The following is a 57,671-nucleotide window of genomic DNA, read 5'->3' as shown; positions in this document are numbered from 1 at the left end:
TATTATTTCTTAGTGTTTGTTCACTGCTAAAGGTTGCAAAAACAAAAGATACCTTTAAACTTTTATAAACCAGTCCGGCAGTTAACTGGCCAAAAAGAAATTTACTGTCCTTAATACCTAAGTTTGCCTTATATACATCTGTTCCTATTATGCAACTTGTATTGCTATCAAAAAAGATCTTAATTGCGTCCTTATCAGCAGAACTTAAAGGGATTGTTGCGGCATCTACATAAAAATTCATCCCTATAGATCCGCTACCCGCCCAATCTTCTGTTTTTGAGCCCATGGCAGGTAAATCTGCTGTTCCTTTTAAAAATAATCGCGATAAGATATTTAAATTATAGTCATCATTTTTATAAAAAAGCCATGGATATTCAATATTCAGTACTGTGTTACCTCCGTAAGATACTAACTTTTGATAAGCTTCAGCAATTTGTTCTTCTTCAGTAGTATCAGCATTTGTATTACTGACCATTACACCTAGGCTAAGACGAAATAATTTCAAGAAACTTCCACCTCCTACTTCGGTATAAACTGCTCCGCTATTGCTCCCAAGAGTAACTCCTGCCTGCCCAAGGAAATTATTTCCCTCGCCGTATAAGAATTTCAGCAGGTTAGATGAATCGTTATCATCAGGAAATAAAACAAAATTTGGAGACTGTCCAGCTCCTATAATTTTTTGCAAATCTGAATCTCCTTTATCAGTTCTAAATCCGGAAAAGCCCTGTCCGAAAATTTGAAAAGTAAATAGTAGTGTGATAATAATAAGTAATCTTGCTTTCATAGGTGGTTTTATTTGGTTTTTACAAATTAAAAGTAGCTAGAATAATTTGTTAAGAATACAGTACTTATACCTGTTTTTAATAGGTTAAGTATTAAATTAATTGTAAATAATTTTTTTTGTCCCCTAATAAAGTAAAACTGTTGTGGATTAAATGTATTTCGCTCAATGTTTTGAACAAAAGCTTATAAGCTTATAATATGTTTTTTTAGACTTTCAGAAGATTTTGCACAAAAAGTGTACTTTAAAATTTAAATAAATACAATACCTATTAGATATTGCTATGAAAAAGTTTTAATCTGTGAGTAACTTCTTTCCATTTAAGTGTCTGCTCAAAATGAAACTGCCCTAGTTATAACATTAGGGCAGTTTTTTCAAACTTTGCTCTTTTTTGCTTATTTATCCTTTTTTTGAGTAATGGAAGGTTTTCTTTCATCAGTTTTAAAACTTCAATGTGATATTTAGAGTTTTTATTTTTAAGTCCTCTACATTGGATAATTTGGAGTTTAGAAAGTGATACTTCTATCGTTTCTATTGGAATGTTCTCAATGCGTGCCGAGAAGATGAGAGAATCTTTTTTTGTATAGTATTCATTTGTAAATATACAGTGCTTCAGATTATCTCCCTCTTCCATAAAATCCTGCACGTTTTTAAGTACTGAAATAGTCAGGTCTTTATCTTTAAAACACAGACCAAAAAACTCCTTTTTCTCTGCCTCGTAAATTTCCTGTGCAGACAGGATTTCAGTACGCATTTTCAAAAGATACTTTTTTATCTGCAATTCTCTTTTTTTAGCAACGAGCTTATCGTGCACTTCATTTAGATTTTTAGGACAGACAAAAGATGAACAGCTGAGGTCTTTTTTAAACCATCGAAGCAAGGTTATGTAATCTTCCCATATTTTATAATCTTCAATTTTGTATTTGTATTTCAGGCAGGTTTTAACTGCCTGCCAATTCTGTCTAATATTTTGCTCATGGGACATCAGATAGTAGGAAAGCAGGGAAGTCTGCGAGGATTTCAAAAGAGTTTCTGCAATAGAATCCTTTAAAAGAGAAACAAAGAGAATCTGCGGAGCGATATTGTAAAACCCTGTTTTAAATCCGTTTCTTTTTAAGACAGGCAGTACTTTAAAACTTGGATAAATCCTGTAGGGATTGATGCGATATTTAGGCGAGTTTTGAAAATCCTTAGGTCGGATTTCAAGTGCGGAATAGTACTGCCATGCATCGTATGCACCTGAAAATACGTTTGTACTTAAAGACATGGTGCGCACTTCACCTTTTGGGTTTATCCAATGCTGCATCACTTCCTTATGAAAATAGGAAGGCGCAGTATTCTTTTTCATATGCTTGTGAGAGCAGATGATACGCACAACCTGATACCCTGCACAGACATCTAATACCGCAGAGTATTCAATTTCTTTGAAATGCACCTGATTGCACCCCTGCATTTTGAGCCTGCCCTCGCAGGCGGTACATTTTATATATTTCTCGCAAGATTTACTCTGCAATTCAGGTTTCCAAGAGTGCGAACATTCAAGGCAGTGAAATTTTCCACGAGATAAAACGCCCCATTTAAGGAAAATGTTTTTTTCTGCCCAAGTTTGCATCTGTGATGTAATGGGTTTCAGGGTAGTGCTTAAATTGGAGATCTCTTTTTCTATAATGGTTTTCGGTATCATAAGTCAAAAAGTGTTAAGGTTTGTTGTTGAGCAGGTTTAGGAGTTTGTACATTTTCAGTTTTCTGAATGATGTTTTCAGAAACAGCAGGAGCAGAGGTGAATAAATCAGCCTCTGCAGGCTGATTTACCACAACTTTACAGCTGACAGGATCGGGAATTCCGATGCTGTCATCAGCATAATATTTGAGCGCCATATCGAATATTTCCTGATTGTCAAAGGCGCAGAATCCTGTTTTCTTGACCTCGCTCAAAATGTAATTGATACAGCTTTCAAGGTTTTTGGATGCTTTGCTGAAATTCTGCGCAAAGACGGTGTCGCCCTGCGCAGTATCATTCAGGTAATTTTCTATAACGGTTTTAAATTGTTCAGAAGCTTTCATAAGGAATGATTTAAGATTAAAAAGGTGTTCACTCAAAACTGTTTCTGTAAATGTCAAAACAGTACTCTTCAAAACAGAGCCAACACATAAAAGTGTAATGGGGAAGGCGATGCGTGTTTTTTACAGGCTCGCCAAGTGAATCCTCGATTTCTTCGCGGATGTTTTCCAAATCATCAAGATTTTCGATATAGAATTTTTTACAGTCTACATGGTATATAAATTCGGATATCATACCGCTCATGCATCCGCCATTCTGCAAATCCTCTAAAAAGGATTTGAGCTGTTCTTTTTTAGTCCCGTCATACGATCCTAGATTGGAAAGGATTATTTTATTGAATGCTTGGCAAACTTCAAACTCTGCGTATATTGATTTTTCTAAGGCTTTCATAACTCATTTTTTAGGCTTGTACATTATTTATGGGAGTATTAAAAAGGCAAGTCGTCGGGTTCTTTTTCAGAATTAGTTTTAGTTCCTGTACTTACCTGTGGGGTATCCTGTTCACTTTTCGCAAATGCAAGGATTTTAATATGGCTTGTGTGAAAGGTCAGAGAGCCGTGCGCCTGCCCATCATTTCCTATATACACATTCATACCAATGCGACCAAAGAGTTCCACTAGTGCGCCTTTTTTGAGCCACTGTGCTGTTTTGGAAGACAGCCAATAGGAGCAGTCGATGTAAGTGACAATTTTTTTCAGCTCTGTGCTGTCTTTTGGTTTGTAGCTGTCATTGACTGCTATGGTAAAGTTTACGACCTCACGGTTTTCTTTTAGTTTAAAAACTGAGGCATCTTTTACAATTCGTCCTGTAATTTCCATGATACTTGATTTTTAGTGAATACTTGTTTTCAAGTTCTCTTCCACCGTTTGCGCCAAATGAATTTTTTCAAAAGAAAAAACGGGAAAAAAGAAAGCAAAAAGCCAGTGTCCGGATAAGGAAGCCGGAGTGCTATAAGTCCCGAAGGGCGGCGAGAGCCGTTATGCGCATGCAGGTGACGGCGGGCACTACTTTAGCTGCCCTTTTAACCCGTTTTGAATGAAAATCACACTATACTTTTTGAGCCTTTTTGAGATTCCGGCCTAATATTAGTACCTTAGCAAGCAGTAAGAAATCGCGGCCGATGGAACCCCACCCCTATATCAGACTCTCAGCGCTTAATGACATGATCCATGATACGCTCAATTCGCGTTTTGCTGGACAGCGTTTCTGGGTATTGGCTGATATCACCAATCATTCCTATAAGGCAGATAAAAAGATCCATTATTTTGAGCTGGTCGAGAAAGCACAGAACGGCAATTGGATAACAGCCAAGATGATGGGTAAATCATGGGGAGGGGGAGCACTGCGAATTGAAGAATTTGAAAAAAATACAGGACAGGTCTTTACCAATAACCTGCATGTACTGGTGCAGGTAAGTGTGGATTACCACCCTTTGTACGGTTTATCAGTGAGTGTGCTTGATATTGACAGTAATTTTATGCTGGGAATACTTGAGCAGCAGCGAAATGCAACACTTGAGCGCCTGGTGAAGGAAAATGATTTTATCCAAAAAGAGGGAGATGGTTATTCCACATTTAACAGCCGATTAAAGCTTCCCGCTGTTATTCAGAAAGTAGCTGTCATCTCTTCGAGCAGCTCTGCCGGGAATGAAGATTTCCGCCATACCATGCAGCACAATGATTTTGGCTACGTTTTTCAGATCGATGATTATTATACTGTTGTACAGGGAGATAATAATGCAAAACTTTTCATGAATAAAATCATCGAGATTTATAATACAGGAATACCATATGACGCCGTTGTCATTAACAGGGGCGGCGGTTCGCAGTCCGATTTTCTGATCTTTGATAATTATAATATCGGAAGGGCTGTGGCTAAATTTCCAATACCGATCATAACGGGTATTGGACACCAGAAAAATGTCAGTATAACGGATCTGATGGCCCATACCCACACCAAAACACCAACCAAGGCAGCTGAGTTTATAATTGCCCATAACCGAAGTTTTGAGCAGGAGATCTTATCACTTCAGCAAAATATTGTCATAAAATCCCAGCAGCTTTTTCATGTTCATTACAAAGAACTCAGCGAACTTAAAAATGGTATTTCTCATAACGCGAGGAAACTGGTTCAGATTTATTCAGAAGAACTGGCAAAAACCAACCAGCGGATTATTAGCAGTTCAAGATCGGTTTTGTATGGACATCAAAAGAAGCTAATCCTGACTGCCCATCAGGTAGTTCAGAGCCCAAAAATGCTGCTGCAGCAGAAAAAAAATGATTTGACACATATCAAAAATTCTATAAAGAACACTGCTAATGATTATCTTCGCAGAGAGAAAGTTACTTTGGAGCATCACCTTAAAAGTATTCAGATGATGTCCCCCCAGAATATCCTTCGTAAAGGCTATGCAATTGTAAAGTTCAATGAAAAGATAATAAGCAGTGCAGACAATATTCAGGCTGGACAGGAGATAGAAGTGATCCTGAAAGACGCTAAACTAAAAAGCACCGTTAAAGAAAAAATACAATATGATGGAAGAGAAACTGACCTATGAGGCTGCCCTTTCTGAGCTGACAGCTATTTCGAAAGAAATTGAAAACGAAACGATCTCGGTTGATACTCTGGCTTCCAAAGTGAAAAGAGCATCGGAGCTTATTGAGTTCTGCCAGACCAAGCTTAAAAACACAGAAGCGGAAGTCGGCAAGATCATCAGCAGGATGGAAAACCCGGAAAACTAAATAAAAAAGAGATATACTATCGTAATTATTTCTTCGTTATGTAGCTATATAACCCGAATACATGAGAATACTTAACATAAAAAGTTTAAATATTCAATTATATATGCCTCTTACTTTATAAGTCCCATTATATCTGTAATGGGACTTTTTTCTGTCATTATACTGCGGATAAAGTTTTCTCTTTATAATTTTCAAAATACTTAATCATTTATAAAATCATTTTGTTTCTAGGCAGATTAATCTCATGTTCCTGCGGATATGGTGCCCGATGGGTCATACTCACATCTTCACGAATCTGCTGGTGTGCTTTATACTGATTATCACTTGCATTGGAGTAACGCGGATCGGGGATGAATGGCATTTTTTCCATCTTTAGGATGGTTATCGTTGGAAAGTGATAATCTACTTCCACATTTCCCAACAGCAGATAACATCCTCCTCCCTGAAATGGGTATTTTGCCAGACTGTCGGTAAAATGCGCTGTATCAAAAAACTCCCCATGAGCATCTATCCAGGTCCCAAAATACATGGCACCCATTTTAGTCGGGACATGTTTTCGGGATATCAGGTAAGCGAGCATACGTACCGTCTTTTTGTGATGTTTTAATAAATCTTTAGCCAGGACATCACCTCTGAATTTAGTTTTCAGTAAATCAAAAGGAGAGCATGAGACAGGAAAACTCAATAATTCAATTTCATCAAATGCATCTTCAAATTCCGAGCGTTCCAATTTCGGAAGTTCATATTCTTTGACAGGTTCTTGGATGAGCATGAGATTTCTGTTTTCAGGCTTGAAGTTAATCAGAATCAGCCTTGCGATTACCAGCAGCTGATTCTTTGTCTTTCCGGTAAAACGGAAAGCCCCTATAAAGATCAGGATCTGAATGCCTTCAATACCAATTGGAATACGATTGATAAAATCTTCAAGGGATTTGTAATTTCCATTTTTTTCACGCTCGGTCTGTATCATAAAAGCTATTTTGGATTCCAGACTCTGAAGGTGCATAAAACCCAGATACACATCTGTTCCATATAACGTTGTTTCGAACTCGCTTTTATTCACGCATGGATTGTGCACTGAAGCGCCTGACATCTTTGCTTCATGAACGTATACTTCGGTTCTGTAAAAACCACCCTGATTGTTTATGACCGCTACCATAATTTCAACGGGATAATACACTTTCAAATAGAGACTCTGATAACTCTCCACGGCATAAGATGCGGAATGTGCCTTGCAGAAAGAATAACCCGCAAAAGATTCTATCTGGCGGTATATTTCTTCACTAAGCCTGAGCGGATGGCCTTTTTCAGCACAGCAGGCAAAGAAATTATCTTTTACTTTCTGCAGCGCCGATTTTGAACGTCCTTTTCCCGACATTGCACGGCGCAGTATATCTCCATCAGCTGCAGGAAGTCCTCCATAATGCAGTGCAATTTTAATTACGTCTTCCTGATAGACCATGATACCGTATGTTTCTCCCAGTTGCTGCTCAAAGACAGGGTGGAAGTATTCAAACTTATCCGGATGATTATGACGGAAAATATATTCCTTCATCATGCCGGACTGTGCTACGCCTGGCCGTATGATGGAAGAGGCTGCAACAAGGGTTTTGTAATTATCACAATTTAAACGGCGAAGCAGCCCCCGCATAGCCGGGCTTTCGATGTAGAAACAGCCGATGGTTGTACCCAGTGCTAAGAACTCATTGCACCTGGTCTCATTTTTTGAAATAGCAGTATCACGGATGTTAAGCCTGATGCCCCGGTTTTTTTCAATCAGTTTCACGCTGTCATCAATGTGCCCGATACCGCGCTGGCTGAGAATATCGAATTTTTCCAGCCCAATGTCTTCTGCAATATGCATATCAAAAAGCACAATTGGAAAACCTTTAGGAGGCATTTCCAGAGGCGTATAATTGGTAATGGGTTCCTCGGAGATGAGTATACCGCAGGAATGCATACTTCTCTGGTTGGGATACTTCTCTAGAAGCATGCCATATTGCTGCACCTGTTTTACGACCTTATTTGTGGCATGAAGTTCCATGGGGTTTTTAGCCAATGCATCGAGTTCTTCTTTTGGAAGCCCAAAAACTTTGCCTACTTCACGAAATATGGAGCGGTATTTAAATTCAACATTTGTGCCGCAGAAAGCGACGTGCTCATATCCATAACGTGAAAAAATATACTCTAAAATCGTATCGCGTTCTTTCCAGCTCCAGTCAATGTCAAAATCGGGCGGGCTTTTACGGTTGAGGTTTAAAAAACGTTCAAAATACAAGTCAAGTTCCAATGGGCAGATATCTGTAATACCCAAGCAATAGGCAATGATGCTGTTGGCACCACTGCCACGTCCAATATGAAGGAACCCTTGTGAATTACTGAAGCGTATAATATCCCAAGTAATTAAAAAGTAACCGCTGAACTCCAGCTGATCAATTACTTTGAGTTCTTTGAACATACGGGATTTTGCTTCTGCATTATTTTTTCCATAGCGCCACTCCAAACCCTTCTTTGCCAGAGTGGTGAGCAGGTTCATATCATCTTTTCGGTTATTGGTATAAAATTTCTTGTTTTTGGGAGTCTTAAAGTCAAATTCAAAATTGCACTGCTCGATAATTTTTTCCGTGTTTGCGATAATTTCGGGATACTGCCCATAGCAGGATGAGATTCTTTGTATATTGACCATCACTTCTGAATCTCTGCAGAAATCCAAAGGGGTAAGTTTAGATAAAATAACATTCAGGTCAATGGCCCGAAGAATCTTGTGCAGTTCGTATTCCTTTTTGTTTCTAAAGGTTACAGGCTGGAGGATAACCATTTTTTCCTGCCTGTTTTTCCACTCGGACAGAATGAGCTTTTGCAGCTGTTCGGGACGAATGCCGATATATTCATTTTCTTTTAAAGCGGAGGGCGCATTTTCCAAAGGATAGATGATAAAAACATGGTCAAAATCCGGAGCAGAGAGCGGCAGAGTGGTATTGTCAAAATTATGGCGGGTCAGAAAGCGGTTCATTTCAGCCAGCCCATCTGCATTTTTAGCCAGTCCGATGTAACGCAGCTGATTTTCACTGCGGAACTCCATTCCTATAACAGGCTTGATACCTGCAATATTACAGCCTTTTATAAAATCGTAAATTCCAGTTACCGTATTAATATCTGTAAGTGCCATAGCATTAACACCGCAGTTTATCGCATGCTGGATTAATTCCTCAAGGGGAATGGTGCCATATCGCAGGGAATGAAAGGAATGGCAGTTGAGGTACATAACTAGGGTTTACGTTTTAAAATTTCATTTTTAGTATTAGGCTTGAATGAAGCTCCGGCGCATCGCATTACCGCATCAAAGCCATAACGGCTTTTCATTTTGTCCATAGCCTGATAGAGTGCCAGCATTTCTTCGGTATCCTGAAAAAGATCGATCTGGTAAGTTCCGCGAACCAGTCCGCTGAACCGAACTCCGATAAGACGAAGGCGCATTCGGCGCTGGTATAATTTGTCAAAGAGTTCAGTCACGGTTTTAGTGAGAATATGATCGGCAGATGTATACTGAACGCGGCATTGTTTGGTTTCAGTGTCAAAATTAGCATAGCGTATTTTAATGGTAACCGTCGAAGCCAGCCACTGTTCTGACCGGAGTTGAAAAGCCAGTTTTTCCACCATTCCCAGGATTACTCTTTTTAGTTTATCAATATCAATAGTATCCTGAGTGAAAGTATGCTCTGTGGATATGGATTTTCTCTCAGTGTAGGGTTCAACAGGATTATTATCAATGCCGTTGGATTTTTTCCATAATTCAATTCCGTTCTTTCCGATCATCTGCTGGAGTACCTCACATGGCATTTTAGAAAGGGTTTCAATAGTTCTGATCCCTATCCTTGACAAGAGCTGAAAAGTTTTATCCCCAACCATTGGTATTTTTTGGACAGACAGCGGATTTAAAAACTGCTGCACCATTTCTGGGGGAATCTGCAGGTTCTGCTTTTGTTTGCCTTCCCCTGTACCGATTTTGGAAACGGTTTTATTAATTGAAAGGGCAAATGTAAGTGGGAGACCTGTTTCCTTTGTAATGGTCTGGGCAAGTTCATTTGTCCACTTATAGCTTCCATGGAATTTATCCATGCCGGTAATGTCCAGATAAAATTCATCTATGCTGGCTTTTTCCACCACGGGAGCTTTTTCCTGAATAATTTCCGTGATGCTATGAGAAAGCTGAGAGTATAATTCCATATCTCCTTTCATTACCTTAGCCTGAGGACAGAGACGAAGCGCCATCTGTATGGGCATTGCGGATCGGACGCCAAAGCGGCGTGCTTCGTAAGAGCAAGATGCTACAACCCCTCTGTCTCCGCCTCCAATAATAATCGGTATGCCGTTTAATTCTGAATTTGTGAGCCTTTCGCATGACACGAAAAACGTATTCATATCAATATGTACAACCGATCTTTCCATAATCTTCTCATTTTTATACAAGTCAAAATTAGTATAGATCGTAACATTAAATAGGTATTAATATGTTCTAATTTATAACAAAAAGTGTTAATCAATATTTTCTGACGCTATGAATACCCGTAAAAACTGAAATGCTGTAGAAATTAACCTAAAAGAAAAAATGTAAAGTATTTATTTTTTAATGTGTTTTTTCTTAATTAAGGAATTTAGGAATCTTTTTTTATGATTAAATGAGACAGCGCAGGATTATTAATTAAACGCTCCATTTCGGCATGCATAATATCCTGAACGTCCTGTTTAATCTGCATGTAATTTCGCTGTACCATGATACTGTCAATTTTACGGATTATGGGAATGTCCTGATAATTATCCTGTTCTTTTTTAAGCGCATCATGATTGTTTATAATTTCGGAATGAAAAGTTTTCAGCTCGATTTTACAATCAGGATTGTCGGCTACAATCCCAACAAATTCCCCGGAACTTAAAGAGGAAATTTTGGAAGGGGGTACGGCAGATTCCAACTGTTTGGAACGGCTGATTGAAGTGTCTGCACTATTGATTGAAAGGCTTTCACGATCCTGCATAATTTTTCCAAATCGTTCGGAAAGCTGTTTGGCTGTATCACCGGTGACCTGACCGCTTATGATGTTTCCGGTAATATTTAAGATCACATCCGCCTGTTCGCGTCCATAGTCTTTTCTAAGCTGGCTGAAGTCCTGAATTCCCAAACAGGTCGCTACTTTATTGCTTCTTGCCGTTGCAATTAAGCTGTCCATATTGTTAAGATAAATTGTTGGAAATTCATCAAATATCAGACTGCTTTTGAGTTTTCCTTTTTGGTTGACCTGCTTGATTAAGCGGCTTACGTAAAGTGATAAAACAGCGCCGTAAGTTTGTATTTTCTGAGGGTTATTTCCCATGGATACAATCTTAGGCTCAAGCGGGTTATTGATGTCCAAAGTAAAGTCATTGCCTGAAAGTACATAGTAAAGCTGCGGGGAAGAGAGCCTTGCCATGGAAATTTTGGCAGAGGCAATCTGACCCTCAAGCTGCTCACTGACATCCTTAAGGTAAGCGCTGAGAAATGGATTGATCAGCACTTCAATCTCTTTTTCTGTTCTCAGCAGTGTAAAGAGACTGTCGTAATCCAGCTGCATGAGTTCAATAACGTGCGGAAGGGTGCAGAATTCCCCGTCATTATATTTTCGTAAATACCATATTATAGCAGTCAGAAAATTGATAGGGGATTCCACAAAAAAGTCACCCTGTTTTTTAATCCATTCCCGGTTGAGTCCAAGCAGAATAGTTCTTGCTGATTCTGCTGCATCGGTTATGTCGGTCATCGATTCAGGATACAGAGGGTTGCACCTGTGGGTGCGGCTTAAATCATCGAAATTAATCATGTAAAATTTGGGTTCAACTGCATAAAGATGCCGGTATTTCAGCCAGGTATTATAGGCAATGATCGTCAGGTCAGCGAATTTAAAATCGTAAACGAACATGCTGAATCCCTTTTGAATATGCTGGGTAATAACATGGCGAATTACAAAATAAGATTTTCCGGAACCGGGTGTTCCCGGAACGAGAAGCGATCGAAAAGGATTGATAATATTAATCCAGCTGTTTCGTACTTTATCTTTTAAATGGTAACGAGCCGGAAGGTTAACGGAGTATTCGTTTTTTATAAGCCTTTCTTCCTGTGGGAAAGTTTCATTTTCTTTGTTGAAAATATCTTTATGATTTAATTTTCTACTGATAATTCTTGAGAGAAGCGTACCTCCGGAAAGTATCATCAGATATCCTATCGAAGTGGATATAATATAACCTAAAATTTTAAAAACAGGACTAAGAACTGTCAGCAGAAACAGGTAACTGATAAAATACAAAATCAGTCCTGCCAGGATGTAATATAATGCCGTTTTGAATTGCAGCTTTTCATCTTTTTTTCCTTTTGCACCGAGTAATGAAATGAGCAGTAAACCCAAGGCAAAAAACTTTGTTTTATGAAAATTACTGAAAATCCCTGTATTGTAAATGTTGTGTAAAATCTTATCGCTAAATGGGCTGACCAATTCCCAATATTTAAAAACCGAATAACCGAAATAATAGAAGTGAATACTCAAAAGCATTATGCTTATGAGCCTTGTCATATCTAAAATTTTTCTAAGTGCCTGATCATTTTCTCCTGTCTGCATAGCCATGGCTTTAGTGTTTAATTAATTGTCGGATTGTCCTTTTCTTTTTCTTTTTTTTCGTCTGCCTTTTAAACTGGCGGGAATATATTCAGATGCATATTCAGGCTGTAAAACGCTGTCAATTATATTTTGTAATTCAAGCTCAGAAATAAAAGCAGGATTTTTAGTTCCTTGTTCCTTCTGTATTTTGTTTTCATAATTATTTCCGTCAGGTTTTACCCTTACATTACCGCACCTTTCCAGCATTGCTTTTGCTGCATACTGAACCCCCAAAACGCTGCCATTAAAAACGCATTTAGTAGTATGGTCTACATATGTAATTCCATAAATCAAACGTTGAGAGCTTTGTCTGTAAATTACAGCGATACCTTCTTTGAGTAATTTTTTTTCCAGCTCGTCAAGGTTTATATTGCTGTTTTTTAAAAATGCCATATCAATACTGTTTCGGACTCTTTTCATGTCAGGAATCCGGTTTTTTTTATTGGCTTCAAATTTTTGTTCAAGAGCCTTCAAAGTAGGCCTGAAATGAAAGCTGCTTGCTTTTATAGGAACTCCGATTGGTTTTTTGTCAGCATTAATAATCTGGTATAAAAGTCCTTTGTGAAGAAACATTTTAGAATCCTCTTTTCCCTGCAGAACAGAAACATTGTACAGGTTCAATACTGCATTTAATTCTCCAAGGGTGGTAAATTTATAATGCGGTATTACAGCATTTAAAATACCCGCGATTGCTTTTTTTGAATCTGAGGTGCCATAATTGATTTTAAGAACATTCACTGGTTTTAAATCTATTGCGGTTGTCTTTTTTTTACTTTCTGCACGTACTAAATTAAATTGTGTTTCAATTTCTTTTCGTGCTGTTTCCGACTGATTTTTTCCAATGTTCTGCATGTTAATTCTGCTGCCGTCTGCTTTTACTTTTATGGAGACAATATGGATGTGCGGATGTCCGGCATCATGGTGCTGATAAACTAAATATGGCTGATCCCCAAAACCAATTTTATCCATATAAGTATCGGCAATTTCCATGAGTTTTTCTTTTGATAACTCTTTTTCTGAAGGGTCAAAATTGAGCGATATATGCACACTGTTTCGGGTAACATTTTCATTGAGTTCAAGCTGTTTTAAAAGCATCTTTAATTTTAGATTCAAACTCATTTCATCTACGTCCATTGGATAATTTCCTTCCCCGATACACTTGGCTACACCCGTCAAAACTTTGTTCTCATTGTAATTAAAAATAGCTCTGATCGAGCGCCCTGTATTTATGACTGCAACCATTTTTCAGAGAGATTTTCGATGTGTTTTTTAATCTTATCTATGGAATTAAAGAGTAGTTTTTTCTCAATTTCATAAACTGTAATCCAATGTTTAAATTCTGAAATCTGTACAATGGTGTGAAGCTTTTTAACTGTCTGATTGAAATTGTTTCCAATGCCATTTAAATCCTTTCTGAGCAGTATTAGTTCACTCATTAATTCATCGAGTGATTCGTTTCGGTATTTCAAAACGAGGGGTTTCTGCAGCAGATTTTTTCTTGCATAATCGCTCAGTTTACGGCAGGTTGATTTGTTAAACTGCTTCTGCAATATTTCATATTCGGCGCTAGTCAGTCTTAGATGGAGCCATCTTGTTCTGTTTTTCTTTTCTTCTTTCATCGCTTATCTCTTTCATTTCACAAATTATTTTCCTTTTGGTTTCACCGCCAACGAGTTCCGAGTAAAAAGGCGGCAAGATATCGGTTGTGATACAACCGGACATCTTGCAGATTACAGGAACGTGGTAATCCTTTAGTGCATTTAAAATACGTTGTAAAAAATAATAGTCCTTAAAAAAATTCTTGTAACCAATTGCATTAATGCAAGTTGCGGAAGTATTTATCCTTAAGGTTTTATAATGACACGAAGTTATTTAAGTCTATGTAATAAAGCATATCATAAGTAAATTATGCTTATGATGCATTGCTCGGTGATCCTTAACTTTATTCTTTGATTTATTAATTTAAACGGTGAAATTATGATTACGAAAAATGAAGTTGCCAAGGTTTTTGATACGGTTTTAAGTATCCCTGGCATGAGTGAGATGGTGAAGTTTGATTTGAAAATTTCACGTAAAAATGTTCTGTTGTTAAGTCACTTTATTGAACAGGGATTACTGCTTGAAAAAGATGAATCCAGCCTGATAGGAAGCATGTCTGAAGATGGTTTTACAGATCTTAAGAATTTGTCGCAGGAATGTTTGCAGAAAGCAGGTTTGGTGGAGCTGAACCAAAAACTTTTGAGTCTAAGTGAAGCTTGTAAATCATAGCAACATTTAGTTAATTGATTCAAGTGCTTTATAGATCCAATGTATTTATAAAGCACTTTTAAATTGTAAAATGAAACCAAGTATAAAAATGGCTCGTTTTTGAAAACTATTGGCTTGTTTTTGATGTCTTAAATCGGAATCAACTGATTTACATTTGCTTAAGATTTTATTCTGATCTGTATATTAATTAAAACGCATGATTATGGAACTGAAAACACGAGCTAAAAATATAACAATAGAAGTAATCTGCCTTTTGTATATATTGTTGTTTATATATGCAGGACTAAGTAAAATTTTAGATTTTCATAATTTCAGGATCCAACTTGGGCAATCTCCAATTTTAAGCCCATTAGCAGGCTGGGTTTCAATTCTAATTCCTCTAATAGAATTCGCAATCGCAATACTGTTAATCTTTAAACAAACAAGATTTTTGGGGTTATTGGCTTCTTTTATTCTGATGGGTTTATTTTCTTTTTATATCTATATAATTCTCAATTACAGCTCGTTTATTCCTTGTTCATGTGGAGGAATTTTGGAGAAAATGAAATGGGGTGATCATCTGATATTTAACTTGGTTTTTGTAGTTATGGCGGGATTGGCATTTTTGATTCTGCCTGTATCTCTACATAACATATTTATAAACATAAAGTCACGTTTGGGTTTACTTTCGATTTCAGTTGTACTGAGTGGTATTGTAATGTTTACTTTGTTTAATTTTTCTGATACTGTTACCCATTATAAGAATCGATTCATCAGAAGGTTTCCTCAGCATACAGCTCAGGAAATCTACCAGATAGATTTGAGCTACAACTCCTATTATTTTGCCGGCACAGGAAATGGAAAATTATATCTGGGTAATTATACAGCTCCTTTTCAGGTAATGGTTTTGGATACTGCATCAAGAATAAAAAGAAACTTTCATATTTCTTTACGACGAAAAAATCTTCCATTTACAGGACCAAAAATTAAAGTCCTAAACAATGATTTTTTTGTTTTTGAAGGTACAGTCCCCTACGTTTTTAAAGGAAGTACCAAGAATTGGAACGCCGATCTTAGAATTAATAGTGGCTACCTTTTTTCACATGCCCAGCCCATGGACTCAACAAATTTGGCAGTTAGGTACCTAGTGCCAAAAAGTGGAGAAAGTGCAATTGGGAATTTGGATTTAAATGATACACTTAAATCAAAATTTGACACTTCGCTATTACAAAAGCAATTTGACGGGATATTTGATACAGACGGCACTTTGCTTTTCAATGAGCAAATAAAAAAAATAGTCTATGTATACTACTATCGAAACGAATATATGGTCATTAGACCGCAATTAAAAATAAACTTCCGCGGAAGTACAATCGATACTGTGCGGATCGCCAGAATTGACTTAATCCAATATAAAAACAGTAAGTTGAAGACTTTTGCAAAACCGCCACTAATGGTTAATAAAATCGCAGCTACTTATGGGGAAATGCTTTATATAAATTCTACACTTCCGGGTTTGTACGAATCTGAAAAACTATGGAAAACGGCAAGTATTGTTGATGTATATAATCTAAATGACAAAACCTACCGTTCTAGTTTTCCTATCTACGATATAGGGGGGAAGAAAGTAAAAAGTATTATTATTTATGGGAGCTTTTTATATGCATTAATTGATCATACATTACTATGTTACAAACTTCGAAGTCGTATTGCGCAAAATCATGCAATAAAGCAGCAATAAATAAAAATATATCGGCCGATGTCAGGGGAGAGATCGAAAACCTGTCAAAAGAGTAGATCATAACCATATAAAAACTTTAATTATGAAAACAAATTTTTCTAAAAGATTTATGGTGCCTCTGGCAGTCATAATCTTAGGTGGAGCAGGTGCTTTTGCAACTACTTCCATGAGCACTAATAAAGCTGTTGAAGAAAGAATGGGCTATCGCTATCTTTCTGAACAGGAGCCTTGTCACGAGGAAAACGAATGTTCAACAGTGAACAATAACGTAATTTGTACATCGACGGTAGGCAGTCACCAGTTGTTTGACCAGCAAAGTCCAAACTCTTGTGATGTTCCGCTTTACAAAATTCAGAATTAGCTTAAACAATTTTAAATAATTTTTTTAGTGACAATGCTGTTTTCGTTTGAAAACAGCATTGTTTTTTAGAGTGACTCCATCCATTTCGCTAATGGTTCGTCTTTTAAAAAATGTCCGAACCATGCCGCTCTTTTTTTAGTTAAATCATATTGATTTTCCGGCTTGGAAAATACATGGTTCTCATTTGGATAAACTAAAAGAATATGTTCTTTTTGGAGTCTTCGCAGAGCAAGGTAAAATTCATTACTTTGAACAGGATTTACCTGTGTGTCTGCTTTACCCGTGTATGCAAGTAAAGGTGTTGATATGTTTGCTGCGTGCATTACAGGAGAATTGTTCTGATAGTTATCATAATCTTCAAAAAGGTTATTTCCCATTCGCATTTGAAAATATTCAAACCGCCATGCCTCGGGTTTGTAATTTGCTTTATTGTAACTTAGATAATAACTGTTGAAATTAGTAACCGCTGCGCCTGCTATCGCTGCTGCAAATATTTTGGTCTGGGTAATAATGAAATCAGTTTCATATCCACCAAAAGAATGCCCCATCAGGCCTATTTTTTTCTCATTGACAGGATAGTTTTTTACAATTGCATTCACAGCGGACGTTACACAGTCCAGGGCAGAAAAACCAGTATTGCCAATTTCAAAATCGATGTCAGGAAAAAGAACAAAATAACCATCATTGGTATAATTTGAGACATTAATCGAACAGCCATTAAGATTTGATGGATTAGTATATACATTTAGCTGATTGGTTTGTTTTTCATAAATATTTACGATCATCGGATAATTTTCCGCGACATCAAAATTTGCCGGATAATAAAGCACCGCGTTTAGTGTATTGCCTTTTGAATTTTTGTAAGTAATTAATTTTGACCTTCCCCAAGAATATTGGTTATGTTGTGGATTGGTCTGAAGGACTGTCCTGGTTGATTTTTGATTACTCACCAACAAAGAGGGAGGAGCGTTAAATTTTTCTTTTACATATAAAAAAGTATTACTGTTTTTCGCCTTTACAATACTGTGCACCAAAGCACTGTCATACACAATGCGCTGAATTTTTCTCTCGGAGTCTAAATACGAGAATCCAGTATAAGTGTTATTACTTTTTTTTACATTCAGAATTAGATCTTCGCCGGGCAGGACAATTTGTTCTTTGGAGACAAAGTTTCCTCTGATACCCAATTTGGGATTCACTAATCTGTAGATTTGCTGATTTTCTTTTCCGAAGGTAATGCGACGGGATTTGCCCGTTTGGGTATTAAATTCCCAAATATCAAACTGGTCGTATAAAAACACTGTTTGATCGTTGTTGGTCCATCCTGCGCAACCGAATGAATTGGGCGTTTCGGCCATCTGTTCCGTGTAGTCAGCAAATGATCCGGCACTATTTTGACTAATATTGGTGTGTTTCTGATTTTTAAATGAGTATAGCCACCAATCCTGATTTTTAAAGTAGAGAAAATACTTGCCCATTGGAGAAAAGTATACTGACTTTATAGCTGCGGATTGTTTTTCCAGAAAAGGAATTTTTATACCGGTTTGTGTATTAAACAGCCAATATGTTAAGTCCGGAGCCTGTTTAAAATACGGTTTGTTTTCGTCCTGATCATAGACCAGTGCCCAGCTCTGATTAGGATTTATTAAAGCTTGAGAATGAATTTCATCACCAATTAAACGAACTGTATTTTTTCCTGGCTTCCAAACTGCTATTCTGGACTGGTCTTTTGTGGCTCCAAACGAGTTCCTTTCCGGAAATAAGTCCTTGTCTTTGGCATTCCAAATTTCTATACTGTCCTTGTTTTGTACTAGAGGTGAACTGTCTTTTTTCTTTAGGGAAAAAAAAATGCTTTGCTGATCATCGGAGAAAACAAGTGTGTTGTCAAATCGCGCATCCAATGCCATATCTTTGGGCCAGTTGGAAATCTTTTGGTTGTTACATTCAAGGAGTTTTTTCATCAACAGATCATATAAGAAAAGTGTTTCATAACTTTTTTCCTCGACTGAATATCCAGCAAAAAGAATTGACTTACCATTTGGATGCCATTTGATAATTGGGTATGATAGTGAATGATCAGAACTTATAAAAGTTTCTTTGTTTTGTTTTTTGAAATCTAGAATAAAAAGTGAATTAAAAGGAAATGAAGTTACATATGCCAGCTTTGAAGTATCGGGGCTAAGTTTGTAATAGGTAACATTTTCTATACTGCGTTTTATATTTCCATTATAATCAGAGATATGAAGCGCAATCTTACCATTGCCGAGATTTTCTTTCAATACAATATTCCCATCTGCAGCATAGAACTGACTGATGTTATCAAATTTTACTATGACTCCAGTGTCCAGATTCAAAACCTGAAATTTATTACCTCTGAGGAGACAACCAAAATGATTTTCATTTAAAAATACACCCTGGACTCCTTTAGGAAAACAAAATTTTTTCGGTGAAATTGTATTCTTCACAAATAAGGTGTCATTTGATGATTCATAAGCGAGATTGTAACTTATCCAATATGCATTATTTGCAATATTAATTGTTGTTAACTTGCTCCACAGTTGGTAATCCTCCTGCGTCACTTTTTTAAGTTTTTTAATCTGCCCCAGTACAGGGCAGATTGTCAAAAGCAAAAAAATACTAATTCGAAGGCTTTTGCTGATGTATAGTCGTGTTTTCATTAATAACCTGTATTTTGCGGAATTAAGTTTTTGTTTAGCAGCAATTCTGACTCGGGCAGTGGTAACTGCGCTTTATAGGAACTCCAACCTGGTTTAACAGAAGGTAATGCCGTATCCAAAGCGTTGAACCGTTTTAAATCAAAAAATCGATGTCCAAATTCGCAGAAAAATTCCAGTTGTCTTTCCTTTAGGATTGCTTCTAGTATTTCGCTTTGAGAAATGGCCGTGGTATTTAAAAGACCAGCAGTATTTCTAATAACATTCAAATCTTCTTTACTACCTATAAGATCACCAGCATGCGCACGTGCTTCAGCCCTAATGAGGTACATTTCACTTAGTCTTAGTAAAACGGAATATTCGGTAGAAGCAGAGGTTATTTTACTTTTATACTTGGAGGAATAATACCAAGTTGCACCTTCTTTAGTAACAGAGGCTATCCAGCTTAATTTCCTTTTGTCTGCTGTTGTAAAAGTGTTTACCAGTGTTGTAGTTAAGGCGGATAACGGGGGTGGTCCAACAGTAAAGACAAATGTCTGTGCTTCCAGCGAATTCCCTGTAGCTGTATTGGGCGAGAACTGCCATATGGTAGCTGTACTTTCCTTTAAAAAAGTTTTATTCAAATTACTCTCAACGGAATACAAGGCTGTATTATTTAATACAGCGGAAGCTTCATTGGAAGCCTCATCCCATTGTTGCGTATAGAGATAAACCCTTGAAAGCAATGCCCTTGCTGAAAATTTATTAGGTCTTGTGCGGTCTGGACTTTTGTATGTTCCAGGCAATAGGGCTACAGCAAGGTTTAAATCTTCAATGCAGTTCCCATAGACTGCATTTGCAGGTTCCTTCGAAATCATACTGTTCTTTTGGTAATCTGTTGTTCTGATATATGGTATACTCCCAAAAAGATTTGCCAGGTAGAAATGGATAAGTGCCCTTGTAAAGAGAGCTTCGCCTTTTAACTGATCACGGTCTGTACTGAGCAGATTCGCAGAGTTTGCCACACCTTCTAAAATTGCGTTAGCTCCATATATTTGATTGTAGCTATTATTCCAAAGTGATTTTATACTGGAATTGGATGGCAGCACAATGCCATTATAAAAATCTGTAGTTCCTTCCTGCGGATTTCCATAAAACGCTAATTCGTCGGTATAATTTCCCATTAAATTTGAGAGACCGAAAGCATATCCAGTAAAAAGACCGCTATCGCGCATTTTTGCATAAACTTGTGTCATGGCTGCATTTGCAGTAGTTTTATCTTCGTAAACACTATTTGCGGTTAATTGTGAATTTGGAAGTTCGACATCTATAAAATTATCACAGCTCAGAAAAATGCTAAATAAGATTAATGCAGACAAAATCATTTGAAACTTATCCAATACTGTATAAGTTGTACCCTGATATAATTTTAATAACGGATTAAATTTTTTCATAATTTTAATTATTAGGTTAAAAATTGAATTGAAGTCCAGCGGCAAACACTTTTAATGGAGGGAGGTATCCTACTGCTGTAAATTCCGGATCTGGTCCGTTATATTTTGTGAAAGTCAAAAGATTCTGGCCCTCAAAGAAGATCCGGCACTTAAAATCCTTTAGGGGAATATCGTAAGAGATTGAGATGTTCTTAAGGCGGATAAAAGAAGTATCACTGATTGGACCGTCACTTTCTGCATAATTGCCATATGCAGTTGTAGCTTTAGAATTTGTACCACTTGTAAAAATTTGATATGCGTTTGTGTTTCCCGGTTCTTTCCAACGGTCGGCAATTTCAGCAAGCTGATTTGTCTGTGATCCGGGTATTCCAAAATAAGAAGTGGCACTATAATTTTTTTGTTTGGCAAATTGAAGCAGGAAATCAAGGTTCCAGTTCTTATATCGTAATGTATTCTGTAAACCTCCGTAGTATTGAGGACTAAGATCGATTATTGCTTTTTTATCATCCAGGGAAGTGAGTGAGCCATCTTTGTTTATATCTTCGAAATTATAGATGCCGGTGTTTGGATCAACGCCAGTATAATGATATACCTTTCTAATATTAAGAGGCTTGCCTATAACCAGAGTGTTGGCATAAGTTGATCCGGTTAGATTTGGAAATTCCAGCAATTTAGTTTTTGCAAAAGTTAGATTGAAGCTGCTTGTCCAGTTCCACTCATTATTTTGTAAATTTACAGTGCGTAAACTCAGTTCTATTCCTTTGTTTTGAACTGTTGCATTTAGATTTGCCTGAATAGATGTAAATCCGGTTGTACCAGGCAATGGAATGCCTGTAAGTTGATTAGATGATCTGTTTTCATAATAACTAGAAGTAAGAAATATTCTATCTGCCAAGAAACCTACTTCTAATGCGGCTTCCAGTTTTTTATTGGTTTCCCATCCAAATTCGGGATTAAATAATCGGCTTGGCTGTAATCCTGAAATGCCTCCATATTTACTTCCTGAAATGCTGTAAGTATCCATATATTGATAATCGCCTATTTGGTCACTACCGGTTGTCCCATAACTTGCCCTTAGTTTCCCAAAACTTAAAAAGGAGCTGTTTTTAAAGAGGTTTTCCCTTGAAAATAACCATGCCGCTCCAACAGCTCCAAAGTTGGCAAACTGATTTCCGGGACCAAAACGGCTAGAGCCATCTCTTCGACCCGTCAGGTTTATTATATAACGCTCTTTAAAATTATAGTTGATACGCGCAAAAAATGCCTGATATTTATAGACTGTCTGATCGGTCTGCAGGATTGATATGGTTGTTGCTGAAGACAGGTTATTTATAAGGCTATTACTGGCAAAACCGGAAGCATACTGAACCAATAAATTGGCCTGCTGTGATTGGAACGTACCGCCGGCCAGTGCATTTACTGTACTTGAACCAAATGATTTTGACCAATTAAGCTGAGGTTCTATTATCCATGATTTGCGCTCAAAATCGCCAACAATCAATGTTGAATTTTCAGGGCCAAAACCTGATGAAGGGTTAAATCTTGTCGAAGGATTTGTTGTATTTTCCCTATTGATTAAATTGGTATAGCCGATGTTTGTTTGGAGCTTTACATTCTCCAAAAGGTCATAAGACAGCAGCATATTGGCCATAAGATCATTGGTTAAGGCCTTATATTTTCCTGTAAGGTTTCGAAGTGGATTGGAATACGTATTGTTTTCCCAATTCAGGCTTCCATCAGCATTATATAGCGCAGGCGCATTGGGAGCAATAGCAATTGTCTCCCGCATCAGGTCAACACGAGGCTGATTATTATCCTGTAGTGTATACCCAAAAGTGATGTTGGCCTTGAATCTTTTGTTCTCAGATTGGTGATTGACATTCACGTGAAAATTTCCCTTTTTGTACCTAAAGCTTTGGGGGAGGATTGTCCCTTGGTAATTGTAATTACCACTTACTAAAAACTGGGTTTGTGCAGATCCGCCAGAAAGTGAAGCTTGTAGATTATTTATCTCGGCAGTACCTCCAAGAATTTCTTTTTGCCAGTTGGTATATCTTTTCTGATCCCATGTTCCATTTACGTCATAGGCAGAAGACGGGATTGCTTTAATGCCATCATTGTTATAAGCTTCCTTACGCATCTGTATGTACTGTTCAGTATTCATGAGATCCATAAAATGGGTAACAGTTGCGGCTCCGGTATAAACTTTGGCCGAAAATTTTGTTTTACCTGCCTTCCCGCTTTTTGTTGTGATCAGCACAACACCATTTGCACCTCTGGATCCGTAAATAGCAGTTGCATCTGCATCCTTTAGGACCTCGACGCTTTCTATCTGATCAGGGTTTATACTATTGAGCGGATTGGGCTGCGTTGGCAATACCGCAGAAGGTGTCCCAGAGCCAATAGGATCTGAGGAGTAGGGTACACCGTCAATGATATATAAAGGATTATTTGCATTGAGCCGGAGACTATTTTGTCCCCTAATTTTAATATCAAATCCTCCACCAGGCGTTCCCGTTGTCTGGGTAACAAATACGCCTGGCATACGTCCCTGCATTGTCGCCAGTATATTTGTTACTGGCTGGTTTTCTATATCCTTGGCAGTAATTCTAGCTATATTTCCCGTACGCTCACTCTCTTTTACCGTGTAGTAACCGGCGTTGATCCTAACTTCCTGTAAAGTGGTTGTTTCAGATATTAGGGTAATGTCAATTTTAGTACGGCCGTTGACTGCTAATATTGCTGTTTTAAAACCAATAAAAGAAACGACAAGTGTATCATTTGCCGATGCAGAAAGAGAATATTGTCCGTTGTAATCGGTTATGGCCGATGTATTTGTTCTGTTTTTGACAAGAATACTTACTCCGGGTAAAGGAACAGATCCATCAGTAACGATTCCTTGAATCTGATGTTGTTGGGAAGATGGGGTGAAATTCCGATTTAAACTTTTAGCGGATAAGGATGAAAAAGACAAAAGACTTCCTAAAAAAATTAGGCAATAAAGAGCTCCTCCATCCTTATAAAATGAAAAATTATTCATAATATTGGGATTGGTTAGTTAAATATGATTTGATTAGCTACGGTCCTCTATGGTTGTTTGGCGACGAAATAGAGGGCCATTTTTTTGTGATTAAATAAACGGCTTACTAATCACAACGAAGATTTTTAGTTCACAGGCAAAAAAATTAAAGGTTCGACTTTTCGTGATTCGAAATTTAAAATGATGCAAATTGGCTAAGAAAATATAAGAGAGTAAAAAAAAGGCATGGAACTCATCTTACTGAACAGAGGTACTGGCGGCACCAACCACAATAAGTGAGCCCACGCCAATGACGTGAGCATCTTACTTATCCTCTCGTGGTTTTAAAAACGCCAGTTTTCTGTTCGAGATTCAAAGCGAATGCTTCAAATTTTTTTATATGAAGAATCGCAAAAATACATTACTTTACTGTAATGATGTAACAAATGTAATAAATTTTTTAACGTGGTAATATATTACCACGTTAAATTCTTCGAATTTAAGCAAATTGCCTAAAATAAAGGCTATGATCAACGAAAACACTAAAAAGGAATTCATCATCCAATTCGGTACTCAGCTAGGGCAAATAAAAAAGGACAAAGGTTTAAGTTACAGAAAAATTGCTGAAAATTGTGATCTAGACGCTAGCTTTATAAGTAAGATTGAGAAAGGTACGGAAAATATAACTTTAGAAACTATACTTAATTTGTCCTACGGACTGAAAATTCAACCAAAAGAACTTTTTGAATTTAAAGTGGATTTAGAAAAAGAATAGTCACATTTCTATTATCACTTCTTTAAATTTATTCAAATTTAAAGTTATTCCATCTTTTGAGATTAAGATTCATTTGATGATTTATAAATAGAGATTGGAAGTGCTGGAATGTTAATATCTGCGATGAATTTTATGGACAAAGTTCGCGATAGAACTTTAGAGCTAGAAGAGATACTAAATAGACTAGCTGAATCTTGAAAATGATTTATACAAGAGTAAACAGCCTAAATTTTTGGTGGTATTTTTTTATCTTTTGTAGGTCTTTATTCAACGATCGAAAGCACAAAATAATATTTAATTATGGGATTGAAAGTTAGCACAATTGCCGCATTATCTGGTAACATTGAAAGGGATTATTATTTATATATACTAGACTATTATAATTGGGATGAACCTATCTCAAATACTTTGCGGAATAGCTTTGATAAGATAGCAAAATTTGCTGCAGAAAACGAGGCGGTAGTAATTCAGGGAATTCCTGAAAGTCACTTTTATAATGAATTATTTTCTTGGGAAAGTATTAATGGAATTGATCCTTCGGAAATTCTTCCTGCACTTATGATTACAACATTACATCCTAAATATTTCTTAGATGCCCATAATAATCAGCTTGAAGGTGGAATTCCGGAAGATAAGTTAATTTTTATCGAACTTAAAAAAGTTTGTCAGACACCAAACGATGTGATTAATATTATTCAAAAAATAATGATTGACATAAAGAATAAAAAGGAAATCAAAGATTTTAAAATTAAGGCCGAGTACAAAAAAGGCATTGGAAAGAAAATTAATGATTGCTTAATTTTAGAACCTAACATCGGCGGATTAGGATTGAATATTAATAAAATAATTGACGGTTTTCTCTAAAGAATTTAATATTAAACTCTTCTAAATCAGTAATAAAAATGCCCTCGAAAATTAGAGGGCACTAAGGCAGAAAATTACTTCTTAGACTCCTCAATAGAAACTTTTCTAAACTCTTTTAAAAGTTTTTCGATTTCTAAAGTTGACTTACGAGCTCTTGCTCCGGCAGCTTTTACACCTTTTTCAACTAGCGAATTTGATTCGGCTTTAAAAATTTCAATTTCAGTGCTGATTTTTACGATTAGATCTTTCATAATATTTTTTTAATTACTTGGCAAAAGTATATCTTTATATTGAATACTTTTAGCTTCAAAGCAAACAATAAATAATTATTCATTCATTATTTATCCTATCAATAAAATATGCTGTAGGCATTCCCGTTCTAGTCTTAAATGCTTTGGCAAACTGTTGGGTGCTGCTAAATCCTGCCTCTTCTGCTAAAGCGGTATTTGTATATTTTCTAATTCTTTTATCTTCTTTTAGAAGTTTTATTAAATAATCTATTTTTAGGTCATTTATAAATTCTACAAAACCTTTTTCTTTATAATGAAGTAGAATTTTGGAAAGGTACTTAGAATTTGTATTAAGGGAAATTGCGACTGTAGCTAGTCGTAAGTTTTTGCGTAAAAATTTTTTCTCTTTTGCAAACTGATCCAGCTTTTTGAGCACATGTATAACAGTCTCATTGGGTATATCCATCATGTCTGACTTTTTATTTTTGACAGTATGGTCAGCTTGTGAATTAAGCATTACCTCCTCATACTTTCTCTTATATATATAGTGATTTTTATAATTGCGATATGTTAGAAATAGAGTTGCCATAAATAGCAATAAAATTATAGTGATAAATAGGATATCATAATATCTGGCCCTATTTAGTTGTTGGGTAATCTGATCCTTTTCAACCAGTAGTTCTTTAGTATCATATTGTTTATGTAAGTTGGTAACCAAATATTTATAAGTCTCTTGCAACAAAGAGTCTGCACTAATGAGCTGATCGATATAGTATAATTGTTTTTTTACATTACCAGTGCCTTTATAATATTTAATTAGTAACTCATAAACTTCTATCTGATCAGGTCTTAAATATTTTTTTTTATTAAAAATTTTATCCACTTTGAAAAAGTAAGACAGTGCTATTGCTTTTTTTTCTAGCGCCCAATAGTTCTTACCCAGATAAAAATATCCAACAGATTCGTTTGCAAAATCTTTCTTTTCTGCAATTATTCTAGTGGAGGATTCAATTTTTTTTATTGAAGAGCCATGATTTTGTTTAAAGAACTCGTTGATTCCCTCAGATTGATTAAAGTATGGATCTAAATCCGACAATTCCAATCTTTTACTTTCGGATAATCCAGTAGTATTGGTCCTTGATGACATATCGTAATCTCCGATTTTTGTGTAACAAAGGGCCAGCGAATGAAGGGTTGTTAAATAAGCAATTGAATTCCTATCTCTGAAGTAAGCAGCACACTCACTAAATAGGGAAATAGCCTCATCATAAAAGCCCAGATAATATTTAATTTGAGCAATTTGATGTTTGACTTTAAATTTTAGATAACTATCGGCAGTTCTGGAAATGTAATTATTTGCAATAATGTAGTTATCAAAGGCATTTTTATATTCTTTTTGCCCATAGTAAACAATCCCTTTTGAAAGATATGCTGACCCCATTAATGCATTCTCACCACTCTTTTTGGCAGTATAAACCATGCTGTCAGCATAAACTAGTTTAAATTTTGCCTTAGATTGATGCAAAAAATTCTGATAAGCATAGACAAGTTCATCAAAATTTTGTTCTTTTCTTGATTTCTTAAGATAGGCCAAAGTATATAATCTAGCTTTTGCGCTGTCATTTTTAAATTGGAAAATTTTATCATCCAGATATTTATATGACTTGTTTTTTAAAGAATCTGAAATTTTATATACGCTTTGTTGCGCAGTACCTAATTTAAATGCGAATATGAATATTACGGCAAGAATATGATTTTTCATGTATTAATACTTTATTAATTAATTATTAATTTTTGAAGGAAATATCTTTATTATGAAAGGTAGTATTGATGATAAATTCGCTCAAGAAACTCAATCAAAAATAGCGTAAAGTATTGAATTTTAAACACTTAACAGTGTTAAATTCTGATACCGTTTTCAAGGAAATCACCATGTGGTTTTCCTTGAAAGTAATAAGTGTTTGTTTGTAGGAAATTTTGTGTCTGTTTAGATTTGTTTTGAATTCAATAGCAAATTATTTGACATGGTGCCAAATAAAAGTTCTGTTAATCTGGATGAAACGAACTGAGAAGAAATTCTCCCTCACCTTCAAACTAATAAATTATGAAAAATTTTATATTATCTATTACCTTCCCCATTGTACTATTTTCCTGTTCAACTGATGAGTTATCAACACCAGAGAAGACACTAATTCCACAAATAGACCAGAACAATGACACATTGTACCAAATGCCATCTTCCAACCCTTTTGATAAGCTGGGAGTGGTTTTTTGCAATAAACGGAAATTGTTTAATGAATTTGATGTTAATCTCAGTTCAGAGAAAGATATAAAGGATGAAATTAAATTGCTTTTCAAAAATTCGAGGCCAGATCAAATAACAGGTTTAGCGCCTGATCCGTTGAAAAAACTTTTAAAAGTTATAGAAAATTCGTCACTGAGCGTAAGGGGAAAGTCAGATTTAAAAAATTATATCATTTATCTATCAAATATACAGGGAGAAAGATATGATATGGTTTACAGTTTTATAGTGTCTTATGTAGCTGCAATATTAAATGCCTCCGATTTGAATACTATGGAAAAGAAAGTAATTTTAAAAGTTTGCTCGATATCAAAGTATTCTCTTTACTACGAGGCAAGTAGGCGGGATCGTGATTGGGAAACTGCAGTAACAAACAGAAGGACACGTATGACACCCAATAAGATCGAGCTTACCTTAATTTGTTTGGCAGTTATGCTTGAGAGACTTCTATAGGTTAATTGACTATTACAAGCTACGAAATGAAACTACAGATCATTTTTTATTCAATATTGATCCTATTTAATTTGGTTAGTCTCTATTTCATTATAGATCTTTTCAGCTATGATGAAATAGCCGGCTACCTCTTAAATGGCAAAAAAAAGACATGCCCATTACGTGCATTGGCTTATATGCTATACATTACTAGTTTACTCAATCTTTATTTTTTATCACTTACATTGATAAAAAAACGGTTTAGAGCTTCATAGTAAACTGCTGTAATATTTGTATTACTGTAATATAAAGAGCATGATTAAAGATTTATTAAATGCTAATCTGGACAAACTTCCTTTTGAAGGTCTAGATGTGAATATCATTAAAAGATATATTATTGAGAGTTCTGAAGAAGAATCTTTCGTGGCAAAAAATTTATCAATTCTACTAGTTAGATCAGGCCGTTTTAAAATTAAGTTGCAGAAGAATATAAAGGATTTATCTTCCAGGGATCTCATTATAATTCCTAAAGATTCTTATTGTACCGTACTTGAAGTGCATAATAAACTCCAACTGTTTATAATGACAATTTCTTCAGAATTTGCCATTAAAAATTTCCTAAAAAAAGAGCTAGTAGATTCCTTTCATTTTTTTCTTAGGAATGAACCTGTACAGTATGTGTTGGAAGAAAGAGAATTTTTAGTGCTCTCACTTATTTACAGATTGATTTATTTTGTAAACAAAGATTACAAGGAATCTGATTTTGATGCTGAGCTGAAGCGTATTAGTCTGAATTTGTTTTTGTATGAATTGAAAATGATCTACTCAAAATATTCAGATGATACTACCGCAAATTTTAATAAAAATGAAAGTCAGGTTATCCGTTTCCTTACGATATTATCTATACACTACAAAAAACAGCACCATGTAAGATTTTATGCAGGTGCCTTGCATGTAACTGCAGGTCATTTAAGTAAAATCGTTCGAAATGTGACGGGTAAAAGCGTGAAGATCCTAATAATAGAATCGCTTATAAATGAGGCTAAAATTTTACTGCTGGACTCACAACTCACAATTGCAGAAATTGCAGACGAACTGGAATTTAGAAGCGTGTCAATTTTTTGCATATTTTTTAAAAAGCATACATCATTTTCGCCTACTGAATACAGGTCGAATACTATTGATAGGTTTAAAGATCAATAGTATTCACTACTATTAATTGTAAATCAACGTTAGTATGGAAAATAATATATATCCGTTTGAATGGCTGGAAACAATAATATTTAAAACCTTAAGTCCTAAATTAAACAATGCAATATCGCTATCTGCAGACAATTTATACGATATATCTGAAGATGTAGTTACTGAATCTCATAAAGTACAAATGCATATAAAAAACGAGATATTTTCGCTTAAAAAGAAAAGGCAAATCCGTCTAACTGTTCGAAAATACCACTCTACATTAATATTTCTTTTGGATAATATAATGGACAGAAGAAATAACGACACGTTTCAGTCAGCGCAATTACTCTCTACAATTGATATTATAATTAGCAGTCTGGATGAACTGCTTTCCTTTATTGAGGCTCGTTTTTCATACTTTCTTAGTTTGGATGAAAGAGTTCCTGTAACTTACTTAATTGTTTCCAGAAGGGAACTGCAGTTAAAGCTTAACAGAATAAAATCAATCGAGCTAAGGAATGAATTCGATAAGATATCTATGAGTAATATAATCGCTGAACTGACTTCAATAATTGAAGTTAGTAATAATATAAAATTTACATATCGACAAATCCTGTATTTGAGAGACATACTGAAAAGCCTCGAACTGCTTGACTATTCAATTGTACCAACTTCAATATTTTCTGCATTAGATGAGTTACTTGTAAGTAAAAATTTTAATTCGTTGAGCTACATAACAAATATTACTGAGAGACTTACAAATAGTATGAAGCCTGATTTATCCCTTTCTGCAAAGCTTAGCACTTTGCTTCTGTACTATAAAGATTTTAACCACTTGTATTCCAATGAGAGAATTACTCTGGATCCAGGACTGCAGAATATCAAAGATGTATTAGATAAATGGTTTAAATTCGAAATAGAATTTTTGAATAATAAGATTGAATTAGAGCATGGTTTAATCACAGGTGCAGGTAACAGTGGTGAGCAAGTGGAAAAGGAAAAAGATAATAAAATTGAATGTATATTATCAACTGACCAAATGGGACTGATTATAAGAGCAACTGATGAGGCAAGAATTGTCAAGGCGAAATCAATGACTCTGGTTTTTAAAACTATAGTGCCTTATTTATCAACTCCACACAAAAAAAGCCTGTCTTATCAATCCGTTAGAAGCAAATCGTATAATGCTGAGGAAAAAGACAAGGAAATTGCAATTCAAACTTTAGAAAAAATCATTAAAAAAATAAGAACATACTAAATTATACAGCAAAAAATACTCTCTTACTATCAATGTTTACAGTATTTGTCCGGGGTACAAAGGGTACAGTAAAAAAGTTGTACTTGTAGAAAAGCCATTCTAATCGTTCCTTTGACTTGTAGAATAAATCATATCCAATTTTAAGATAATGATTTACATAGACGAGATGAATGTTGAATGATAAATGATGATGACTATGTTTACAAATGTTTCATGGCGCAGCTACCTCGCTGCCGTGGGTATATTACTATTGATTTGGTATTTGGTATTAATACTAAAATTTTACAGTAAGGATTTAAGGGAACTTTTTTCGGGAGATAAGAAATTCAAATTTCCTGCATTAAAAAAAACTTCTAGAAACGAATTAGAAGACAGAAGAGAACAAAAATCGTTGTCTTCCTCTTTTTCAGAATCGTTTGATACTTTAGAAGATGCCGAAGAACTCTCCACTCGTATAGTGCAGGCAGTAGAAGAAAGCTCTCAAATGAACTTATCAAAAGAACAATTTCAAAATTACCTTAAAATGGTACTGGAAGGGTACCCATACGTGAAGATCTCCTCTTTACGTGAAAACATAAATAATCTAATAGTCTCTGAAAGCGAAAAGCACCCGCAGTTCTATTTAACGTTTGCCGAAGCGGATACGCTGTGGGAAGAGACTATTTCCTAAAATTCAGCGGAGGAATAATCCCTGTTCTCTCTGGTGCGGTATGGCTTTATGTGACAGGAAATAGAGTTGCAACGGCGATATTCCTCTGCTTTTTAAAATTGATATAAACTTTAAAAATGATGTGTGATGAGAAAATGCTGGTGGAAATTAAAGGAATTAGACGAAGAAAAAGTAATGTCATATTGCATTCTTGCATTGATGTTAGTATACGAGACGAGAATTTATGCGCAGGATGGTGTAGCCGGAATTAACGAGGCGAACCAAAAAGTAAGGAGTTATTTTGATGCAGGTACAGAACTTATGTATGCTGTTGGTGCTATACTGGGTCTTATAGGAGCGGTTAAGGTTTATCAGAAATGGAATGCGGGAGATCCTGATACAGGTAAAGTAGCCGCCGCCTGGTTCGGCAGCTGTGTGTTTCTAGTTGTGGTAGCCACAGTAATTAAATCCTTCTTCGGGGTTTAAAGACAAGATCTTATGAGTAACAGTGTTTACCAGATCAACAAAGGAATCAATCAGAGTATAGAATTTAAAGGCTTGAAGGCTCAGTACATATGGTATTTGGGAGGAGGTGTTGTATCGCTTATGATTCTTTTTGCAGTGATGTACATTATTGGTCTGCCTTCATTATTGTGTGTTGGTTTTATCGGGACTGCAGGTACATTTCTTGTTTTTAAAATATACAAATTGAGTAACCAGTACGGAGAATACGGCATGATGAAGGCGCTAGCCAAAAAGCAGGTTCCAAAATGTATAAAAGTTTACAGTAGGGCTATTTTTATAAAGATGTAGCTACAGAACGTTAATGTTGAAAATGAAGAGGAGATGGAGAATAGGATGGAAGATTTACTGCCAATTATGGCAGTGGAGCATGACTGTATTTTATCAAAGCAGGGCGATGTAACAATTGTGTTTAAGGCAGAGCTGCCTGAGATTTTTACTTTGTCTGACCAGGAATATGAAGCTTTTCATCAGTCCTGGATAAAAGCAATAAAAGTGCTTCCTAAATTCTGTGTTTTTCACAAGCAGGACTGGTTTTTAGAAAAGAGCCACAAAGCTGATTTTACAAGTGATGACAGCAGTTTTTTAACCCGGAGCAGTGAGCGGTTTTTTAATGAAAGACCATTTTTGGAACATTCCTGTTACATCATGCTGACTAAGAAACCACAGGGAAGAAAGAATTCAAGTTCGCTTTTCTCAAATCTACTTAGGCGTTCGATAGTACCGGAGGAAACTTTGAAAGCACAGCTGTTGCAGGATTTTATTGACAGTACAGGCCAGTTTAAAAGAATTATGGAAGACAGCGGTTTTGTCAAGCTTACCCGACTAAAAAATGATGCACTTAAAAGTGAAAGCAGAAAATTGGGACTGATTGAAAAGTACTGTTTTTTATCAGAGAAGGAAGATTCATTTGTTTTTAAGGATATCAAATTTGATGAAGGTTTAGCTGTCGGCGATAAACACTGCCAGCTTTTCACACTTGGGGATGCGGCGGATCTACCAGCGTTGTGTGGTTCTCGAATTAACTTTGACCGTTATTCCACCGATAAAACCAAATTCAGTGTTGGTTTTGCATCCACTCTCGGACAGCTTTTATCCTGCAATCATATTTATAATCAATATCTGTTTATAGAAGATGCCCAAAAAACTATTCAAAAATTGGAAAGCAAAAGATTAAGGCTTCAGTCTTTATCGGCATACAGCAGGGAGAACATGATTGCCAGGGATGCGACGAATGATTTTTTGAACGAAGCGGTATCCCAGCAGAGACTTCCGGTCAAAGCACATTTTAATGTCTTGGCTTGGAGTACAGACAAAGAAGAACTGAAGGATATTAAAAACAAAGTATCATCAGCATTAGCTCAGATGGATGCGGCGGCCAAGCAGGAGACAGTAGGTGCTCCGCAGATTTTCTGGGCAGGTATGCCGGGAAACGCGGCTGATTTTCCGATGAATGATACTTTTGACACTTTCACTGAGCAGGCAGTATGTTTTTTGAATATGGAGACAGGTTACAGGTCTTCACTCAGTCCTGTTGGTGTGAGACTTGGAGACCGTCTAACGGGAAAACCTGTTCATGTGGATATCAGCGATGAACCTGTAAAAATGGGTATCTGTACCAACCGGAATAAATTTATACTCGGACCCTCGGGAAGCGGTAAATCATTTTTTACTAACCATATGGTGAGAAGTTATTACGAGCAGGGAACCCACATCGTACTGGTAGATGTAGGTCACAGTTATAAAGGGCTTTGCGATATGGTCAATGGATATTATTTTACTTACGATGAGAAGAACCCGATCCGCTTTAATCCTTTTTATATATCGGAAGGAGATACTCTGGACACCGAGAAAAAAGAAAGCATTAAAACACTGCTTCTGGCACTGTGGAAAAAAGACGATGAAACCTTTAATCGATGCGAGTATGTAGCTTTATCAAATGGGCTTCAGCTGTATTATGAAAAACTAGAGTTGAACTCCAATCTCTTTCCATGCTTCAACAGCTTTTATGAATTCCTGAAAGATGATTTTGTAAAGATACTCGAAGGCGATAAGGTAAAAGAAAAGGATTTTGACGTAAACAATTTTCTATATGTACTACGGCCATATTACAAAGGAGGAGAGTTTGATTATCTATTAAATGCTACAGAGAATCTGGAACTCTTAAAGGAAAGGTTTATCGTATTTGAACTGGATAATATCAAGGATCATCCGATTCTATTTCCTGTGGTAACGATCATTATCATGGAAGTTTTTATCAGCAAAATGAGAAAGCTTAAAGGCATTCGTAAGATGATCCTGATTGAAGAAGCATGGAAAGCGATTGCTAAAGAAGGGATGTCCGAATATATTAAGTATTTGTTCAAGACTGTGCGGAAATTCTTTGGAGAAGCTATCGTAGTCACTCAGGAGGTTGAAGATATTATTTCATCGCCAGTTGTCAAACAGGCCATAATCAATAACAGTGACTGCAAGATCCTGCTGGATCAAAGTAAATATCAAAATAAATTTGATCAGATACAGGAACTTCTGGGACTTACTGATAAAGAGAAAGCACTTGTTCTGTCAGTTAATAAAGCTAATGATCCTGATAAGAAATATAAGGAAGTGTTTATTTCGCTGGGAAGTATGCTTTCAAAAGTGTATCGAACAGAAGTTTCACTTGAGGAATATCTGGCCTATACCACTGAGGAAAGCGAGAAAGTGAAAATGAATGCTTATGCCCAAAAGTTTGGAGGCGACATCAAAAAAGGAATCGCAGCTATGGCGCAGGATATGAGAAACGGAAATTAAATGAAAAGGGAAAATGAAAAAAAGAATAATTACGTGCATAATCTGCCTGATGCTAATCAGCACGTCGGCAAGGCCGGCAGAAAAGACAGCTGCACTGCCGATACTGGAAATTGTAAAAGAGGTCACCAAAAAAGTTATTAAAGCAATTGACCTTAGGATTCAGAAACTTCAGAACAAAACGATCTGGCTTCAGAATGCCCAGAAGCAGTTAGAGAATGTACTCTCTAAGTTAAAGCTGGATGAAATTTCGGACTGGACTAAAAAGCAGAAAGATTTATATAAAGGCTATTACGAAGAACTGGCAAAAGTAAAATCTATTATTACCTATTACCAGAGGATAAAAGATATTACCAAGAAACAGACAAGACTGGTACAGGAATATGAAAGAGCCTGGAATTTATTCAAACAGGATACTCATTTTAAAGACAATGAAATCCAATATATGGAGCGTGTTTATTCGGGCATTTTGGAAGAAAGCGTGAAGAATATGGATCAGATCTTTTTAATACTGGATTCTTTCAGCACGCAGATGAGCGATCTGAAAAGACTCGAAATCATTAATAAAGCTGCCGATCAGATTGATGTCAATTACGATGATCTCACGCTTTTTAATCAGCAGAATGTAATGCTCAGTCTTCAGAGAGCCAAAACAGAGGCAGATGTAAATCAGGTCAAACAATTTTACGGAATTCCGTAATTCAATAAAAATATCATGAAAAAACTAATTCTAGTATTGTTGGTAGCGTTCGTTTCCCAACAAGGAATTCAGGCACAGGTCAAGCAGAGAAAGGAACTGCTTTTGCAGATTGTTGCTCTTCAGGTTTATATTGATTATGCCAAGAAAGGATATTCAGTTGTGTCTAAGGGACTGAATTTTATTGGAGATGCAAAAAGGGGAGAAGTGAATCTTCATGGTGATTACTTTACTTCTCTACTGAAGATTAATCCCAAGGTTAAAAATTATTATAAGACAGCTGAGATTCTCTCCATGCAGTTTAAAATAATGAAAATCTATAAAAGGACATACGCCGAACTTAAGGGAAATGATCTGTTTCACGGAAACGAACTGGATTTCATAGAACGTTCTTTTGAGAGACTTCTTGAGAACTGCAGCGATACCCTTGACCAGCTTTTGATTATTACTACTGATTCCAAACTGGAGCTTAAAGACGACCAGAGGATCGAGCGTATTGATGCGCTCCACAAAATGATGCTGAAGGATTATAATTTCTGTTTGTCTTTCAGCAATGAAACGAAACTTCTGTCTTTATCAAAGACCCGTGAAAAAGGAGATGCCCACAAAACAGGAGCTATCTACGGATTATAAAATAAAAAGCTATGAAAAAAATATTGATTTTAATATTGACAGTTTCTATGGCAATTGCTTCCAACAAAGCAAATGCACAGTCAGCGGAAATCCAGCAGCTCATCTTAAATATTGAGAAACTATCCCAGTTTAAAAAGATTCTAAGCGATATGAAAAAGGGTTATGAACTGCTCTCGGGGGGCTATAAAACAGTCAAGGATATGACCGAGGGAAATTTCAGCCTGCATAAAACTTTTCTGGATGCCCTTATGCAGGTGAGTCCTGTTGTAAGGAACTATAAAAGAGTAGGGGATATCATAAATTTTCAGATGCTTCTGATGAAGGAAAGCAAAAATGGACTGAATCGGTTTGTAAAAAGCGGCACCTTTAGCGAAAAGGAAATCCACTATTTTGAAAAAGTGTATGGAAATATTCTGAGCCAGAGTTTAAGAAACCTGGATGAACTGACAATGGTTGTAACAGCAGATAAACTAAGGATGTCGGATGATGAAAGGCTCCAGGCAGTAGATGATATTTATCTCCAGATGCAGGATAAGCTTTTGTTTCTCAGAAACTTTAATGCAACATCAAATGTGCTGGCGCTGCAAAGAGCAAAAGAAGCGAAGGATGTTTATGCTTCCAAAGAACTTCAGGAACTAAAAAACTAAAGTGATGAACATTTTTAAATCTTGCAAAACGGTTCTTTTCATAACCGTCGCATTTCTAATGCCTTTTTTTATCCATGCACAAGGACTTGGAGATAATATGCAGAGCCTTCACTCTGTTTTGGAACAGTTGTATGATGAAATGATGCCCTTATGCAGTAATCTTTTAGCGGTAGGCCAGGGAATAGCCGGATTCGGGACAATTTGGTACATCGCTTCGCGGGTATGGAGGCATATTGCCAACGCAGAGCCGATTGATTTTTATCCGTTGTTCAGGCCTTTTGTGATTGGATTCTGTATTATGATTTTCCCTTCGGTATTAACTTTAATCAATGGAGTAATGAAACCCACAGTTACAGCAACTGCTGCTATGGTTACAGGATCCAATAATGCGGTTGCAGTCCTTCTCAAAGAGAAAGAAAAAGCCATCAAAGAGACTGACCCCTGGAAAATGTATGTGGGTGTTGCAGGAACAGGGGATAGGGATAAATGGTATAAGTACACCCATGATGAAGATCCGTCCAATGAGAGCATTCTGGCCGGAATCGGCAACGATGTCAAATTTGCAATGGAAAAAGCTTCCTATAACTTTCGAAATTCTGTCAAGGAATTTATGAGTGAAGTACTGAGGGTTTTATTTGAAGCTGCGGCATTGTGTATTGATACGCTCAGGACGTTTCAATTGGTGGTGCTGTCTATTTTGGGACCTCTTGTATTTGGAATAGCGGTTTTTGATGGCTTTCAGCATACACTCACGGTATGGCTGGCAAGATATATTAATATTTATCTCTGGCTTCCTGTTGCCAATATTTTCGGAAGCATCATTGGGAAAATTCAGGAACTGATGCTAAAACTGGATATTTCGCAGGTGCAGGCAACAGGGGACACCTTTTTCAGCCGAACCGATATGTCTTACTTGATTTTTATGATTATCGGAATCATAGGATATTTTACCGTTCCATCGGTCGCTAACTATATAGTCCACGCTGCCGGAGGAGGCGCCTTAGGCCAGAAAGTTACCGGACTTTTCAGTAATTCAAGCATTTCAGTAGTTTCCAAAACATCAATGGGCGCTGGTATGGTACTGGATTCAATGGGAAATGCGGCAGGGCGAATGTCCCAAAGCATGTCATCATCAGCCGGGAGCGCTCCATATTTTGAAGAGAAAGGAAATTATATGAGCGACAGGCTTAAAGGGAATTCAAAATAATCAAAAAAAATCTGCTCATGTTTACCAAAATGAAAAATATAGATACTGCTTTTAGGTATGTAAGAGGGTTTACGATGCTGGTTATTGTGGGATGTATTATGATATGCTGTTATACACTTTACAAAAGTTTTGAGTCGGTAACCCAGATGCAGGATAAGGTTTATATACTGGCAAATGGGAAAGCGCTCGAAGCTTACGCGTCGGAGAGAAAAGATAATGTACCTGTAGAAGCAAGAGATCATGTAAAGACCTTTCACAAGTTTTTCTTTACCCTTGATCCCGATGATAAAGTAATTAAAACCAATGTTACAAAAGCGCTTTATATGGCTGATGACAGTGCCAAACGGATTTATGATGACCTGAAAGAAAATGGCTTTTACTCCGGAATTATATCGGGGAATATCAGCCAGACTATTCAGATTGACAGTATTTCGATAGATACGCGTGATTATCCATACCGCTTTAAATGTTTTGCAAAACAGAATATTATACGAACGACAAGTATTCTGAAAAGAAACCTTGTAACAGAGGGAAGTCTTCGAAATGTTTCAAGAAGCGATAATAATCCACACGGTTTTTTAATTGAACGCTTCAATACCATCGAAAACAAAGATCTAACGGTTGAGAACAGAAAATAGAAGGCTATGAAATCATTATTCAAAAAACAGCAAACTCCTTTTGTGTATCATAGGTATTATCATTCTGCACAGACGAAATGGGCTCAGAAAATGGATGTACTCGTAAACGGTCTTTCCAAAAGAAAGCTGCTATGCCTGCTGGTTTTATTTTCCATATTGACTGGGAGTTACCTTGTCTATAACATTTATGTAGCGTTTTCAAAAAGTGATTTTCCAACAGCTCAAAAGACAGCTGTCATTTCAAAAATTAAGATTACCAATTTTAAAAAGTAAAGTCATGGAACATAAAACAATATCAATCAAAGAATCCAAAAAGCGAAAAACGCTTTTGGTTCTGCCCCTTATAACACTTCCTTTCATCACTATTCTATTTTACACTTTGGGAGGAGGTAGAATGGAAGCGATGGGAGGTAAAAATGAAATTAAAAAGGGATTTAATTTTAATCTGCCTCTTCCAAAATTTAAAGAAGATTCAGCGCTTGATAAAATGAGTTATTATGATCAGGCAGCAGTAGATTCTATTAAACTTCAGGAACAGATTAAAAAAGATCCTAATTATTCCAATCAAAAAATAGTACAAGAATCTATAGGAGAGTTTTCAGATACTGATTTTGAAGCACAACAATTTCAAAAAAACAGAACTGGTTTTAATTCGTCTTCTTTTCAGAATAAAAACGAGCAGAAAGTTTACGAAAAACTGCAGGCACTTCAAAAAGCAATCAGCCAACCTGCAATAACCGATAATTACGGTCAGGACATGAGAGAGTTTGAAAACTACGGCTCATCAAAAGTTGTTTCCGATGAGGTAAAGAACTTAGAGCAAATGATGAGCAAGATGGGAGAATCACAGGAGCCTGACCCGGAACTCAAACAGCTTGGAGGGATGCTTGAGAACATACTGGATATTCAGCATCCATCGCGTGTGCAGGAAAGAATAAAACAGTCTTCAGACAATAAAAAAGGAAAAATCTTTACGGTTAACCGTAAAAAAGAAGAAGATAATACAACATCGCTTCAGCCGGATAAAACTGCTCTGAGTTTTCAAAATAGCAATTCCTTTTATACTGCTGATGAGAATCTGGAGCAGGAGGAGCAGCAAAATTCAATAGGGGCTGTAATCCACGAGACTCAGACTATTGTTAACGGATCTGTGTTGAAGCTCCGACTGAGCAGTGATATATCTCTGCAAGGTACTTTGATTCCAAAAAATACATTTTTATACGGAATAGCCTCTTTAAAAGGGGAGAGGCTGGAAGTAAAAATCAACAACATTCAGTTTCGAAATTCAATTTTTCCGGTAGAATTAACGGTTTATGATATGGACGGTATTGACGGGATTTATATTCCAGGTGCTATCAACAGGGATGTTGCCAAGGCTTCTGCCGATCGTTCTATTCAGACCTTAGGGCTTACCGGAGTTACAGATTCCTGGGAAGCGCAGGCAGCTGGAATGGGAATTGAAGCGGCGAAAAGCCTGATGAGTAAAAAAGTGAAACTGATTAAAGTGGTTGTTAAAGCCGGCTATCAGGTACTGCTGTATGATGAGAAACAAAAGAATATGAATAATTAAAAAATTTAAAGATGAAAATTAGAAATTGGACTTTTATGTTATGCTGTTTGCTGACAATGCTGTCAGGCCATGCGCAGTTTGTGAATGAAAAAATTGGTTTGAATCAACAAGAGTTTAAAAATCTTCACATAGGATATTCGAAAACTACCAGTATCGTTTTTCCATATGCTATTAAAAGCATCGATAAAGGAAGCTCTGATGTATTGGTACAGAAAGCCAAAGGAGTGGAGAATATACTGCTCGTAAAAGCTGCTAAACAGTATTTTTTCCAGACCAATCTAACAATTGTCACTTCCGATGCCCGATTGTACGTATTTGTCCTAAATTATGATGAAGACTGTCCTGATTTAAATATAAAAGCGCAAAACGCCGTTGCAGCCAGTAATGATATTTTGTTTTCAGTGGAGAATGAGAATCAGAAAAAAATAGAACAGATCGCTTCACTTGCCTTATCAAAGAAGAAAAAGACCAGCGGTATAAAAAAGTCAAAATTTAAAATAAAACTGGAAGTAAACAGTATTTATATCCATCAGGATGTTTTTTATCTGAGGGTTGTCTTTGAAAACAAATCCAATATTAACTACGATATTGATCAGTTCCGTTTTTTTATCAGAGACCAGAGAAAATCAAAACGCACGGCAACACAGGAAATAGAAATCCTGCCACTTTATACGACTTCTTCATCTACCGTGATTCCTTATAAATCAGAAGTGATAAAGGTCTATGCATTGGAAAAATTTACTATCCCTGAGAATAAGTATCTCACACTTCAGATGATTGAAAAGAGCGGAGGAAGGCATTTAGAGGTTAATGTTAGTAGTAATCTGACTGATAAAGTATCCCCAATCCTCGAATTCGCGCCCTGATAACTTTTAAACTTTAAAATGTATTATGATAATAAATATTGCCGATGCTGAAATGCTGTCGTCGTATGCTGAAGAAATGGCTTCTTACGGCCATCGTTATGCAGCTTTTTCTCCGGATCAGATAACTGATTACGATACGATTGAGTTTTTCAGGACCTCATTTGATGCTCAGGAATACTGCTTTGAGATGACTAATGATGTGGACTATTTTAAGAGTATGCCAATTGAATTACTCATAGATGACTTAAACACACTTATACAGAGCGGAATTGATACTTCATTTAATGAGGCACTTGATCTTACTGCATTTGCCCGATTGGAAAGAGAGAAAAAGGAATTATTAGAAAATAACTTAAATATAAACATAATGAATCAGAAAAATTTAGAATACCTAAAAGACCAGTTAAAATATACTGGATTTGGAGAAACTTTCGATGCTGAACTGAAAGAAAACATGCTTAAAGGAGACAAGGATTTTAAAATTATGCACACTGGCATTATGAATAATGGTGTTCCAAACAAAGATACCTTGACCGTTGAATTAAACTTCAAGAAGTCAGACCAGAGTGATATGTATTTTTTTAATTCCTATCATGTGAATCTGCAGAAAGAGGAAAATAAACATGGACTGGAGCAGACTTTTTATATTAATAATAACAGCAGTAACATTACGCTCAAAGAAGCTTATAATTTAATGGAAGGCCGCTCTGTAAATAAAGACCTGAAAACAAGGGAAGGTGAAGTTTATAACGCTTGGCTGAAATTAAATTTCAAACAAAGCGACGACAATTCAAACTTCAAATTGGATCATTACCACCAAAATTACGGTTACGATCTTGAAGCAAGTCTTGAAAAACATTCAATAAAAGAACTCAATACTCCAAAGTACAAAGAAGATCTTATTAACTCGCTTAAAAAAGGAAACCTGCAGTCTGCCACTTTTGTAGTTGCTGGAGTGGAAAGTAAAATGTATGTGGAGGCAAATCCGCAATTTAAAACGGTGAATGTATACGACGGAAATTTGGAGCGAATTAATCATCGTGAAAGTAAAGACCAGAAAAAGGCAGAGTCAAATGACAAAAATAAAAGCCAAAAGCAGGAAAATGCGGGTGATTCTCCTGAGTCGCAGAAGAATTCGAACGACCGTAAAAAAAAAGTTGGTAAGTCTATTTAGCTGTATATAAATACTAAAATTAATGGTTATGGATTTTCACCATGTCAATAGAATAGAGACTGAAGCTTTAGAATGGAATTCCAAAGAAGACAGACTTAGGAAATTGTTTAAGTCAAGTCCCTTAATTGAGAAGTCTCTTTTAAAAGAGAAATTGAAATGGTGTGAAAATATGCTGGTAAAGTATAGAAAGAACAATCACTTGGAAGAACGTTCTGCTTTGCAGATAATCAAAAATGAACGGAGTAATTTAATAAAGCTGGTTTACCCCAGTAGATCTGGGCAGATTTTTTATAAACTGATGAATTTACTAATCTTTGAAAAAGTAAATGCCAAAATTCTAATCAGTGCTGAATTAAAAAGCAATAGATCTCTTAAAGTTAAGCTGAAACAGGCTGGATTTAATGATGCTCTTAATAAAGCAGAACGTTATATGAGACTGGGGCAGACAAAATTTACTGTTCCGGTCTCTTATTATCTTAATGAAAACGAAAGAATTGATCACGCTATTCAATTTAAAAAAGATGAATTGGGTTATTATCAATTTGAAGGTTTTAAAACCAGTCTTCATGATAAATCAAAGTCGAGTGAAAACAGGCATCACTATTTTTCTGCTGATGAGGTAAGTACTTTTAATGCAAAGCAGTCTTATGATTTATTGTCAGGAAGGGCAGTGCTCACTGATGGGACCTGGAAACAATTCGATTTTAATGATAGAGATGCCGATGGTAATTACCGAATAAAAGAGTTTCCTGAGGTCTATGGATATAATATAGAAAAGGCTTTATCGCAGCTGCCATTAAAGATTTCGGATCAGTTAGGATTTACCTCATTAATTATTTCACTCAAAGAGGGCAGGAGGGAAGAAGCATTACTATTAAGGGATGGCGTGGAGCAAAAAGTATTTATTGAGGCAAATCCCCAGTACAAATCTTTAAATATTTATAATGAAAGTTTAAAGAAAATGACTTTAGCCGCTCCGAAGGACACTGTAAAGAACGGAGTTGTAAAATTACAGAGAAAGAAAGTTGAATCACAGCCCTTAAAAATCACCAGAGGTAAAGGTAAAAGTATTTAAAAGGAAATAATGGAAAGCTTAAAACTATTATCAAGATTTTTTGAGTCAATTGAAAAAGATTTTAGGATTGGAAGTACGCATATTGCAATTTTTGCTGCTCTAGTTCAATTCTGGATAGAAAGGGGAATGGTAAATCCAATTCAGGCCTACAGCATAGAAATTCAAAAAATTGCTAAGATAATGTCACCGAAGACCTATCATAAGTGCATGCGTGAACTCGATAATTATGGATATCTCTTGTATGTCCCAACCAAAAATAAAAATAGAAGAAGCAGCATCTATTTTCATTTATAAAGATAAATAAAGACCTGTCATGGAAGAAATTGTAACAAAGGAAGATCTACGGCAGTTTGGTCTTCTATTAATGGACAAGATACACGATATATTTAGAGAAATAAATTTTCAACAAAAAGAATCATTGGATCCCGAGTGGTTAAAAAGTAAAGCTGTCCGAAAGCTGCTGGATATTTCAGCGGGTTCAGTTCAGAATATGAGAATGACACAGAAAGTCCGATTTAAAAAGGTTCTTGGCTCTTACTATTATAATAAAGAAGATCTGCTAAAACTTTTCAAAGATGAATCAAACTAATAATAAAGTTGAAGAACAAATCATAGATCACTTATCCATTTACATGGATGATCCAAAACTCAATGTTTGGCATTTGGCTCTTTTAGCTGCAATTCTAAGTTTGGGTATTAGGCAAGGGGAGACGAAGAGGATTAAAGTCAGCCGAAGTAAACTTATGCAACTCTCGCACATTAATACATTACCCACGTATCATAAATATTTTAAACAACTTCAGGAGTTAGGCTATATTAAATATAGTGCGTCCTATCACCCAGGCTATAAAAGTGAAGTTGAAATAAATGAAAATAGCTTATCTCAAGAATTCTGAGGTAACCTATTTTTTTTACACTTAATTGTAAGTTGGATTCAAACTTTAAGATGAAGTTACATTATACTTCTTTTTAATTGCTTCAATTTCTTTCTCTAATCTGCTGAGAAACGCTAAATCTGATTTTGAAATTTTAGGTGTGACTTTATTCAGTTTTTTGTTTAAAAGAGACATCTCGCGTCCTATTTTAGCCTGTTCGGTAATTGCGTATGCCTCAATTTAACAGATGCATACCTGAGTAGTTCCTTTACAACTCTTTCACTGATTAATTCGGCTGGATTAATCTTATCGTTTTTACTGTTTTTTTTATCTATCCTTAAAAGCTTGAAAAATAATAGCAATGTTATTGTAGAAAGCCTCCAAAGAAATGTTTATGTGCAATGATGCTGTGATTATACTGGATACCAATTCCTATTTTTTCATTTTTCATGATATTTATAGATTAAATTAATTTTGGTAATATCTTACGTCCCAATTGACAATGATCTGTCTGATGCATCTCTTTTTAGTAAGAAAATGATTTAATGGAAGATCTTATTTAATTGCATATAAATTAAATTCGATTGCAAAAAATAAGCATGCCGACAAAAATGGAATGGAAGGTAAGTTTTTCCAAAGCTCCATTTTTCCTGGCAAATCCAAGGGGCTTTTTTTTAGACAGGTCGTATTTTCAAAAATACACTTCAGAAAATTTAATACGGTCTCTTTTCATGCCGTATTTATCTGTGAATTTAAAAAACACCTGCAAATATTTTAGTTGGTGATAAAAGCAATTGGATAATACATAAAACCTCAATCCAGGCAATGGATTGAGGTTTTATTGTAAAAATCTGTATTAGGGCTTGCCGATTACCTTAATTCGGGTAACGGTAAGATTTCCATATTTTGTAAGGTCTTCCTTAGACCATTCAAATTCTTTTCCTTGAGGTCTTTTATCGAAATCCCAGTCCATAGTTTCCTTGACGTAAACGTATAATCCCAAGGTATTTTCACTTTCGGTCTTTTTCCTCAATTCTTCCCTGCTTATGAAACGGAAGGAGAAAAAAGATGGATAATCCACATTTCCTGTCACCAGTTTTATTTCCGGCTTTATTTCCTTTAGCAGGTCTTTTAATGGCCTGTTGATGAACTGCTGCTCGTTTGTCTTTAATTTATAGGCATCGGAAGGAGTTTGTACCATTTGTTGAGCTTTGCAGCCTGTGCTCAATAAGATCACGAAAAGGGATATGATTCTGATTGTGTTTTTCATATTTTTTATTTTATTAGCATGGGACATAGGAATAGGTTCCATTTGGGTTTTTCTGTATTTTTATTCTGGCGAATTTGCCGTCAGGCCCCAGTTTCATTAGCGTGATTCCTGCATTGTTCTGATCCAGAACCGACCCGATGGCTGCTGTCTTGGAATCAATAGAATTACCAATTTCTGAAGTTATATTGAAGATCGGATTAAATATAGCATCTGGAAATTCAGGCGGATAATTCGGCGATAAATCTGGGGGGAACTGCTTTACAAAAGCCTGTGCTTGTGCCAGATTGTTAACGACTATAGCATAGGTTTCCCCTCCAGTAATTATAAATGAAGTGGAGAAGGCAGTATTTTTTGTGTTAAGGGTCACAGCGGCATAAATATCGCCTGAGGACAATGCAGTGTTGTTGGGATGGTTGTGGATTGCGGCAAAAGCTCCTGCAAGACTTTCGTTTACCGAGACGCCGTTTGGACTTCCGTTAGTTCTGATAGCCGAATTGGTGTAAGTACCGGATGCACCCGGTGTTCCCAAAGTGATACTGTGTTCGTTTCCGTTAGCAGCACCTGCAGCTGCAACAGCATCTCTCGCGCTGGCAAATCCTGCATTTGCAGCCACACCGCTCGCTTTCACTGCTGCTGCACAGGGATCAATAGGGGGATAGGGATAGCCGTTGGGCCAAAGCGGGCCAGATATTCCCGGCATGTATCCTGGAGGAAGATTCCCTCCTGGTAGCGAGGTATAGTCAGGATACCATACCCAATTGCTGCAGGTTGTGTAAGGGCCAACCGTCACATAATAGGTGCAAACCAGTCTGTTGGTAGTGCTTGGTTCGGCACTGTAATTGTGAAGGCCTGAGAATTCGCCGTTATCAAATTCAGCTGAGTACGCAATGCTGTTGTCATTTTTTTGGATTGTGATATATCCAGAAAATTTTGAACCTAAAGTAAGGATGTCAAAGGTTTTGTCATCATTATTGAAAGCATTGTCTTTTGTGGTGTAGACGATAGCGAAAACCTTATAGCTACTGTCAGCATTTTTGATAAGCAGTAGACGCATGTAGGTTTTGAAATCTTCGTCTTGCACAACATTGGCAGTGGCTCCCTCCGCTAATTTCAGAGGCACTTCAATTGCCTGTTCTCCATTGTTGTGCAGTATTATAGCATTTTCCCAGCTGATGGTTTTTGCATATTTTAGGGCTTCTAGGGAAGTGGGATTGCTTTCGAGCCATTCCCTTGCATCAGATACGGCCGAATCCTGTTCTAATTTTCCAATTTCATCATTCTGACAGCAGGCAAAGAATACTGCGGTGCCCAGTGCAAGGAACGTAATGGATTTACGTATTGTTTTTTTCATAAATTTCCAGAGGATTACTAATTATATTTAAATCGTGAACCTGCTCTGATTTCTGTTTCTATTGTTGGATTACGTTGGCCATGCGTACAATATTATATAGAATAATGAAATCAGGAGTGTTTAACACTGATCAAAATTAATAATAAATTCTTACAAATAATATGGTTTTTGATTGTTATTTATAATTATTTTAAATAGTTGAAATAATTTGCTTATTACGAGTGTTTTAAGATGCTAGTGAAATTAGGAAAAACTAACTGTGTATTTACAAATGATCTACATTAAGGTATATTATGTCCATGACAATTCCGAAAAATTGATCTTACCTTTGGATAGCAAAGTAATAAATCATTTATATGTCAATGTATAGTGGTGATCCTTACCTTAATGTTCGGCATTTTTTAATTTTAGCAGCAATTTTATGCCTGGGGTACAAATAAGGGCAGGGTAGGAGGATTCAAGTCAGCGGCAGTAAGATTATGAAGTTTTCGCATGTGATGATTCTGCCAACTTATAAAAAGTACTTTAAGCAGTTGTAGCATTTGGGATATATTAAATAAAACCCATGTTATCATCCGGGTTATAAAAGTGCAGTTAAACTTTTTAAAAAAAGGTTATCCCAAAATATTTGAAATAACCTCTTTTAAGTTTAAAAACGTTTTGAAATTATTTATCAAGAAGAAATATTGTACTTCTTTTTGATGGCTTGTATTTCTTTTTCCAATCTGTCTAGAACCTCTAAGTCTGGTTTAGACATTCTTGCTGAGGTTTTATTCAGCTTTTTATTTAGCAAAGACATCTCGCGTCCTATTGTAGCCTGTTCGGTTATAGCATAGGCTTCAGTCTGTTTAACAGATGCATGTCCGAGGAGTTCTTTTACAACGTTTATTGGTACATTATTGTTTAAGGTAACGGTGCTTCCAAAAGTTCTTCTAGCCATATGCGTATTAAGAGTAAATGGAAAACCACACAGAATTGCAATCTCCTTAAGATACTCGTTCATTTTCTGGTTGGAAGAAACTGGCAGCACTGTTCCACGCTGTACACAAAGCGGGTGATCTTTATATTTCTCAATTATTTTAAGTGCCTGAGGTAGAAGCGGGACATTCGTGGTCGAATTTGTTTTCTGCCTTTCCGACATTATCCACAGGTTTCCGTCAATTCCGTTTTTGATATCTGCCCTATTAAGCTGGTAAGCGTCAATGTACGCCAGTCCAGTGTAGCACTGGAAAACAAATACATCTCTCACTACATTGAGCCTGTCTGTGGTAAAATAATGTCTTTCCAATTCATATAATTCCTGAGTTGAAAGAGGTTTTTTTACGAGCTTTGTTTTTCTTCCTTTAAAGTTTTTAAAAGGATCTTTTAGGATTATCTCCTTGTCAATCGCACGAATTACTATTTTTTTGAAATTAGCTATGTACTTAAGCGTAGTGTTATTGCTGCAATCTCGAACTGTTCTAAGGTAGAACTCAAAATCTTTTACAAATTCAAGATTTAAATCCGCAAATTCCATGTCATCTTTTTTAAACTTAAATTTAATAAAAGCTGCTAAATGATTTTTGGTAATGGTAAATCGTTGAAGAGTACCTCTGGCATATCCTTTACCGAGAAGTGCTGTCATTTGGTCATTGTGCTTTTGAAATTCTTCCAACACTTTAACTCTTGGTGTTACTCTTCCTAATACGTAATCCATAACTTTTTCAGTAGTTAATGGTTTACCAGTGTTTAGAATTTCTGTTTTGATTTCATGAATCTTAAAAGTCAATGAATCCAAAAAGTAATTTAAAGATTTGGCATCTTCTTTAGTGCCGACTGCACGTTCTGTTTTTTGGTCCCATCGCTCGACGTCCCATTTTCGCTTTGTTGATGTTTCCTTAGTATTTCCGTCAACGGTTATTCTAAGGTGAACTGCTCTAATTTTACTTCCTTTGTGGGCGGTTTTTAAAAAAAATGCCATCCCAAAACTGTTCTCTAACATAATTCAGTTTTTTAGATTAATAAATGTAGAATTACAGCATCAAAAAAACAAGTCGTTAACCTCCTTAATCCCTGTGTTTACAATTGTTCAGTAGCAAATCTGTGGCAAAATTTTCTCATGGATTTTTTGCCACGATTTTGCCATAGAAATTTTGAGCGGTTTTAAAAAATTTGAAAAGCAGTATAAAATAAAAAAACCTGCGAATCCTAGGATTTGCAGGTTTTACCACGTTTTTTATGGGTTTTTGAAAAGATTGAAAAAGTGACCTTTTTACTTCTTTTACCCTTTTTGTGGGGAGAGCAGGATTCGAACCTGCGAAGTTTTCACAGCAGATTTACAGTCTGCCCTCGTTGGCCGCTTGAGTATCTCCCCGAAGCTTGTATTAATGCGCTTTGTTTTGCTAAGCGGTTGCAAATATATAAACGTTTTTGATGTTTACAAACAAAAATCGCAGTTAATTTTAAGTTATTTTTGAATTAATTTTTAAATCATTGGAATTGAATAAAATAAAAAAATATACAATAGCCTTTTTTTTTATTTATTTTCAAAAGTAGGATTTTTCTTTTGTCAGTTCAAGTGATTTTACTCTAAAATTGCAGGATTTCTTTCTCGTAAATCAACCACTTTTTTGTGCAAGAATAAAAACATAGCTGACAAAATATGATCAATTCATATTATTTTGAAATCGAATTATCTTAAACTTTTAAATTAAAAATTTACATCAGGATTAAATTATTGTTAGAATAGCTTATTTTTAGGCTGTTTTTAGTTTTATCTGGTAAAAGACGGGTACTATTTTAACTTTTTAATTTTTCAATCTTTAAAGCCCCCATAAAAGTGTCTTTGTGTTTAATTGTGATTATAAGTATATCAAATAAATTTTTATAAATGTTAATAAACAAAAAAATCTCCACTAGGGAGATTTTTTTATATATTCTGAAAATTGATATTATTGAGCTAGAAGCTCTACTATTTTTGCTTTTAATTCAGGACCTCTTAAGTCTTGAGCAACAACTTTTCCTGATGCGTCAAGAATAAAAGTTGCCGGAATAGATTCAACTCCATATTGTTTTGCAATAGGTTCATCCCAAAATTTTAAGTTCGAAACATGAGTCCATGTTAAACCATCTTTAGCGATAGCTTCTGTCCACTTGCTTTTTTCTTTATCTAATGAAACACCAATAATATTCAATCCTTTTGAGTGTAGTTCTTTATAGATCGCTACAACATTAGGATTTTCCTTTCTGCATGGTCCGCACCATGAAGCCCAGAAATCTACAATAGTTACTTTGCCTAAGCTTTCTTTAAGCGAAACTACTTTTCCTTCCGGATTAGGAGCTGAGAAATCTGCTCTTCAGTTAGGGCTACCAACAGGAGCTGCTGACGCACCAACTGCAGGCATTTTTGCTTGACCTAGTTTTGCTTTAATTTCTTTTCCTGGAGTGCTGTTTTTCAAAGACTCATCTAAAGCATTGTATAAGCTTTCAGTCTTTTTGATATCAGCAGTAGGATCAGCAACCATACTTTGAATAATCAAAGCAGAGATGTAAGCTTTTGGATGACTTTCAGCATAAGCTAAATATTTCTTTTTAGAGTTAGCCTGAACTTCAGTTTGAAGTGTCATGTATTGTTTCATCAAACCATTGATAGTTGCAGTATCCTGAGCTTGTTGAGCTTGTTGCATTTTCTGCGTATTTTTTTTCTGGAAATCAACTAAACTTTTTTGAGTTTTTGTTAAATCCTCGTTGAATTTCACATACTCATCATTGTTATAAGTTCCGGAAACTTTAGATTTATGGATGCTATCTTTGTCAATTGCAATATTAATTTCTCCAGTTTCTAATATAAAAGGAATTGGTCCGTTAGCACCTTGAAGGATTAATGTATGAAAAGCCGGCTCAGTTACTTTTCCTTTTATTTCAAATTTACCGTTTTCAACTTTTACTGTATCAAGAGATACTGCCATTTTAGTAGTAGGATCCTGACCTTGAAGAATGATTGTTTTTCCGTTTTCAATTCCTGTTGCAGTTCCAGTAATTAGGTATTCTCCGTCTTTAACTTTGCTGCATGAAATAATCGCTACAGAAGCGGTTAGTAAAAAAAGTATTTTTTTCATTATAAAAAATTAATTAGTTAATTGATTTGTGCAACAAAAGTATCTAAAAATATAAAACTTACAGAATTTTGTAACCTAAAATTTTGTTATAGTTTTTTTTAGTCTAATTCGCATCTAATCAGTGTGTTTGTTGGTGTGATTTGATTTAAAACTCTTAATTATATTGTTATTATGAATATAAATAGATAATTTACTAATTTATACGCATAAAAAAAGCACCCTTATACAGGAGTGCTTTTGTAAATATTTTGGTATAAAACTATTCTTGATTCGTTTTCTTTCTCCATGTAAAAGAGTTCAAAATGTGTCTTTTTGCGAATCTTCCAGGAGAATCAGCGTTTACCATTTTCACGTAAGTAGCTTTAGGAACACTAATGTATTCGTAAACACTTCCGTTAGAAAAATCGATGATTAAACGGCCTTCAACAAATTTATAATCAGTAATTGCCGAAGTTGCGATAGTCTCTGTATATTCCGGTAAATTAGCTTTAATCGTTTCAGGATTAATACTTACCAAAAAGTGATATGCCTCAATTATAGCTTTACTTTTCTCTTCTGCTTCTTTCAAACCTGCATCATCACCTTGAAATTTATCAGGATGAGATTCTTTCATCGCATTACGATAGATCGTTTTTAAATCTTTCAACTCTGCAGTTTTGTCTACGTTTAGTAACTTGCGGTATTCAACTATTTTTTTCATAAATAAGGTAACTACTTGTCTATTAGTTTGAAATTGAAATTAATTGTTCAAAAAGACAAATTTTTTGCAAAGGTACACTTTTTTTTAACTTTTTACTTTTGAAGTAAAAAATATTCGAAAAATATCTAAAATATTGATTCTGAATGCAGGGAAGAAGGTTTCTTGTTTGTTTAGAATAATAATGAGCTATTTCCCGCTATCCGTTCCAATCTTTTGTGCTGAACCCCATCACAAAAGGATTTCCACTTCTATCGGGGCTAGGGCTTTAGTTTTTACAAGATATTTAGTTTTAAAAAGTACTTAATCTAAAATTTTTGTATTAATCTAGCTTTGCGACTCTGGGACTTTGCGCGAAATTGTCAATGCTAAGTTTAACAATGCTTAAAATTTAATTTCGCAAAGCACGCAAGTTTTTTAATTAAGTAGTCTGTCTATATAAAAAAGAAAAGTTCGCAAAGCTTTGTGTTAGTAAGCTTTGCGAACTTTGCGAAAAATCTTAGCGCTCTTAGTGGTTAAACTCTAATTTCAAACCTGAAACCTGAAACCTGAAACAAATCTTACTTATCCTCAGGCTTCTGATTCGCTTTATGAAAATTCTTAGACTTCTTTGGATATTTATTAAAACTAATATCACTCGGATTTTCAATAACCGACTTAATGGTAATCAAATCACCCACAGCGTGATTAGCATGTGCGATTTTATAATCTAAAAGATATTCACCACAAAAATAATTATTGTTTTCATCTTTCTCCATGATGCCGGTATAAACCCCTTTTTGCAACATTTTTTCTTGTGAATCCTTAGACATGACTTTATTATTTTAAAATTAAAGGTACAAAGTTAATCAATTTATGTTTGTTTTAGGGAGTTCTTGACAATCTCAGTATATTTGCACATGCAAAAAAATTTCAAGCCACATCCTAATTCCTTCAAAAATACATTTTGTGTTTTTAATGAAGTACTTTCAAATGAAATTGAAGGTTTAAAGAAACAGTTTGAAAGCAAAGCCGGAAGTACCTATTATTATACTGAAGCCGGAATGTACCGTGTTTCGAATCACTGGGGAAGACTTGCCAACAGCAAATGGCGTTTGGTTGCACGTGAACCGGAAACCGAATCAAAAACAAAAATAGGATTTGCCAACTGGAACGAGTTTTATCCTGATAATGCCGAAGAAAAACTATATTACATAGAAGCCAATTTTGGAAATAATACCGTAACGTATCAGCATAAAAAGAATCCGCAGTACGATGGAAAACCGGTTTTAAGAACCAGTTTTGAAACCACAAAACGTATCAAACAAATTAGGAATTTACAGCAATTAACATCATGGGCTAAACATTTTGATTATGATGATATAGATGATTTACGAAAGCAAATTATCAACGAACTGATTTATACAGACAAAACTTTAGACGAAATTAAAAGAGAAATATAATGGGACGCAACAACGAGAGGAATATCAAAAAGCACAACGACAAATTGCACAAAGCCCAAAACAAAGTAAAACAGGCTGAAGTCGCACGTAAAGAAAAACTAAAAGAAATTATCAAAAAGTTCAACGAAGACAAAGCGCAGGAATAAAAAGGTTTCAAGTTTTCTTTGTTTCAGGTTTCAAGTTATGCTCAGCAACTTGAAACCTGAAACCTGAAACAAAAATAACAAAATAATAAATATGAAATTCGAAGATTTAAAAGTAAGCGTACAGGAGATTATAGATTTAATCGCTGCAAAAAACAATAGAGAAGCCAATAACAAATTGCTTGAAGTAAACGAAACATTGGACGAAATACTGGATCATGCAGAAGAAGATGAAGATTTAAGAGAAATCAGCAGATATCAGGTTCTATTGAATCAATTGCATGTTAAAATAAACGGCGAAGAGCAGGTTGATGGAGAATAAATGCTTTTGTGATACAGACATGTTGTTTAAAGATTGCTGTGGATTATATCTTGAAAACAATCAGAAAGCACCAACAGCTTTAAGTTTGATGCGTTCGAGATATTCGGCGTATGCCACTCATAATGCGGATTATCTAATGGAAACTACCTATATTTCTGAAAGAAAATATTACTCAAAAGCCGAAATATTAAAATGGGCAACCAGTAATAAATGGCAGAAACTGGAGATTTTAAGTTCATCCGAAACTACAGTAGAGTTTAAAGCCTACTTTTTGGATTCAAATAATCAGCCTCGAATACATTACGAGTTTTCGACTTTTAGATTCGAAAATAATGCATGGTATTACGTTGACGGAAAGTTTGAATAATCGATATTATTCTTGCCAATATCAGTTAATTTAATTCAAATACTTTAACTAAAAATTAATAAACGTTTCTATTTTCATAATTCTAAAATAGCGTAATTTTAGAATTATGAAAAACGAATTTAAAAAAGGTTTTTATTTTAAGACGTACGAAGCCCCATTTCAGTCTCCGTTTGAAAAACTTTTTGGCATTTTCAAAGAGCTAATCACCCATACTTCGGGCGATTTTGATGAAGCTATAGACTGGCTTCGGGAGTTGGACAAAGAATATAAACTGACCGACGAGAACTACACAATCGATGATTTTATCGAAGATTTAAAAAAGAAAGGTTACATAAAAGACGAGGTTAAAGAGGATGGAACCGGCGGTTTCGGAATCACTGCTAAAACAGAACGCGCCATTCGTCAACAAGCATTGGACCAAATTTTCGGAAACTTGAAACGTTCCGGAAACGGAAATCACAAAACAAAACATGCCGGAAATGGTGATGAACACACAGGAGAATTCCGCGGATTTAATTTTGGCGATGGATTAGAACGTATTTCATTGACCGAAAGTTTACGAAATGCACAAATCAACAACGGTGTAGAAAGTTTCATGCTGACCGAAAATGACTTGGTTGTCGAAGAAACCCAATTCAAAGCCCAAATGAGTACGGTTTTAATGATCGACATCAGCCACAGTATGATTTTGTACGGCGAGGACCGAATCACACCTGCGAAAAAAGTAGCGATGGCTTTAGCCGAATTGATCACAACACGTTATCCAAAAGATACACTTGATATTCTGGTTTTTGGTAACGATGCCTGGACAATCCCAATTAAGGATTTGCCTTATTTACAAGTTGGTCCGTATCATACAAATACAGTTGCAGGTTTGCAATTGGCAATGGATATTTTACGCAGAAAGCGAAATACGAACAAACAAATTTTCATGATCACCGACGGAAAACCAAGTTGTGTACGCGAACGCGATGGCTCGTATTATATGAACAGTAATGGACTTGACGAATATATTGTCGATAAATGTTACACACAAGCACAACAAGCTAGAAAATTACATATTCCGATTACGACATTCATGATCGCAAACGATCCGTATTTGCAGCGTTTTGTCAATCATTTTACCGAGGCCAACCAGGGGAAAGCATTTTACACCGGACTAAAAGGTTTAGGCGAAATGATTTTTGAAGATTATGAGACGAATAGGAAGAAAAGGGTTAGATAGTTTTTAGTCTCAGTTTTCAGTTGTCACGCTGAGCGGAGTCGAAGCGCTTTTACACACAACGCATATCACAGAGGCGCACCGCACTGCCTCTCATACAAAGAGACGACACAATCTTTTACCGTTTACAAAACAATAAAATAACAACATACATATATTTCATAAAATGGAAATAAAGAACATAAACACATTAGGTCAATTAAAAGCCGCTGGATATAAAACTATAAGTATCAAAGATGAATTAAGAAATAATCTACGTGAGAAAATCAAATCCGGAAAACCCGTTTTTGAAGGCGTTCATGGTTTCGAAAATACTGTAATTCCAGAGTTGGAACGTGCTATTTTATCTCGTCATAATATTAACTTATTAGGATTGCGCGGACAGGCAAAAACACGTTTGGCACGTAAAATGGTTGAGTTGTTAGATGAATACATTCCGTTTGTAGCGGGCTCAGAAATTAATGATGATCCGTTGAATCCAATTTCTCGTTTTGCAAAAGATTTAATCGTAGAAAAAGGTGATGAAACTCCAATCTCGTGGTTGCACAGAAGCGAACGTTTCTTTGAGAAATTAGCCACTCCGGACGTAACCGTTGCCGATTTAATTGGAGATGTTGATCCAATAAAAGCAGCCAATTTAAAATTATCATATGCAGATGATCGCGTAATTCACTTCGGGATGATCCCCAGAGCGAATCGCTGTATTTTTGTAATCAACGAATTACCAGATTTACAGGCAAGAATTCAGGTTGCCTTGTTTAATATTTTGCAGGAAGGCGATATCCAGATTAGAGGATTTAAACTAAGAATGCCATTGGATATGCAATTTATATTCACGGCTAATCCTGAAGATTATACCAATCGTGGAAGTATTGTAACACCTTTAAAAGATAGAATTGGATCTCAAATCCTGACGCATTATCCTGAAACTGTCGCTATTGCAAGAACAATTACAGAACAGGAAGCAAAGTTAGACGAAACACAACACAAATTAGTTCATGTGCCAGGTTTAGCCAAAGACATTTTAGAACAAATAAGTTTTGAAGCGCGTGACAGCGAATACATCGATAATAAAAGCGGCGTAAGTGCCAGAATGAGTATTACAGCTTTTGAGAATTTAATGAGCACCGCAGAACGTCGTGCATTAAAATCAGGAGTTGATAAAACAACTTTACGTTTGTCTGATTTTATCGGAATTATTCCGGCGATTACAGGTAAAGTAGAATTAGTTTACGAAGGAGAGCAGGAGGGGGCTGCTGCAGTTGCACAGAATTTAATAGGTTCAGCAATTAAAACGTTGTTTCCAACACTTTTGCCCAAAATAGAAAAGCTTGAAAAGCCAGACGCAAAAACACCATACTCAGATTTGATAGAATGGTTTTTTGCTGAAAGTGGTTTCGAATTATTAGATGATGCTACAGATGAAGAGTATAAAAAAATCCTTGACGAAGTAACGCCATTGGATATTATATTGAAAAAATACCAACCTCAGTTAGATAAAAATGATCAATATTTTTTCAAGGAATTTATTTTATGGGGATTAGTCGAATATAAAAAATTAAGCAAAGACCGCTTTGCACAAGGACATCAGTTTAAAGATATGTACGGAAGTTATATCAGTAAATTGTAATTCAACACCTTCTTAGTCAAATCCGACATGTTGTAGCGAATCAGTAAAATCAGTGTCTGAATTTGACGCGGATAAAATAGATTTACTTCGTGAAAAACGCTGATAAAAACGGATTTGATTTGACAACATTGCACCAAACCCGACAGGTTTTAGAACCTGTCGGGTTTATTGTTACTAAAAACCCCATTACCAGTTTAATTTCGTCTACCTTGCTCCGTTGGCTGTATTTGCAGTTTTTCCCAAAAAAAAATGGAAAATAGTTTCGAAGATTTGATTTCGAGTTATATTGAGAATAAAGTGGGTATATCAGAGGATTTTTTAAGCCCTCAATTAGCAAATCATCTAAAACAAAACCTGATTAATTTAAACGAAAATAGTTTATTGCTTGCTGCCGGAATTGGAAATTCAGAAAAACTATCTTATGATGGTGCCATCAGAAGCGATTCTATTTATTGGCTCGATAAAAAGCATAATGATGTATTCGAAAACGAGTTCTTTGCTCAAATCGATGCCTTTATTATTTACCTTAATGAAAGTTGTTACACCGGAATCACCGGTTATGAATTTCATTATTCGTTATACGAAACGGGCGATTTTTATCTCAAACATTTAGATCAGTTCAAAAACAATCCAAGCCGAAAATATTCCATGATTAGTTATCTTAACAGTAATTGGCAGGAAAGTGACGGAGGCGAATTAATGATTCATCAGGAAAACAACAATCAGAAAATTGCACCAACTCAGGGCAAAACGGTATTCTTTAAAAGCAATGAATTAGTGCATGAAGTTCTAGTAACTCAAAATACAAGAATGAGTATTACAGGCTGGCTTAAAAGTGATTGATTTTTTTTAAAGATTTAAAAATTAGAATTTTAACGCAAAGAACGCAAAGATTTTTATCAATAGTAAGTTTAGGAAATAAAAAGTTGCAAAGCTAGATTAACACCAAGCTTTGTGAACTTTGTGTTTGTCAACACCTCTACTATAAAAAACTTTGCATG

General features: G+C 35.8%; 56 protein-coding genes, 1 tRNA gene and 1 pseudogene (1 of these 58 cut by a window edge). 34 read left to right on the top strand and 24 right to left on the bottom strand.

The window, feature by feature from the left end; all coding sequences use genetic code 11:
• The 5 genes from ACHRVX_RS20315 to ACHRVX_RS20295 all read right to left on the bottom strand — a co-directional run.
• A protein-coding gene (locus tag ACHRVX_RS20315; RefSeq protein WP_395335610.1) for a hypothetical protein crosses the window boundary here: on the bottom strand, positions 1–784 show its 5' portion. 32 nt of this gene lie to the left of the window's left edge; 784 of the gene's 816 nt are visible here — the first part of the coding sequence; it begins with the start codon at positions 782–784; its stop codon lies beyond the left edge, outside the window.
• A gap of 349 nt (positions 785–1,133) precedes the next feature.
• Entirely contained in the window at positions 1,134–2,465 is a 1,332-nt protein-coding gene (locus tag ACHRVX_RS20310; RefSeq protein WP_395335608.1) for a PcfJ domain-containing protein, read from the bottom strand.
• Positions 2,462–2,845, bottom strand: a complete 384-nt coding sequence (locus ACHRVX_RS20305; protein WP_395335606.1) for a PcfK-like family protein — start codon at positions 2,843–2,845, stop codon at positions 2,462–2,464. Before ACHRVX_RS20305 ends, ACHRVX_RS20310 begins: the two co-directional genes overlap by 4 nt.
• 28 nt (positions 2,846–2,873) lie before the next feature.
• Positions 2,874–3,233, bottom strand: a complete 360-nt coding sequence (locus ACHRVX_RS20300) for a hypothetical protein (protein WP_395335605.1) — start codon at positions 3,231–3,233, stop codon at positions 2,874–2,876.
• 38 nt (positions 3,234–3,271) lie between these two features.
• Complete coding sequence (locus ACHRVX_RS20295; RefSeq protein WP_395335602.1) at positions 3,272–3,661, bottom strand: single-stranded DNA-binding protein; 390 nt, start codon at positions 3,659–3,661, stop codon at positions 3,272–3,274.
• A gap of 302 nt (positions 3,662–3,963) precedes the next feature.
• On the opposite strand from ACHRVX_RS20295, the gene xseA reads away from it, so the two are divergent.
• Complete coding sequence (gene xseA / locus ACHRVX_RS20290) at positions 3,964–5,400, top strand: exodeoxyribonuclease VII large subunit (RefSeq protein WP_395335601.1); 1,437 nt, start codon at positions 3,964–3,966, stop codon at positions 5,398–5,400.
• Complete coding sequence (gene xseB / locus ACHRVX_RS20285) at positions 5,378–5,584, top strand: exodeoxyribonuclease VII small subunit (protein WP_395335600.1); 207 nt, start codon at positions 5,378–5,380, stop codon at positions 5,582–5,584. Before xseA ends, xseB begins: the two co-directional genes overlap by 23 nt.
• Positions 5,585–5,792: 208 nt before the next feature.
• Here xseB and ACHRVX_RS20280 read toward each other — a convergent pair whose 3' ends face one another.
• From ACHRVX_RS20280 to ACHRVX_RS20260, 5 genes are all read right to left on the bottom strand, one after another.
• Positions 5,793–8,849: a DNA polymerase III subunit alpha gene (locus ACHRVX_RS20280; RefSeq protein ID WP_395335599.1), complete on the bottom strand. Its 3,057-nt coding sequence runs from the start codon at positions 8,847–8,849 to the stop codon at positions 5,793–5,795.
• Between the two features lie 2 nt (positions 8,850–8,851).
• A complete protein-coding gene (dinB, locus tag ACHRVX_RS20275; protein WP_395335596.1) occupies positions 8,852–10,033 on the bottom strand; it encodes a DNA polymerase IV in 1,182 nt (393 codons plus the stop codon).
• 206 nt (positions 10,034–10,239) lie between these two features.
• Positions 10,240–12,228 carry a conjugal transfer protein MobC gene (mobC, locus tag ACHRVX_RS20270; protein WP_395335779.1) on the bottom strand — a complete coding sequence of 663 codons (1,989 nt, stop codon included), beginning with the start codon at positions 12,226–12,228 and terminating at the stop codon, positions 10,240–10,242.
• A gap of 21 nt (positions 12,229–12,249) precedes the next feature.
• Entirely contained in the window at positions 12,250–13,509 is a 1,260-nt protein-coding gene (locus ACHRVX_RS20265) for a relaxase/mobilization nuclease domain-containing protein (RefSeq protein ID WP_395335595.1), read from the bottom strand.
• On the bottom strand, positions 13,494–13,886 hold the full coding sequence (locus tag ACHRVX_RS20260) for a plasmid mobilization protein (protein WP_395335593.1): 393 nt from the start codon (positions 13,884–13,886) through the stop codon (positions 13,494–13,496). Before ACHRVX_RS20260 ends, ACHRVX_RS20265 begins: the two co-directional genes overlap by 16 nt.
• Positions 13,887–14,244: 358 nt before the next feature.
• Here ACHRVX_RS20260 and ACHRVX_RS20255 point away from each other — a divergent pair, with 358 nt between their 5' ends.
• The 3 genes from ACHRVX_RS20255 to ACHRVX_RS20245 all read left to right on the top strand — a co-directional run bounded on the left by ACHRVX_RS20255 (position 14,245) and on the right by ACHRVX_RS20245 (position 16,616).
• Complete coding sequence (locus tag ACHRVX_RS20255; protein ID WP_395335592.1) at positions 14,245–14,535, top strand: hypothetical protein; 291 nt, start codon at positions 14,245–14,247, stop codon at positions 14,533–14,535.
• Between the two features lie 202 nt (positions 14,536–14,737).
• Complete coding sequence (locus ACHRVX_RS20250; protein WP_395335590.1) at positions 14,738–16,255, top strand: DoxX family protein; 1,518 nt, start codon at positions 14,738–14,740, stop codon at positions 16,253–16,255.
• Positions 16,256–16,337: 82 nt separating this feature from the next.
• On the top strand, positions 16,338–16,616 hold the full coding sequence (locus tag ACHRVX_RS20245; protein WP_395335588.1) for a DUF6520 family protein: 279 nt from the start codon (positions 16,338–16,340) through the stop codon (positions 16,614–16,616).
• Positions 16,617–16,681: 65 nt separating this feature from the next.
• Here ACHRVX_RS20245 and ACHRVX_RS20240 read toward each other — a convergent pair whose 3' ends face one another.
• From ACHRVX_RS20240 to ACHRVX_RS20230, 3 genes are read right to left on the bottom strand one after another with little or no spacing between them, the layout of a single operon-like run.
• On the bottom strand, positions 16,682–19,294 hold the full coding sequence (locus tag ACHRVX_RS20240) for an alpha/beta hydrolase family protein (RefSeq protein WP_395335586.1): 2,613 nt from the start codon (positions 19,292–19,294) through the stop codon (positions 16,682–16,684).
• Complete coding sequence (locus ACHRVX_RS20235; protein WP_395335584.1) at positions 19,294–20,724, bottom strand: RagB/SusD family nutrient uptake outer membrane protein; 1,431 nt, start codon at positions 20,722–20,724, stop codon at positions 19,294–19,296. Before ACHRVX_RS20235 ends, ACHRVX_RS20240 begins: the two co-directional genes overlap by 1 nt.
• Positions 20,725–20,740: 16 nt before the next feature.
• A complete protein-coding gene (locus ACHRVX_RS20230; RefSeq protein WP_395335583.1) occupies positions 20,741–23,764 on the bottom strand; it encodes a SusC/RagA family TonB-linked outer membrane protein in 3,024 nt (1,007 codons plus the stop codon).
• A 505-nt stretch (positions 23,765–24,269) separates the two neighbouring features.
• Here ACHRVX_RS20230 and ACHRVX_RS20225 point away from each other — a divergent pair.
• On the top strand, positions 24,270–24,518 hold the full coding sequence (locus tag ACHRVX_RS20225; RefSeq protein ID WP_395335582.1) for a helix-turn-helix domain-containing protein: 249 nt from the start codon (positions 24,270–24,272) through the stop codon (positions 24,516–24,518).
• 300 nt (positions 24,519–24,818) lie between these two features.
• Positions 24,819–25,382: a hypothetical protein gene (locus ACHRVX_RS20220; protein ID WP_395335581.1), complete on the top strand. Its 564-nt coding sequence runs from the start codon at positions 24,819–24,821 to the stop codon at positions 25,380–25,382.
• A gap of 74 nt (positions 25,383–25,456) precedes the next feature.
• On the opposite strand, the gene ACHRVX_RS20215 is transcribed toward ACHRVX_RS20220, so the two are convergent.
• Positions 25,457–25,633: a histone H1 gene (locus tag ACHRVX_RS20215; RefSeq protein WP_395335580.1), complete on the bottom strand. Its 177-nt coding sequence runs from the start codon at positions 25,631–25,633 to the stop codon at positions 25,457–25,459.
• A gap of 79 nt (positions 25,634–25,712) precedes the next feature.
• Positions 25,713–27,374 carry a tetratricopeptide repeat protein gene (locus ACHRVX_RS20210; protein ID WP_395335579.1) on the bottom strand — a complete coding sequence of 554 codons (1,662 nt, stop codon included), beginning with the start codon at positions 27,372–27,374 and terminating at the stop codon, positions 25,713–25,715.
• A gap of 342 nt (positions 27,375–27,716) precedes the next feature.
• Between ACHRVX_RS20210 and ACHRVX_RS20205 the strand changes: the two genes are divergently transcribed.
• The 20 genes from ACHRVX_RS20205 (at position 27,717) to ACHRVX_RS20110 (ending at position 44,150) form a co-directional block, all read left to right on the top strand.
• Positions 27,717–28,367: a hypothetical protein gene (locus tag ACHRVX_RS20205; protein ID WP_395335578.1), complete on the top strand. Its 651-nt coding sequence runs from the start codon at positions 27,717–27,719 to the stop codon at positions 28,365–28,367.
• 294 nt (positions 28,368–28,661) lie between these two features.
• Positions 28,662–29,549, top strand: coding sequence for a helix-turn-helix transcriptional regulator (locus ACHRVX_RS20200; RefSeq protein WP_395335577.1), 888 nt, complete (start codon positions 28,662–28,664; stop codon positions 29,547–29,549).
• Between the two features lie 34 nt (positions 29,550–29,583).
• On the top strand, positions 29,584–30,786 hold the full coding sequence (locus ACHRVX_RS20195; RefSeq protein WP_395335576.1) for a hypothetical protein: 1,203 nt from the start codon (positions 29,584–29,586) through the stop codon (positions 30,784–30,786).
• 196 nt (positions 30,787–30,982) lie between these two features.
• On the top strand, positions 30,983–31,456 hold the full coding sequence (locus ACHRVX_RS20190) for a hypothetical protein (protein WP_395335575.1): 474 nt from the start codon (positions 30,983–30,985) through the stop codon (positions 31,454–31,456).
• A gap of 174 nt (positions 31,457–31,630) precedes the next feature.
• Positions 31,631–31,921, top strand: a complete 291-nt coding sequence (locus ACHRVX_RS20185; RefSeq protein WP_241676577.1) for a DUF4134 domain-containing protein — start codon at positions 31,631–31,633, stop codon at positions 31,919–31,921.
• Positions 31,922–31,933: 12 nt separating this feature from the next.
• Positions 31,934–32,248: a DUF4133 domain-containing protein gene (locus ACHRVX_RS20180; protein ID WP_395335573.1), complete on the top strand. Its 315-nt coding sequence runs from the start codon at positions 31,934–31,936 to the stop codon at positions 32,246–32,248.
• Positions 32,249–32,281: 33 nt separating this feature from the next.
• Positions 32,282–34,750: a TraG family conjugative transposon ATPase gene (locus tag ACHRVX_RS20175; protein ID WP_395335572.1), complete on the top strand. Its 2,469-nt coding sequence runs from the start codon at positions 32,282–32,284 to the stop codon at positions 34,748–34,750.
• Positions 34,751–34,763: 13 nt separating this feature from the next.
• Positions 34,764–35,447, top strand: coding sequence for a conjugal transfer protein TraI (locus tag ACHRVX_RS20170; RefSeq protein WP_395335570.1), 684 nt, complete (start codon positions 34,764–34,766; stop codon positions 35,445–35,447).
• A gap of 15 nt (positions 35,448–35,462) precedes the next feature.
• On the top strand, positions 35,463–36,077 hold the full coding sequence (locus ACHRVX_RS20165; RefSeq protein WP_395335569.1) for a hypothetical protein: 615 nt from the start codon (positions 35,463–35,465) through the stop codon (positions 36,075–36,077).
• Between the two features lie 11 nt (positions 36,078–36,088).
• Positions 36,089–36,724, top strand: a complete 636-nt coding sequence (locus ACHRVX_RS20160) for a TerB family tellurite resistance protein (RefSeq protein ID WP_395335568.1) — start codon at positions 36,089–36,091, stop codon at positions 36,722–36,724.
• Positions 36,725–36,728: 4 nt separating this feature from the next.
• Positions 36,729–37,931: a conjugative transposon protein TraJ gene (gene traJ, locus ACHRVX_RS20155; protein WP_395335567.1), complete on the top strand. Its 1,203-nt coding sequence runs from the start codon at positions 36,729–36,731 to the stop codon at positions 37,929–37,931.
• 29 nt (positions 37,932–37,960) lie between these two features.
• Positions 37,961–38,569 (top strand): conjugative transposon protein TraK, encoded by a 609-nt coding sequence (gene traK, locus ACHRVX_RS20150; protein WP_395335566.1) that lies wholly within the window; start codon positions 37,961–37,963, stop codon positions 38,567–38,569.
• 6 nt (positions 38,570–38,575) lie between these two features.
• The gene (locus ACHRVX_RS20145) at positions 38,576–38,842 is read left to right on the top strand and encodes a hypothetical protein (RefSeq protein ID WP_395335565.1); all 267 of its coding nucleotides are present in this window, start codon (positions 38,576–38,578) and stop codon (positions 38,840–38,842) included.
• Positions 38,843–38,846: 4 nt separating this feature from the next.
• A complete protein-coding gene (traM, locus tag ACHRVX_RS20140; protein WP_395335563.1) occupies positions 38,847–40,139 on the top strand; it encodes a conjugative transposon protein TraM in 1,293 nt (430 codons plus the stop codon).
• Positions 40,140–40,150: 11 nt separating this feature from the next.
• Positions 40,151–41,005 (top strand): conjugative transposon protein TraN, encoded by an 855-nt coding sequence (gene traN / locus ACHRVX_RS20135; RefSeq protein ID WP_395335562.1) that lies wholly within the window; start codon positions 40,151–40,153, stop codon positions 41,003–41,005.
• Between the two features lie 25 nt (positions 41,006–41,030).
• Positions 41,031–42,179, top strand: coding sequence for a hypothetical protein (locus tag ACHRVX_RS20130; protein ID WP_395335560.1), 1,149 nt, complete (start codon positions 41,031–41,033; stop codon positions 42,177–42,179).
• 28 nt (positions 42,180–42,207) lie between these two features.
• The gene (locus ACHRVX_RS20125; RefSeq protein ID WP_395335558.1) at positions 42,208–43,254 is read left to right on the top strand and encodes a hypothetical protein; all 1,047 of its coding nucleotides are present in this window, start codon (positions 42,208–42,210) and stop codon (positions 43,252–43,254) included.
• A 9-nt stretch (positions 43,255–43,263) separates the two neighbouring features.
• Complete coding sequence (locus ACHRVX_RS20120; RefSeq protein ID WP_395335556.1) at positions 43,264–43,548, top strand: hypothetical protein; 285 nt, start codon at positions 43,264–43,266, stop codon at positions 43,546–43,548.
• Between the two features lie 19 nt (positions 43,549–43,567).
• The gene (locus ACHRVX_RS20115; protein WP_395335553.1) at positions 43,568–43,843 is read left to right on the top strand and encodes a DNA-binding protein; all 276 of its coding nucleotides are present in this window, start codon (positions 43,568–43,570) and stop codon (positions 43,841–43,843) included.
• Positions 43,830–44,150, top strand: a complete 321-nt coding sequence (locus ACHRVX_RS20110) for a hypothetical protein (protein ID WP_395335551.1) — start codon at positions 43,830–43,832, stop codon at positions 44,148–44,150. The genes ACHRVX_RS20115 and ACHRVX_RS20110 overlap by 14 nt, the downstream gene beginning before the upstream one ends.
• Positions 44,151–44,195: 45 nt before the next feature.
• On the opposite strand, the gene ACHRVX_RS20105 is transcribed toward ACHRVX_RS20110, so the two are convergent.
• From ACHRVX_RS20105 to ACHRVX_RS20065, 9 genes and pseudogenes are all read right to left on the bottom strand, one after another.
• The gene (locus tag ACHRVX_RS20105) at positions 44,196–44,324 is read right to left on the bottom strand and encodes a hypothetical protein (RefSeq protein WP_395335548.1); all 129 of its coding nucleotides are present in this window, start codon (positions 44,322–44,324) and stop codon (positions 44,196–44,198) included.
• 661 nt (positions 44,325–44,985) lie between these two features.
• A complete protein-coding gene (locus tag ACHRVX_RS20100; RefSeq protein WP_395335546.1) occupies positions 44,986–45,399 on the bottom strand; it encodes a hypothetical protein in 414 nt (137 codons plus the stop codon).
• A gap of 13 nt (positions 45,400–45,412) precedes the next feature.
• On the bottom strand, positions 45,413–46,750 hold the full coding sequence (locus ACHRVX_RS20095) for a hypothetical protein (RefSeq protein ID WP_395335543.1): 1,338 nt from the start codon (positions 46,748–46,750) through the stop codon (positions 45,413–45,415).
• 673 nt (positions 46,751–47,423) lie between these two features.
• On the bottom strand, positions 47,424–48,731 hold the full coding sequence (locus tag ACHRVX_RS20090) for a site-specific integrase (protein WP_395335541.1): 1,308 nt from the start codon (positions 48,729–48,731) through the stop codon (positions 47,424–47,426).
• 291 nt (positions 48,732–49,022) lie between these two features.
• Positions 49,023–49,103 (bottom strand) — tRNA-Tyr (locus ACHRVX_RS20085).
• Between the two features lie 577 nt (positions 49,104–49,680).
• Positions 49,681–50,067: pseudogene (locus ACHRVX_RS20080) on the bottom strand (peroxiredoxin family protein); the annotation flags it as partial.
• 18 nt (positions 50,068–50,085) lie between these two features.
• On the bottom strand, positions 50,086–50,847 hold the full coding sequence (locus tag ACHRVX_RS20075) for a DUF4369 domain-containing protein (RefSeq protein WP_395335538.1): 762 nt from the start codon (positions 50,845–50,847) through the stop codon (positions 50,086–50,088).
• A 259-nt stretch (positions 50,848–51,106) separates the two neighbouring features.
• A complete protein-coding gene (locus ACHRVX_RS20070) occupies positions 51,107–51,547 on the bottom strand; it encodes a KTSC domain-containing protein (RefSeq protein ID WP_213306159.1) in 441 nt (146 codons plus the stop codon).
• 557 nt (positions 51,548–52,104) lie between these two features.
• Positions 52,105–52,356, bottom strand: a complete 252-nt coding sequence (locus ACHRVX_RS20065; RefSeq protein WP_395335536.1) for a hypothetical protein — start codon at positions 52,354–52,356, stop codon at positions 52,105–52,107.
• An 87-nt stretch (positions 52,357–52,443) separates the two neighbouring features.
• Here ACHRVX_RS20065 and ACHRVX_RS20060 point away from each other — a divergent pair, with 87 nt between their 5' ends.
• The 7 genes from ACHRVX_RS20060 to ACHRVX_RS20030 all read left to right on the top strand — a co-directional run bounded on the left by ACHRVX_RS20060 (position 52,444) and on the right by ACHRVX_RS20030 (position 57,513).
• Positions 52,444–52,986 (top strand): hypothetical protein, encoded by a 543-nt coding sequence (locus tag ACHRVX_RS20060; RefSeq protein ID WP_395335534.1) that lies wholly within the window; start codon positions 52,444–52,446, stop codon positions 52,984–52,986.
• Positions 52,986–53,132 carry a hypothetical protein gene (locus tag ACHRVX_RS20055; RefSeq protein ID WP_395335532.1) on the top strand — a complete coding sequence of 49 codons (147 nt, stop codon included), beginning with the start codon at positions 52,986–52,988 and terminating at the stop codon, positions 53,130–53,132. The genes ACHRVX_RS20060 and ACHRVX_RS20055 overlap by 1 nt, the downstream gene beginning before the upstream one ends.
• A 91-nt stretch (positions 53,133–53,223) precedes the next feature.
• Entirely contained in the window at positions 53,224–53,451 is a 228-nt protein-coding gene (locus ACHRVX_RS20050; RefSeq protein ID WP_395335530.1) for a hypothetical protein, read from the top strand.
• Entirely contained in the window at positions 53,441–53,818 is a 378-nt protein-coding gene (locus ACHRVX_RS20045; RefSeq protein ID WP_395335528.1) for a YchJ family protein, read from the top strand. Before ACHRVX_RS20050 ends, ACHRVX_RS20045 begins: the two co-directional genes overlap by 11 nt.
• A 106-nt stretch (positions 53,819–53,924) precedes the next feature.
• On the top strand, positions 53,925–55,043 hold the full coding sequence (locus ACHRVX_RS20040) for a VWA domain-containing protein (RefSeq protein ID WP_213306173.1): 1,119 nt from the start codon (positions 53,925–53,927) through the stop codon (positions 55,041–55,043).
• A gap of 163 nt (positions 55,044–55,206) precedes the next feature.
• A complete protein-coding gene (locus ACHRVX_RS20035; RefSeq protein WP_395335524.1) occupies positions 55,207–56,670 on the top strand; it encodes an AAA family ATPase in 1,464 nt (487 codons plus the stop codon).
• A gap of 249 nt (positions 56,671–56,919) precedes the next feature.
• The gene (locus ACHRVX_RS20030) at positions 56,920–57,513 is read left to right on the top strand and encodes a 2OG-Fe(II) oxygenase (protein WP_395335521.1); all 594 of its coding nucleotides are present in this window, start codon (positions 56,920–56,922) and stop codon (positions 57,511–57,513) included.
• Positions 57,514–57,671 lie beyond the last annotated feature (158 nt).

Source organism: Flavobacterium sp. FlaQc-47 (assembly GCF_044006475.1).
Lineage (GTDB): Bacteria > Bacteroidota > Bacteroidia > Flavobacteriales > Flavobacteriaceae > Flavobacterium.
This window is presented reverse-complemented; position numbering and strand designations above follow the sequence as displayed.

Bases quoted from the DNA above. Each gene is read 5' to 3' on its own strand.
- ACHRVX_RS20220 (WP_395335581.1), top strand. From the start codon at position 24,819: ATGGGATTGAAAGTTAGCACAATTGCCGCATTATCTGGTAACATTGAA.
- ACHRVX_RS20030 (WP_395335521.1), top strand. From the start codon at position 56,920: ATGGAAAATAGTTTCGAAGATTTGATTTCGAGTTATATTGAGAATAAA.
- ACHRVX_RS20245 (WP_395335588.1), top strand. From the start codon at position 16,338: ATGAAAACAAATTTTTCTAAAAGATTTATGGTGCCTCTGGCAGTCATA.
- ACHRVX_RS20300 (WP_395335605.1), bottom strand. From the start codon at position 3,233: ATGAAAGCCTTAGAAAAATCAATATACGCAGAGTTTGAAGTTTGCCAA.
- ACHRVX_RS20210 (WP_395335579.1), bottom strand. From the start codon at position 27,374: ATGAAAAATCATATTCTTGCCGTAATATTCATATTCGCATTTAAATTA.
- ACHRVX_RS20105 (WP_395335548.1), bottom strand. From the start codon at position 44,324: ATGTCTCTTTTAAACAAAAAACTGAATAAAGTCACACCTAAAATTTCA.
- ACHRVX_RS20055 (WP_395335532.1), top strand. From the start codon at position 52,986: ATGGGACGCAACAACGAGAGGAATATCAAAAAGCACAACGACAAATTG.
- ACHRVX_RS20235 (WP_395335584.1), bottom strand. From the start codon at position 20,724: ATGAAAAAATTTAATCCGTTATTAAAATTATATCAGGGTACAACTTAT.
- xseB (WP_395335600.1), top strand. From the start codon at position 5,378: ATGGAAGAGAAACTGACCTATGAGGCTGCCCTTTCTGAGCTGACAGCT.
- ACHRVX_RS20260 (WP_395335593.1), bottom strand. From the start codon at position 13,886: ATGAAAGAAGAAAAGAAAAACAGAACAAGATGGCTCCATCTAAGACTG.
- ACHRVX_RS20240 (WP_395335586.1), bottom strand. From the start codon at position 19,294: ATGAAAACACGACTATACATCAGCAAAAGCCTTCGAATTAGTATTTTT.
- ACHRVX_RS20170 (WP_395335570.1), top strand. From the start codon at position 34,764: ATGAAAAAAAGAATAATTACGTGCATAATCTGCCTGATGCTAATCAGC.
- ACHRVX_RS20110 (WP_395335551.1), top strand. From the start codon at position 43,830: ATGAATCAAACTAATAATAAAGTTGAAGAACAAATCATAGATCACTTA.
- traN (WP_395335562.1), top strand. From the start codon at position 40,151: ATGAAAATTAGAAATTGGACTTTTATGTTATGCTGTTTGCTGACAATG.
- ACHRVX_RS20180 (WP_395335573.1), top strand. From the start codon at position 31,934: ATGAGTAACAGTGTTTACCAGATCAACAAAGGAATCAATCAGAGTATA.
- ACHRVX_RS20045 (WP_395335528.1), top strand. From the start codon at position 53,441: ATGGAGAATAAATGCTTTTGTGATACAGACATGTTGTTTAAAGATTGC.
- ACHRVX_RS20115 (WP_395335553.1), top strand. From the start codon at position 43,568: ATGGAAGAAATTGTAACAAAGGAAGATCTACGGCAGTTTGGTCTTCTA.
- ACHRVX_RS20040 (WP_213306173.1), top strand. From the start codon at position 53,925: ATGAAAAACGAATTTAAAAAAGGTTTTTATTTTAAGACGTACGAAGCC.
- ACHRVX_RS20160 (WP_395335568.1), top strand. From the start codon at position 36,089: ATGAAAAAAATATTGATTTTAATATTGACAGTTTCTATGGCAATTGCT.
- ACHRVX_RS20075 (WP_395335538.1), bottom strand. From the start codon at position 50,847: ATGAAAAAAATACTTTTTTTACTAACCGCTTCTGTAGCGATTATTTCA.
- traM (WP_395335563.1), top strand. From the start codon at position 38,847: ATGGAACATAAAACAATATCAATCAAAGAATCCAAAAAGCGAAAAACG.
- ACHRVX_RS20035 (WP_395335524.1), top strand. From the start codon at position 55,207: ATGGAAATAAAGAACATAAACACATTAGGTCAATTAAAAGCCGCTGGA.
- ACHRVX_RS20200 (WP_395335577.1), top strand. From the start codon at position 28,662: ATGATTAAAGATTTATTAAATGCTAATCTGGACAAACTTCCTTTTGAA.
- ACHRVX_RS20100 (WP_395335546.1), bottom strand. From the start codon at position 45,399: ATGAAAAACACAATCAGAATCATATCCCTTTTCGTGATCTTATTGAGC.
- ACHRVX_RS20280 (WP_395335599.1), bottom strand. From the start codon at position 8,849: ATGTACCTCAACTGCCATTCCTTTCATTCCCTGCGATATGGCACCATT.
- ACHRVX_RS20225 (WP_395335582.1), top strand. From the start codon at position 24,270: ATGATCAACGAAAACACTAAAAAGGAATTCATCATCCAATTCGGTACT.
- ACHRVX_RS20215 (WP_395335580.1), bottom strand. From the start codon at position 25,633: ATGAAAGATCTAATCGTAAAAATCAGCACTGAAATTGAAATTTTTAAA.
- ACHRVX_RS20175 (WP_395335572.1), top strand. From the start codon at position 32,282: ATGGAGAATAGGATGGAAGATTTACTGCCAATTATGGCAGTGGAGCAT.
- ACHRVX_RS20205 (WP_395335578.1), top strand. From the start codon at position 27,717: ATGAAAAATTTTATATTATCTATTACCTTCCCCATTGTACTATTTTCC.
- dinB (WP_395335596.1), bottom strand. From the start codon at position 10,033: ATGGAAAGATCGGTTGTACATATTGATATGAATACGTTTTTCGTGTCA.
- ACHRVX_RS20165 (WP_395335569.1), top strand. From the start codon at position 35,463: ATGAAAAAACTAATTCTAGTATTGTTGGTAGCGTTCGTTTCCCAACAA.
- ACHRVX_RS20125 (WP_395335558.1), top strand. From the start codon at position 42,208: ATGGATTTTCACCATGTCAATAGAATAGAGACTGAAGCTTTAGAATGG.
- ACHRVX_RS20060 (WP_395335534.1), top strand. From the start codon at position 52,444: ATGCAAAAAAATTTCAAGCCACATCCTAATTCCTTCAAAAATACATTT.
- ACHRVX_RS20070 (WP_213306159.1), bottom strand. From the start codon at position 51,547: ATGAAAAAAATAGTTGAATACCGCAAGTTACTAAACGTAGACAAAACT.
- ACHRVX_RS20250 (WP_395335590.1), top strand. From the start codon at position 14,738: ATGGAACTGAAAACACGAGCTAAAAATATAACAATAGAAGTAATCTGC.
- ACHRVX_RS20305 (WP_395335606.1), bottom strand. From the start codon at position 2,845: ATGAAAGCTTCTGAACAATTTAAAACCGTTATAGAAAATTACCTGAAT.
- ACHRVX_RS20265 (WP_395335595.1), bottom strand. From the start codon at position 13,509: ATGGTTGCAGTCATAAATACAGGGCGCTCGATCAGAGCTATTTTTAAT.
- ACHRVX_RS20050 (WP_395335530.1), top strand. From the start codon at position 53,224: ATGAAATTCGAAGATTTAAAAGTAAGCGTACAGGAGATTATAGATTTA.
- ACHRVX_RS20195 (WP_395335576.1), top strand. From the start codon at position 29,584: ATGGAAAATAATATATATCCGTTTGAATGGCTGGAAACAATAATATTT.
- ACHRVX_RS20230 (WP_395335583.1), bottom strand. From the start codon at position 23,764: ATGAATAATTTTTCATTTTATAAGGATGGAGGAGCTCTTTATTGCCTA.
- ACHRVX_RS20090 (WP_395335541.1), bottom strand. From the start codon at position 48,731: ATGTTAGAGAACAGTTTTGGGATGGCATTTTTTTTAAAAACCGCCCAC.
- ACHRVX_RS20065 (WP_395335536.1), bottom strand. From the start codon at position 52,356: ATGTCTAAGGATTCACAAGAAAAAATGTTGCAAAAAGGGGTTTATACC.
- ACHRVX_RS20255 (WP_395335592.1), top strand. From the start codon at position 14,245: ATGATTACGAAAAATGAAGTTGCCAAGGTTTTTGATACGGTTTTAAGT.
- mobC (WP_395335779.1), bottom strand. From the start codon at position 12,228: ATGCAGACAGGAGAAAATGATCAGGCACTTAGAAAAATTTTAGATATG.
- ACHRVX_RS20120 (WP_395335556.1), top strand. From the start codon at position 43,264: ATGGAAAGCTTAAAACTATTATCAAGATTTTTTGAGTCAATTGAAAAA.
- ACHRVX_RS20185 (WP_241676577.1), top strand. From the start codon at position 31,631: ATGTCATATTGCATTCTTGCATTGATGTTAGTATACGAGACGAGAATT.
- ACHRVX_RS20095 (WP_395335543.1), bottom strand. From the start codon at position 46,750: ATGAAAAAAACAATACGTAAATCCATTACGTTCCTTGCACTGGGCACC.
- xseA (WP_395335601.1), top strand. From the start codon at position 3,964: ATGGAACCCCACCCCTATATCAGACTCTCAGCGCTTAATGACATGATC.
- ACHRVX_RS20145 (WP_395335565.1), top strand. From the start codon at position 38,576: ATGAAATCATTATTCAAAAAACAGCAAACTCCTTTTGTGTATCATAGG.
- ACHRVX_RS20295 (WP_395335602.1), bottom strand. From the start codon at position 3,661: ATGGAAATTACAGGACGAATTGTAAAAGATGCCTCAGTTTTTAAACTA.
- traJ (WP_395335567.1), top strand. From the start codon at position 36,729: ATGAACATTTTTAAATCTTGCAAAACGGTTCTTTTCATAACCGTCGCA.
- traK (WP_395335566.1), top strand. From the start codon at position 37,961: ATGAAAAATATAGATACTGCTTTTAGGTATGTAAGAGGGTTTACGATG.
- ACHRVX_RS20130 (WP_395335560.1), top strand. From the start codon at position 41,031: ATGATAATAAATATTGCCGATGCTGAAATGCTGTCGTCGTATGCTGAA.
- ACHRVX_RS20310 (WP_395335608.1), bottom strand. From the start codon at position 2,465: ATGATACCGAAAACCATTATAGAAAAAGAGATCTCCAATTTAAGCACT.
- ACHRVX_RS20190 (WP_395335575.1), top strand. From the start codon at position 30,983: ATGTTTACAAATGTTTCATGGCGCAGCTACCTCGCTGCCGTGGGTATA.